Consider the following 55,296-nt stretch of genomic DNA (forward strand, 5'->3'; position numbering starts at 1 on the left):
CCTCGGCCGCCGGAGCCGCGCTGCTGCCCGCCTCCCGGGACCTCGCGACCCTGGTCGTCGCCCTGGAGGTGGCCTCACTGCCCGCCTTCGCGCTCGTCGGCCTCAAGCGCGGCGACCGCATGTCCGGCGAGGCCGCGCTCAAGTTCTTCCTGTCCTCCGTGACCGCGACCGCCGTCACCCTGCTCGGCGTCAGCTTCGTGTACGCGGCGACCGGCACCCTCCACCTCACGGAGCTCGCCCAGTCCCTCGACGAGGTCCCCGGCCAGCTCCAGACGCTCGCCGGGGCGGGGGTGGCCCTCACCCTCGTCGGCTTCGCGTTCAAGACGGCCGCCGTCCCCTTCCACTTCTGGGTGCCGGACACCTACGTCGGTGCCCCGCTGCCCGTCGCCGCCTATCTGTCGGTCGTCGGCAAGGCCGTCGGCTTCACCGGGCTCATCCTGGTGACGGTCGTCGCCTTCCCCTCGTACGCCGACGTGTGGGGCCCGGCGCTCGCCGCCCTCGCCGCGCTGACCATGACCGTCGGCAACGTCGCCGCCCTGCGGCAGCTGCCCACGCGCGCGTGGAGCGCGGTCCGGCTGCTCGCCTGGTCCTCGGTCGCCCAGGCCGGCTACCTGCTCGTGCCGATCGCGGCCGCCGCGTACTCCAGCGACGACCAGATCGGTGCCACCGTCGCGTACGCCCTGATGTACGCCGTGGTGAACCTCGGCGCGTTCGCGGTCGTCGCGCTCGTCGCCCGCCGACACCCGGAGAACCGGCTCGCGGACTACCGGGGCCTGTACGCGACGAGCCCCGCCGCCGCGCTGGCGCTCGCCTTCTTCCTCCTGAATCTGGCCGGTTTGCCCCCGGGTATCATCGGCCTCTTCGCCAAGGTGACCGTCTTCTCGGCGGCCGTCGACGCGGGCCTCGGCTGGCTGGCCGTGATCATGGGCGTGAACGTCGTGATCGGGCTGTACTACTACCTCCGCTGGACGGCGCTGCTGTTCCGCACGCCGGAAGGCGCGCAGGAGGAGGCGCCGGTGAAGGGCCGTGTCCCCCACGCGGTCCCCGCGCCGATCACCCTGGCGATCGTGCTGACCGCCGTCGCCGGAGTCGTCCTGTCGGGTTACCCGCAGTTCGCCCTGCGGTTCGCGGCGACCAGCCTGTTCTGATCCCCCCCACGAGCCGACACGAGCATCACCGAGGAGCATCACCCCGTGCTGAACGGATTCAAGGACTTCATACTTCGTGGAAACGTCATCTCGATGGCCATCGGTCTGGCTGTCGGAACGGCGTTCACGGCGGTCGTCACGGGGTTCAGCAAGGCGTTCATCACCCCGCTCATCGGCCTCGCCACCGGCTCCGTCGGCAACTTCAACGACGCGCAGTTCCACGTCGGCAAGACCGTCTTCCCCTACGGTCTGGCGATCTCCGCCGCCATAGCGTTCGTCATCACCGCCGCGGTCCTCTACTTCCTGATCGTCGCCCCGCTGGCGAAGGTCCAGGCGAAGTTCGCGAAGGAGGAGGCGGCCGACCCCAAGGCAGAGAAGCGCGACTGCCCCCGCTGCTTCACCGAGATCCCGGCCATCGCCTCCCGCTGCGCCCACTGCACCAGCGAGGTCGAGCCCGTGGCCGTCACCCTGGAGAAGTTCGGCGTCCCGACGCCCCGCTGATCACCCGAACGGCCCACACCCCGCCACCGGCGCCCCCGGAGCGGCCGGGGGAACCCGAACCTCCCGCCTGGCGTTGACCAGTACGGAAGGGTCCACTGGACCTGGAGGTCCCTCCCGGACGAAGACCGGGAGTGGACGACCAACGACGCAAAGGGTTCCCCTGCCGCACCACTTGGAGGGCGTACCGTGCACCGCCGGCACAACGGGCTGAGGACCGCCGTACTCCTCGGAGGGCTCTCCGCCCTCATCATCGTCATCGGCAGCTTCTTCGGCCGTACGGGGCTGATCGTCGCGCTGTTGGTGGCGCTCGGCACCAACGCGTACGCGTACTGGAACAGCGACAAGCTGGCACTGCGGGCCATGAGGGCCCGGCCGGTCAGCGAGTTCGAGGCCCCCGCCCTGTACCGGATGGTGCGGGAGCTCTCCACGCAGGCGCGCCAGCCCATGCCGCGGCTCTACATCTCGCCGACCCAGGCGCCCAACGCCTTCGCGACCGGCCGCAACCCGCGCAACGCCGCGGTGTGCTGCACCGAGGGCATCCTCGCGATCCTCGACGAGCGCGAGCTGCGCGGAGTCATCGGCCACGAGCTGAGCCATGTCTACAACCGGGACATCCTCATCTCCTCGGTCGCCGGAGCGCTCGCCTCCGTGATCATGTTCCTGGTCAACTTCGCCTGGCTGATCCCGGTCGGCCGGTCCAGCGACGACGACCGTCCCGGGCTGCTCGGGATGCTCCTCGTCATGATCCTGGGCCCGATCGCCGCCTCGGTCATCCAGCTGGCCATCTCCCGCTCCCGCGAGTACGAGGCCGACGCCTCCGGCGCGCAGCTCACCGGCGACCCGCTCGCCCTGGCCAGTGCCCTGCGGAAGCTGGACGCCGGCACCAGGCAGCTGCCGCTGCCCGCCGAGCCGCGGATCGAGACCGCGAGCCACATGATGATCGCGAACCCGTTCGGCCCCGGAAAGGGCATGTCCAAGATGTTCTCCACCCACCCGCCGATGGCCGAGCGGATCGCCCGGCTCGAACAGATGGCAGGTCGACGCCCGTGAAGACGATCCTCAACATCATCTGGCTGATCCTCTGCGGATTCTGGATGTTCCTGGGCTACATGCTCGCGGGCGTCCTGCTCTGCATCACGATCATCGGCATCCCCTTCGGGTTGGCCGCGTTCCGCATCGGGCTCTACGCGCTGTGGCCCTTCGGGCAGACCGTCGTGGACCGCCGCGACGCGGGAGCCCCCTCCTGCGTGGGCAACGTCCTGTGGCTGATCCTGGCCGGCTGGTGGCTCGCCCTCGGCCACATCACCACCGGCATCGCCCTCTGCATCACGATCATCGGCATCCCGCTCGGCATCGCGAACTTCAAGATGATCCCGGTGTCGCTCCTGCCGCTCGGCAAGGAGATCGTCCCCACGGACCAGGCCTACGGCTACACGAGCCGCTAGGTGCGGAGCCCCCGCCAGGCACTCGCCGCCCGTGCGCTGCGAACTCCGTGGCTGCGAGCCGCGCGGGGAACCGGCCCGGGCCGTCACCGAGGCGCTCGTGGAGGGCACCGCGCCGCTCGGCACGCTGGACGTGACCTTCCAGGAGCTGGCCGACACCCTCACGAAGGCGGGGGTACGGCTCGTCCTCGACTGATCGCCCACGCCACCACGCCCACGGCCACCACCCCGGACCCCGCGAGGACGGCGCCCAGCGGCAGCGCGAAGGCGAGCGCCGCGCACCCGGCGAGCCCGAGCGCGGCGAGCGGCCGGTGCGCGGGCCCCAGCGTCCAGGCGGAGGCGTTCGCGATGCCGTAGTAGACGAGCACCCCGAAGGACGAGAAGCCGATCGCGCCGCGCACGTCCGCCGTCGCCGCGACGACGGCCACCACCGCGCCGACCGCGAGCTCGGCCCGGTGCGGTACCTGGAAGCGGGGGTGGACGGCCGCGAGCGCGGTCGGCAGATAGGCGTCCCGGGCCATCGCCAGGGCCGTACGGGACACGCCGAGGATCAGGGAGAGCAGCGAGCCGAGGGCGGCGGCGGCCGCGCCGACCGTGACCACCGGCACCAGCCACGCGGCGCCCGCCGCCCGGGCGGTGTCGGTCAGCGGCGCGGGGGAGTCGGCGAGGGCCTGGGGGCCGAGGACGGTGAGCACGCCGATCGCGACGAGCGCGTAGACGGCGAGCGCGATGCCGAGTGCGAGGGGTACGGCGCGGGGGATGGTGCGGGCCGGATCGCGGACCTCCTCACCGAGCGTGGCGATGCGCGCGTACCCCGCGAATGCGAAGAAGAGCAAACCAGCGGCCTGCAGAACGCCGCCTGTGGTGAGTCCCGCGCCGGGGGAGGCGGGGCGCGTCCCGCCGGCCCCGAGGGCGACCACGACGACCGCGACGAGGACCGCGAGAACGAACCCGACGATCACCCGGGTGAGCAGCGCCGACTTCTGGACTCCGCCGTAGTTGACGGCGGTCAGGGCCACCACGGCGGCCACCGCCACCGCGTGCGAGTGCTCCGGCCACAGGTACGCGCCGACGGTCAGCGCCATCGCCGCGCAGGAGGCCGTCTTGCCCACCACGAACGCCCAGCCCGCGAGGTACCCCCAGAACGATCCGAGGCATTCGCGACCGTACACATAGGTGCCGCCCGAACGGGGGTACCGGGCCGCGAGCCGGGCCGAGGCCATGGCGTTGCAGTACGCGACGACGGCGGCGGTCCCAAGCGCGAGGAGCAAGCCGCTCCCGGACCCGGCGGCCCCCGCGGCCGGCCCGAGCGCGACGAAGATCCCGGCCCCGACCATGGCGCCGAGCCCGATCACGACCGCGTCGAAGACACCGAGGGACCGGCGCAGCTCAGCACTCATGCGCCGCAGCCTAGGGCCTGTCGTCACACTCCCGTCGTCGGAGGGGCAGACGGGAGTGTGACGACGGGCCCTGGGGGGTTTCCTGTCGATCAGGCCGGGCTCACGGCGTCAGGCCCTCCCCCGTCCACCCGCAGCCCCGTCTCCCGCAGGGTGATGTTGAGCCGCCCGGTGAGCCCGAGGGCGGGATCGGCCGTCCCCGGCCAGACCTTCGGCACCCCGTGATGGACCCACCGCGAGGCCCCGCCGAACACGAACAGGTCGCCGGAGGCCAGCTCGACGTCCTGGTAAGGGCGCCCCCGGCTCTCCTCGTTGCCGAAGCGGAACACGCACCGGTCCCCGAGACTCAGCGACACCACCGGCGCGCCCGAACGCTCCTCGCGGTCCTGGTGCATCCCCATCCGCGCCCCCGGCGCGTAGAAGTTCACCAGCGCGGTGTCGGGAGTGAACCCGCCGTCGTCCCCGTACGCCTCGGCGAGCGCCTCCCGGCCCAGGCGCACGAGCCACGCGGGCAACGGCGCCCCGACGGAGTCGAGATACCGGTACGGGACCCACTGCCGGCCCAGACACAGCGACCGCACCGACATGACCCCGCCACCGGGCAGCACGGTCTGCCGGTACGGCACCGGCCCGCGTCCCCACTCCCGGCAGACGTCCACCAGCTCCCGCTGCCGCGCGGGCGCGAGCCACGCGGGCACGTGCACCGCGCCGGGCGCGATCGTGGCCCGCTCGCGGGGGAACAGGCCCTCGGTCACACCGGGGCCCCCTCCAGGCCGAGGAGCCGCTCCTTGCGGTCGAGTCCCGCGGCATAGCCGCGCAGACCGCCGTCGGCCCCGATCACCCGGTGGCAGGGCCGCACCACGAGCAGCGGATTGCGCCCGATCGCGGTCCCCACGGCCCGAACACCGGCGCCCGGGGAGCCGACGCGCCGGGCGATCTCCCCGTACGAGACGGTCGTGCCGTACGGGATCTCCTCCAGGGCCCGCCAGACGCGACGCTGGAACTCGGTCCCGGCCCCGCCGTCGAGCGGCAGGTCGAACCGGTCGCGCCGCCCGGCGAAGTACTCGTCGAGCTGCCCGGCGACCTCGGCGAAGGCCTCGGGCGCGAGCGTCCACCCGTCCTCGACCTCGACGGCGCCCTTCTGCCCCGGCAGGGACAGCGAGCGCAGCACGGCACGGCCCCCTTCGGCGAGCTGCCCGACCAGCAGCATCTCGCCCAGGGGGCCGTCGACGTACGCGTACACGGTCATGGCTGGTTCCTCTCCCCGCACGGGTCTTCCACGTCCAGTGTGCGGGGACCGCCGTGCCTCGGGCTGGCGGTATTCGGACACGAGCCTCGACGGGTCAGCGGTAGTTCACGAACTGGATCGCGAAGTCGAAGTCCTTGCCCTTGAGCAGCGCCTGCACGGCCTGCAGGTCGTCCCGGCTCTTCGAGCTGACCCGCAGCTCGTCACCCTGGACCTGCGCCTTGACGCCCTTGGGGCCCTCGTCGCGGATGGCCTTCGCGACCTTCTTGGCGTTCTCCTGGGAGATGCCCTCGGTGACCGACGCGAAGAGCTTGTACTCCTTGCCGGACAGCTGCGGTTCACCCTCGACGTCCAGCGACTTCAGCGAGATGCCCCGCTTGATCAGCTTGGTCTGGAAGATGTCGAGGATCGCCATGACGCGCTCCTCGCCGTTGGCCTGCATGAGGATCTTCTCGCCCGACCACGAGATCGAGGCGTTGGTTCCCTTGAAGTCGTAGCGCTGCGAGATCTCCTTCACGGCCTGGTTGAGGGCGTTGTCGACCTCCTGCCGCTCGACCTTGGACACGATGTCGAAACTGGAGTCGGCCATGACTCGTGGCTCCTTGCTCGGATGCTGGGGGTACAGCCCAAAGCCTAGGGGGTGAGTCACGGCCCGAACCGCTGATCAATCCGGTGGCGGACCACCCCCGGGGATCAGGTATTGTTTACGTCGTTGCCACGGAACACCGCCGAAAAGCGGCTCCACGGCAGCGATCTCATGGCGATGTGCCCGAGTGGCCAATGGGAGCGGACTGTAAATCCGTCGGCTTAGCCTACCCAGGTTCGAATCCTGGCGTCGCCACGCGAAACGGAAGGTCCCCGGTGCTTGCACCGGGGGCCTTCCTTCGTTTCCGTGGCCGGGGCCCGACCCGTCAGTTTCCGGCCATGTCCTTCACCGCGACCGAGAGCGGCGTCGAGCCCGAGATGAGTTCCAGGGTCAGGCCGGACGTCGCCGGGGTGTCCAGGAGTTCGGCGATCGCCGCCGCCACGTCGTCGCGGGGGACCGGGCCGCGGCCCGTGCGGGCCTCCAGCCGGACCAGGCCCGTGCCCGCGTCGTCCGTGAGGCTGCCGGGGCGCAGGATCGTCCAGTCCAGGGCCGTGCGGGAGCGGACCTCGTCGTCGGCCGCGCCCTTGGCGCGCAGATAGGCGTCGAAGACCTCGTCCCCCGCGTGCGTGGCGTCCGCGCCCATCGACGAGACGACGATGTACCGGCGTACGCCCGCGCGTTCGGCCGCGTCGGCGAACAGGACCGCCGCCGCGCGGTCCACCGAGTCCTTGCGGTCCACGCCGCTGCCCGGGCCCGCGCCGGCCGCGAAGACGGCCGCGTCGGCGCCCTGGAGCACGGCGGCGACCATCTCGACCGACGCCGACTCCAGGTCCAGGACGACGGGCTCGGCCCCCGCGTCCCGCAGGTCCCCGGACTGTTCCGGTCTGCGGATGATGCCCGCGACCTCGTGCCCGTGCGCCGAGAGCAGCCTCTCCAGGCGCAGGGCGATCTGACCGTGTCCTCCAGCGATGACGATGCGCATACTCACGACCGTACGACGGGACCGGCCGGAGGGCTTCCCGGCTCGGGCGGCCGCTCCGGGCGCGCCTGACGGGGCAGGTCGAGCGCGGCCGCCGAGTCGCAGTACTCGCGCACCGCGCTCGTCCGGGCCACCACCCGCCCCCGGTGCACCACGATCCGGCTGTACGCGAGGGACAGCACGCCCGACAGGCGCTCGCCGCGCACCGCGAGCAGCTCCGCCGGGAAACCGGCCTCGACCCGCACCTCCGGCAGCCCCATCACGGCCCGCGCCTCGGCGCTCACCGCCGCGTAAGCCTCTTCCGGCGGCAGCCCGCCGAGCGAGGCCAGCAGGTACGCCGCCTCCAGCGGATCGCCGCGCCCCACCGGGTTGGCCACGTCCCGCATCGCCCCGCTGCCCGCGGCGAGCCGCACCCCGGCCGCCCGCAGCAGCCGGACCGGCGCCGCGCCGCGCAGCTCCGTACCCCCGCAGCCGCCCTGCGGCAGGCACACCACGGTCACCCCGGCCGCCGCGAGCCCGTCCGCCGCCCGCCGGGCCACGTCGGAGGGGAGCCGGCCGAGGCCCGCGCAGGGGCCGATCGTCACTCCGGGCCGCAGCCCGCCGGCCATCGCCGCGAGCCGGGCGAGCCGGGCCGGGTCGTCCCCGTCGGTGTGCAGGTCGACGGGGACGCCGTGCTCGGCCGCGACCTCCAGGACCGCCTCGACGTACCCCGCCGGGTCCGGGTCGAGGTCCGGGCAGCCGCCCACCACCCCGGCGCCCATCTTCACCGCGTCCCGCAGCAGCGCCAGTCCGTCCGCGCCGGCCACCCCGGTGAGCAGCCTCGGGACGGCGACGGCGGTGAGGTCCACGAGGCCGCGGAGCGAACGCCGGGCCTGGAGGACGGCCTCGAGCGGGCCGAGCCCGTGGACGTCGCCGATCCGCACGTGCGCGCGTTGCGCGGTCGCGCCGTGGCCGAGCTGGAGCAGCGCCGCCTCGGTGGCCCGGCGCTGCACCTCCTCGGGGGCGTACGAGACGGGTCCGGGGGAGTCGCCGGAGAGCGCGGTGTCGGCGTGGGCGTGGGGTTCGGCGGCGGCGGGCAGCAGCAGATAGCCGGCGAGGTCCACACGCGCGCCCGTGGCGGTGAGGCTGCCGGCCGTGCCGACCGCCTCGATCCGGCCGCCGACGAGCCGTACGTCCACGGTCCGCCCGTCGGTGAGCCGTGCGTGGGAGAGCAGGAGAGAGGTCGAGTCGGCCGTGGTGGCGGCCCCGTCCTCGGGCGGCTGGGGCTGCTTGCTGTCGGCTGACATCGGGGCTCCTCAAGGCTCCTCAAGATCAAGATCACGAAGCGTGGGGCAGAGCCTAGGGGCGCTCGGACCGAGCTTCGAGGAGGAGCGCAATAGTCGTACCGATGAGGCCACGAGTGGCGTACGGGACGCCTGGTGAGGGCCGTTGTGAGGGCACCGGGAAACGGATTTGGGTGATGGGCCGGAGACCGTGTAATGTCTTCCTCGCTCGCCCCAATAGCTCAGTCGGTAGAGCGTCTCCATGGTAAGGAGAAGGTCTACGGTTCGATTCCGTATTGGGGCTCTGGTGAGAAGGGCCCGCCCTCGGGCGGGATCCGGATCATCAAAGCGGTGTAGCTCAGTCGGTAGAGCAAGCGGCTCATAATCGCTGTGTCACCGGTTCAAGTCCGGTCACCGCTACACACGGTAGCCGATTGTGGGGTCGGTCCTTCGATCGGCTACTCTTTTATGCGTTCATCCGTCCCATCCGTCCAAGGAGCACTCACGTGGCTGCCACCGACGTCCGCCCGAAGATCACGCTGGCCTGCGTGGAGTGCAAGGAGCGGAACTACATCACCAAGAAGAACCGGCGTAACAACCCGGACCGTCTTGAGATGAAGAAGCACTGCCCCCGCTGCAACTCGCACACTGCACACCGCGAGACGCGCTAATCAGGCTCGCACACGAGGCCGTCCCCACTCGGGGGCGGCCTCGTGTCGTTTGTCGGCAACAGATCCAGGAGGTACCGAGCCCATGGCGCTCGACCAGTCCTTCGTGGGCCGGACCTATCCGCCCACCCCTGCCTACGAGGTCGGCCGGGAGAAGATCCGCGAGTTCGCCGAGGCGATCGGCGACGCGAATCCGGCCTACGTCGATCAGGAAGCGGCCAAGGAGCTCGGGCACCCCGATGTGATCGCTCCGCCGACCTTCGTGTTCGCCATCACGTTCAAGGCGGCGGGCGCGGTCATCGAGGACCCCCAGCTGGGTCTCGACTACAGCCGGGTCGTCCACGGCGACCAGAAGTTCGCCTACACCCGGCCCGTGCGCGCCGGTGACCGGCTCTCGGTGACCTCCACCATCGAGGCGATCAAGTCCATGGCGGGCAACGACATCCTGGACATCCGCGGCGAGGTCCACGACGAGTCCGGCGAGCATGTCGTGACCGCCTGGACGAAGCTCGTCTCCCGCGCACCCGAGGGGGTCTGACCATGACCGCGAAGATCGCCTACGACGAGGTCGAGGTCGGCACCGAGCTGCCCGCGCAGAGCTTCCCCGTGAGCCGCGCCACACTCGTCCGGTACGCCGGCGCCTCGGGGGACTTCAACCCCATCCACTGGAACGAGAAGTTCGCGGTGGAGGTCGGCCTCCCCGACGTCATCGCCCACGGCATGTTCACCATGGCCGAGGCGATCCGCGTCGTCACCGACTGGGCCGGCGACCCCGCCGCCGTCGTCGAGTACGGCGTCCGTTTCACCAAGCCCGTCGTCGTCCCCAACGACGAGGCCGGCGCGCTGATCGAGGTCAGCGCCAAGGTCGCCGCGAAGCTGGACGACCAGCAGGTGCGGGTCGACCTCACCGCGACGTGCGCGGGCCAGAAGGTCCTGGGCATGTCCCGGGCCGTGGTCCGGCTCGCGTAGTCGCACCGATCACTCGTCGATCGGAGAGGGGCGGCCGCGGAGAGCGGCCGCCCTTCTTTCCCCTTGCGTGGTTAGTGATTGAGCACTAACTTTGTTTGCATGGTCAGGATGAGTGCGGAGGAGCGGCGCGAGAGCGTCGTTCGCGCGGCGATGAGCGAGTTCAGCCGCGGCGGGTACCACGGCACGTCCACCGAGGCGATCGCCAAGCGCGTCGGCGTCTCGCAGCCGTATCTCTTCCGGCTCTTCCCTGGGAAGAAGGCCATCTTCCTGGCCGCCTCCGAGCGCTGCATCAGCGACACCATCCGGGTCTTCGAAGAGGCCTCGAAGGGGCTGACCGGCCAGGAGGCCCTGCATGCCATGGCCGCCGCGTACACCCGGATCATCACCGAGGACCCCGACCGGCTCCTCATGCAGATGCAGGTGTACGTGACCGTCGCCGCCGCCGAGGCGGCCGGTGACCACGAGTTCGGCGAGGCCGTGCGGGCCGGCTGGACGGCGCTCTGGGAGACCGTCCACCTCGCGCTCGGCGCGGACGCCGACGAGACCACGACCTTCCTGGCGTACGGGATGCTCATCAACACCCTCGTCGCCATGGGCTTTCCGCCGGAGCACCGGGTCTGGGAGGGGTTCTACCCCTCCGTCCGCCGCCCCGGCGGCCAGGAGGGGTAGCGCCGCCGCCCGGCCTCACGTGTCCCACCGGACGCGGCGGCTCTTTCATGGGCACGAAAGTTAGTCAGTAATAACTAACCTGAGATCTGAGGGGCAGTCATGAACCAGCCAGCAGCCCGCCGCGGTTCCGCCGCCTGGGCACTCGTCATCACCAGCGCCGCCGGCTTCATGGCGGCCCTCGACAACCTCGTCGTCACCACCGCCCTCCCCTCGATCCGCGAGGACCTCGGCGGAGCACTGCACGACCTCGAATGGACGGTGAGCGCCTACACCCTCACCTTCGCCGTCCTGCTCATGTTCGGCGCCGCCCTCGGCGACCGCTTCGGCCGCCGCCGCCTCTTCCTCGTCGGACTCACCGTCTTCACCGGCGCCTCCGCAGCGGCCGCCCTCGCCCCCGGCATCGACGCGCTGATCGCCGCCCGAGCCGTCCAGGGCGTCGGCGCCGCGATCATGATGCCGCTCACCCTCACCCTGCTCACCGCGGCCGTCCCGGCCGCCAAGCGCGGGACGGCCTTCGGCATCTGGGGCGCCGTCCAGGGACTCGCCGTCGCCTCGGGGCCCCTCATCGGCGGCGTCCTCACCGAACACCTCTCCTGGCAGTGGATCTTCTGGCTGAACGTCCCGCTCGGCCTCGCCCTGCTGCCGCTCGCCCGGCTGCGTCTCGCCGAGTCGCACGGCACCGGAGCCCGCCTCGACATCACCGGCACGCTCCTCGCCAGCGGCGGCCTCTTCGGCATCGTGTACGGGCTGATCCGCGGCCCGATCGACGGCTGGACCTCCCTCACCGTCCTCACCGGACTGGTCGCCGGCACCGCGCTCGTCGGCGCGTTCGTCCGCCACGGCATCCGCGCCGAGGCACCGATGCTGCCCATGCGGCTCTTCCGCAACCGCGCCTTCGCCGGGATCAACGCGGCCAGCCTGCTGATGTTCCTCGGCATGTTCGGCTCGATCTTCCTGCTCAGCCAGTTCATGCAGGGCGTCCTCGGCTACTCGCCCACCGAGGCCGGGCTGCGGATGCTGCCCTGGACCGGTATGCCGATGATCGTCGCGCCGCTCGCGGGTGCCCTCTCCGACCGGATCGGCGGCCGCCCCGTCGTCGCCGCGGGTCTCGCCCTCCAGGCGATCGGCCTCGCCTGGTTCGCGCTCGTCCTGACCCCCGACGCCTCGTACGCCGCCCAGCTCCCCGCCCTCGTCGTGAGCGGCATCGGGATGGCGCTGTACTTCGCACCGGCGGCCAACCTCGTGATGTCCAGCGTCCGCCCGTCCGAACAGGGCATCGCCTCCGGCGCCAACAACGCGCTGCGCGAGGTCGGCGGCGCGCTCGGCGTCGCCGTGATGGCCTCGATCTTCGCCGCCCAGGGCGGCTACGGGTCCGGCCAGAGCTTCGTCGACGGCCTGCTGCCCGCGCTGTGGGTCGGCGCGGGCGCGGTGGCCCTGGGAGCGGTGGCGGTCCTGTTCGCGCCGTCGCGGCGCCAGGAGGCCCGACGGAAGGCGGAGGGGGCGGCCGAGGAGGAGGCCGGCACGAAGGACCTCATCGCCGCGTGAGCGAGCCCGGGACAGCCCCGTACTCTTGAGCCCGTGCAGCCTCTTCTCGACGCCCCCCTCGCGCCCCTGACCACCTTCCGGCTCGGCGGTCCCGCGGCCCGGCTCGTCACCGCCACCACGGACGACGAGGTGGTCGCCGCCGTTCGCGAGGCCGACGCCACGGGGACGCCGCTGCTGATCATCGGCGGCGGATCCAACCTCGTCATCGGCGACAAGGGCTTCGACGGCACCGCCCTGCGGATCGCGACCCGGGGCTTCGCCCTCGACGGGACGCGGCTGGAGCTCGCCGCCGGCGAGGTCTGGACGGACGCCGTCGCCCGCACCGTCGAGGCCGGGCTCGCCGGGATCGAATGCCTGGCCGGCATCCCCGGCTCGGCCGGCGCGACCCCGATCCAGAACGTCGGCGCCTACGGGCAGGACGTCTCCGCCACCGTGACCGAGGTCGTCGCCTACGACCGGCGCGCCGACGAGACCGTCACCCTCACCAACGCCGAGTGCGCCTTCTCGTACCGCCACAGCCTCTTCAAGGAGCACCCCGAGCGGTACGTGGTGCTCCGGGTCCGCTTCGAGCTGGAGGACGCGGACGGACTGTCCGCGCCCGTCAAGTACGCCGAGACCGCCCGCGCCCTCGGCGTCGAGGCCGGCGACCGGGTGCCGCTCGCGCGGACCCGCGAGACCGTCCTGCGGCTGCGCGCCGGCAAGGGCATGGTCCTGGACCCGGCGGACCACGACACCTGGTCCGCGGGCTCCTTCTTCACCAACCCGATCCTCACGGCGGAGGAGTACGAGACCTTCCTCACCCGCGTGGCCGGGCGCCTCGGCGCGGACGTCACCCCGCCGGCCTTCCCCGCGGGCGAGGACGGCGCGGTGAAGACCTCCGCCGCCTGGCTGATCGACAGGGCCGGATTCACCAAGGGGTACGGCTCCGGGCCCGCGCGGATCTCCACCAAGCACACGCTCGCGCTGACCAACCGGGGCGAGGCCACCACCGAGGACCTGCTCGCGCTGGCCCGCGAGGTCGTCGCCGGGGTCCACGAGGCGTTCGGGATCACGCTGGTCAACGAGCCCGTGACGGTCGGCGTCAGTCTGTAGGGGCGGCTAGTACGCGACTCCCACGCCCTGCCGGACCGTGGCCGGGTCGTCGATCATCGCCAGCATCGCGTGCGCCACGTCCGCCCGGGCCAGTGAGCGGCCCCGCGGCGGGGTCCCGGCGACGACCCTGCGGTAGCGGCCGGTGACCTGCTTGTCCGTCAGCCTGGGCGGGCGTACGGAGGTCCAGTCGGCGCCGCTCGCGGCGAGGTCCGCCTCCATGACCCGCAGATCGGCGTAGACGTCCTTCAGGACGCTGTTGACGACCGCGAGGACGGCTCTGTCCAGGACACCCTGACCGTCCGGGACCGGGCCGAGCGGGGCCGCGCTCACCACCAGGAGACGGCGTACCTTCTCCGCCTCCATCGCCATGAGGACCGAACGGGTCAGCCGGGCGGCCACGCCCGCGTCCGCGCGGGACCGGGCCCCGAGGCCCGACAGCACCGCGTCCCGGCCCCGGAGGGCGCCGCGCAGGCTCTCCGGATCGGAGAGGTCGGAGCGACGCAGCACGGTGAGCCCCGTGCCGGAGGCCGTGAGCCGCCCCGGGTCCCGTACGACCGCCGTCACCTCGTGCCCGGAGGCCAGGGCCTGGGCCACGACCTCCCGGCCGATGCCGCCGGTCGCGCCGAAGACCGTGAGCCTCATGTCGCACCCTCCCCGCTCAGGCGGCCAGCCAGTCGTCGATCCCGGCCAGCAGCTTCCCCCTGATGTCCTCGGGCGCCGCCGAGCCCCGGACCGACTGCCGGGCCAGTTCCGCCAGTTCCGGGTCCGTGAAGTCGTGGTGCCTGCGGGCGATCTCGTACTGCGCCGCCAGGCGGGAGCCGAACAACAGGGGGTCGTCCGCGCCGAGGGCCATCGGCACCCCCGCGTCGAAGAGCGTCCGCAGCGGGACGTCCTCGTGCTTCTCGTACACCCCGAGGGCCACGTTGGACGACGGGCAGACCTCGCAGGTCACCCCCCGCTCCGCGAGCTTGCGCAGCAGCCGCGGGTCCTCCGCCGAGCGGACCCCGTGACCGACCCGGGAGGCCCGCAGATCGTCCAGGCAGTCCCGTACGGACGCCGGACCCGTCAGTTCGCCGCCGTGCGGGGCCGCGAGGAGGCCGCCGTCGCGCGCGATGGCGAAGGCCCGGTCGAAGTCCCGCGCCAGGCCGCGCCGCTCGTCGTTGGAGAGCCCGAAGCCGACCACGCCCCGGTCGGCGAACCGCACCGCGAGCCGGGCCAGCGTCCGCGCCTCCAGGGGGTGCTTCATCCGGTTGGCCGCGACCAGGACCCGCATCCCGAGCCCGGTCTCGCGCGAGGCCGCGTCGACCGCGTCGAGGATGATCTCCAGGGCGGGGATGAGCCCGCCGAGGTGCGGGGCGTACGAGGTGGGGTCGACCTGGATCTCCAGCCAGCCCGAGCCGTCCCGGACGTCCTCCTGGGCCGCCTCGCGGACGAGCCGCTGGATGTCCTCGGGGGCGCGCAGACAGGAGCGGGCGATGTCGTACAGCCGCTGGAAGCGGAACCAGCCGCGCTCGTCGGTCGCCCGCAGCTTCGGAGGGGTACCTCCGCTCAGCGCCTCGGGAAGGTGCACGCCGTACTTGTCGGCCAGCTCGATCAGGGTGGAGGGCCGCATCGAACCGGTGAAGTGCAGGTGCAGATGGGCCTTGGGCAGCTGGGTGAGATCGCGGTAAACGTGCTCCATCGGCTGATCCTGCCGCACCCGAATGGACGACGACACCCCGTTTCCCCGATCGGGACCTTGCTAGAACGCAAAAACGGGCCCCTGGTCCGAGAACCAGGGGCCCGCCGGGAGTGCGATCAGTCGGTCGCCTCGGCGAGGAGCTTCTGCAGGCGGGACACGCCCTCCACCAGGTCCTCGTCACCCAGCGCGTACGACAGGCGCAGGTAGCCCGGCGTGCCGAAGGCCTCGCCCGGGACGACCGCGACCTCGGCCTCGTCCAGGATCAGCGCGGCCAGCTCGACGGAGGTCTGCGGGCGCTTGCCGCGGATCTCCTTGCCGAGCAGCGCCTTCACCGACGGGTACGCGTAGAACGCGCCCTCCGGCGTCGGGCAGTAGACGCCCTCGATCTCGTTGAGCATCCGCACGATCGTCTGGCGACGGCGGTCGAAGGCGGTCCGCATCTCCGCGACGGCGTCCAGGTTCCCCGAGACGGCGGCGAGGGCGGCGATCTGCGCCACGTTGCTCACGTTGGACGTGGCGTGCGACTGCAGGTTCGTCGCGGCCTTCACGACGTCCTTCGGGCCCACGATCCACCCGACGCGCCAGCCCGTCATCGCGTACGTCTTCGCCACACCGTTGACCACGATGCACTTGTCGCGCAGCTCGGGGACGATCGTCGGCAGCGAGCTGAACTTCGCGTCGCCGTAGACGAGGTGCTCGTAGATCTCGTCGGTGAGGACCCACAGGCCGTGCTCGACGGCCCAGCGGCCGATCGCCTCGGCGTCGGCCTCGGAGTACACCGCACCGGTCGGGTTGGACGGCGAGACGAAGAGGACGACCTTGGTCTTCTCCGTACGGGCCGCCTCCAGCTGCTCCACCGAGACCCGGTAGCCGGTGGTCTCGTCGGCGACGACGTCCACCGGGACGCCGCCCGCGAGGCGGATCGACTCCGGGTACGTCGTCCAGTACGGCGCCGGGACGATGACCTCGTCGCCCGGGTCGAGGATCGCGGCGAACGCCTCGTAGATCGCCTGCTTGCCGCCGTTGGTCACCAGGACCTGGGAGGGGTCGACCTCGTAGCCGGAGTCGCGCAGCGTCTTGGCGGCGATGGCGGCCTTCAGCTCCGGCAGACCGCCGGCCGGCGTGTAGCGGTGGTACTTCGGGTTCTTGCAGGCCTCGACGGCCGCGTCGACGATGTAGTCCGGGGTCGGGAAGTCGGGCTCACCCGCGCCGAAACCGATCACCGGGCGCCCGGCGGCCTTGAGGGCCTTGGCCTTGGCGTCGACGGCGAGGGTGGCGGACTCGGAGATCGCACCGATGCGGGCGGAGACCCGACGCTCGGTGGGAGGGGTAGCAGCGCTCATACGGCCCATCGTCCCAGACCTCATCAAGGCCCGGCACACAGGTTTCACGGACCGGACAGGAACGGTCATTCCCGGTCGTACGCGCGTCCGACGGCAGGTCGGTCGTGGTTTCTGTTCGACGCGGGGGCCACTGACCACGTATGCTCACTCCTCGTTGGCCCGCACCGACCACATCTCACGATGCGGTACGTTGAGGGACACCAACAAAGGGTCGTAGCTCAATTGGTAGAGCACCGGTCTCCAAAACCGGCGGTTGGGGGTTCAAGTCCCTCCGGCCCTGCTACACACACCGCCAGGTGTTGTGCGCATGTACGTACTTCATTGCACCGCCGTGCGGCTCCACCCGGGCGCGGCACGGCCGACCCGGAATCAGGTGAGAGATCGTGACGGACGCCGTAGGCTCCATCGACATGCCTGATGCCGATGACGAGGCCTCCGAGTCGAAGAAGAAGTCCCGCAAGGGCGGCAAGCGCGGCAAGAAGGGCCCTCTGGGCCGTCTCGCGCTCTTCTACCGACAGATCGTCGCCGAGCTCCGCAAGGTCGTCTGGCCCACGCGCAGCCAGCTTTCGACGTACACCACCGTGGTGATTGTCTTCGTCGTCATCATGATCGGCCTTGTCACCGTGATTGACTATGGCTTCCAGGAAGCAGTCAAGTACGTCTTCGGCTGACTTTTTGTTCCACCCCATCTGTATCGCAGGAAGAAGCAGCCACCGTGTCTGACGCGAACCTGAACGACGCCTTCGAGTCCGAGTCCGTCGAGGACGAGCTGGACATCGTCGAGGCCGCCGACGAGGACCAGGCAGACGCTGCTGACGACGTTGCCGGCGAGGCCGCCGAGGAAGCCGCTCTCCAGGTCGAGGACGAGGACCAGGAAGAGGCGGAGTCCGACGAGGACGCCGACGCCGAGGACGATGAGGCCGTCGCCGACGAGGACGACGAGTCCGTCGCCGACGAGGTCGAGGACGCCGAGGAAGAGACCGACGAGGAGGCCGAGCCGGCCGCCCCGGTCGACCCGGTCGCCGCGCTCCGCGAGGAGCTGCGCACCCTGCCCGGCGAGTGGTACGTCATCCACACCTACGCGGGCTACGAGAAGCGCGTGAAGGCCAACCTCGAGCAGCGTGCCGTCTCGCTCAACGTCGAGGACTTCATCTACCAGGCCGAGGTCCCCGAGGAAGAGATCGTCCAGATCAAGGGCGGCGAGCGGAAGAACGTCAAGCAGAACAAGCTTCCCGGCTACGTTCTCGTCCGCATGGACCTGACGAACGAGTCCTGGGGCGTCGTCCGCAACACCCCCGGTGTCACCGGCTTCGTGGGCAACGCCTACGACCCGTACCCGCTGACCCTGGACGAGATCGTCAAGATGCTCGCCCCGGAGGCCGAGGAGAAGGCCGCCCGTGAGGCCGCCGAGGCCGAGGGCAAGCCGGCTCCGGCCCGCAAGCTCGAGGTCCAGGTGCTGGACTTCGAGGTCGGCGACTCGGTCACCGTCACCGACGGCCCCTTCGCCACCCTCCAGGCGACCATCAACGAGATCAACCCCGACTCGAAGAAGGTCAAGGGCCTCGTCGAGATCTTCGGTCGCGAGACCCCGGTCGAGCTCAGCTTCGACCAGATCCAGAAGAACTGATCTCACAAGTTTCCGACCAGGTCAGAGTGGCTCTCACAGCCGCTCTGACCTGCTCGGTTTTTGGCCGCGCGTCTATACCCGTTATCGTTGTGCGGTATGCCTCCATCCGGATGACCGGATGGCGGGCTGAACACTCTCACTAGGACCCGGAGAGAGCAATGCCTCCCAAGAAGAAGAAGGTCACGGGGCTTATCAAGCTCCAGATCAACGCTGGTGCGGCCAACCCGGCCCCGCCGGTCGGTCCCGCGCTGGGCCAGCACGGCGTCAACATCATGGAGTTCTGCAAGGCCTACAACGCCGCGACCGAGTCGCAGCGTGGCATGGTCGTGCCGGTGGAGATCACGGTCTACGAAGACCGTTCCTTCACCTTCATCACCAAGACTCCGCCGGCCGCCAAGCTGATCCTCAAGGCCGCTGGTGTGGACAAGGGCTCCGGCGAGCCGCACAAGACCAAGGTCGCCAAGCTCACGGCTGCCCAGGTCCGCGAGATCGCCACGGTCAAGCTCCCCGACCTGAACGCCAACGACCTGGACGCCGCGTCCAAGATCATCGCTGGCACCGCCCGTTCCATGGGCATCACGGTCGAGGGCTGATCAGCCCCCTCGTGACCTAGTGGTAGGGCCAGCGCCGGCCCGCACCACGACTCCACACCTGAACCAACAGGAGAAGCAGTGAAGCGCAGCAAGACCCTCCGCGCAGCGGACGCCAAGATCGACAGCGAGAAGCTCTACGCTCCTCTCGAGGCCGTCCGTCTCGCCAAGGACACCTCCAGCACGAAGTTCGACGGCACCGTCGAGGTCGCCTTCCGCCTGGGCGTCGACCCGCGCAAGGCCGACCAGATGGTCCGTGGCACCGTGAACCTTCCGCACGGCACCGGCAAGACCGCCCGGGTCCTGGTCTTCGCGACCGGTGACCGTGCCGAGGCCGCGATCGCCGCGGGCGCCGACATCGTCGGCTCCGACGAGCTCATCGACGAGATCTCGAAGGGCAACCGCCTGAACGAGTTCGACGCCGTTGTGGCCACCCCGGACCTCATGGGCAAGGTCGGCCGCCTCGGCCGCGTCCTCGGCCCGCGTGGTCTCATGCCGAACCCCAAGGTCGGCACCGTCACCCCCGATGTCGCCAAGGCTGTCAACGAGATCAAGGGCGGCAAGATCGAGTTCCGCGTCGACAAGCACTCGAACCTGCACTTCATCATCGGCAAGGTCTCCTTCGATGACACGAAGCTGGTCGAGAACTACGCCGCGGCCCTGGACGAGATCCTGCGTCTGAAGCCGTCCGCCGCGAAGGGTCGCTACATCAAGAAGGCGACCATCACGACGACGATGGGCCCCGGCATCCCGCTGGACTCGAACCGCACCCGCAACCTCCTCGTCGAGGAGGACCCGGCCGCGGTCTGAGCCCTCACGGCTCACTGAGTGGTCAGCCGGCCCCGCACCTCCTCGGAGGTGCGGGGCCGGCTTCTTGTTACGGTTCCAAGGACCGTACGAGACTTGCTCAAGGGGTGGGGGATCAGATGAACGTGCCCGTATGGAAGCGCGCGGGTGTGGCCGTGACGGCCGTGGCCGTCGTCACCGGAGTCGCGGGGTGTCAGGACGGGGACGGGAAGGCCGCCGGCGCCGACGGCGCGCAGACGCAGAGCCTCGGGGACATCACGAAGGTCATCAGGGCCGCGTACGAGAAGACCTCGGCCGCCAAGTCCGCGAAGATCCGGATGACGATGGCCCTGCCGGCCGGCCTCGAAGGCGGCGGCACCATGGAGATGACCGGTGTCCAGGGCTGGGACCCGGCCGTCATGGACATCACCGTCAAGGGCTCGATGCTGGGCGCGGCCGGCGGCGGTTCCGACACGATGCGCATGATCATGCTCGACAACGTCATGTACATGGACATGGGCGCCGAGCAGGCCGCCGAGATGGACGGCAAGCGCTGGCTGAAGCTCGACATGCGGGCGGCGGGGGAGGCCTCCGGCGACAAGTCCCTGTCGAAGTCGATGACCGGCGGCCTGGAGAACATGAACCAGGACCCGGCCAAGCAGCTCGCCCTGCTCCTGGACTCGCCCAACCTGAAGCACCTCGGGGCCGAGAAGGTCGACGGCGCCCAGGCCCAGCACTACAAGGGCACGCTGACCCTGGAGCAGATGGTCGCCGCCAACAAGTCCCTGGACGTGCTGTCCGAGAAGGAACGGGCGGACCTGGTGGAGAGCGCCAAGAAGTCCGGCATCACGGCGTACGACACCGAGGTCTGGGTCCGTGAGGACGGCTACCCGGCCCGGATGGACGTCGGAATGAAGTCCGCGCAGGGCACTGTGAAGATGGGGATGCACTTCTCCGACTACGGAGCCCAGGCCACCGTCCAGGCCCCGCCGGCCAAGGACACCGTGGACCTCTTCGAGAAGCTGAAGGGTCTCGGCGCGGGGGGCGGTCAGGCCTGATCCGCCTGGGGCGTCCGGGGGCGGTCAGGGCGGATTTGCCCCCGGGCGCATCGGTCACGTACTCTTCCGAGGAAGCCAAAGACCGCTGGTCGTCACTGTGCCGTCAAGGTGCGGTGGCCGAAGGATTCGCTGGTACGCGAACGACCCGCGCAGGTGATTGTGGATGAGTTCCCGGATCCTCGTGATGCGGTCGAGCTGAGCCCCGAGCGCCTGCGCCCGGGGCGTTTTTGTTGTGGCAGCCCCTTCTGAGCGGTCCTCATCACCCGGAAGGAGGCCGACGCTCTATGGCAAGGCCCGACAAGGCTGCCGCGGTAGCCGAGCTTGAGGACAAGTTCCGCAGCTCGAACGCCGTCGTGCTGACCTCGTACACGGGGCTCACCGTGGCGCAGCTGAAGACGCTGCGTCGTTCGCTCGGTGAGAACGCCCAGTACGCCGTGGTGAAGAACACGCTGACCAAGATTGCGGCCAACCAGGCCGGCATCTCCGCGCTGGACGACCAGCTTGCTGGTTCGACCGCGGCCGCCTTCGTCACCGGTGACCCGGTGGAGTCGGCGAAGGCTCTGCGTGACTTCGCCAAGGAGAACCCGAACCTCGTCATCAAGGGCGGTGTCCTTGATGGCAAGGCGCTGTCCGCCGACGAGTTCAAGAAGCTCGCGGACCTCGAGTCCCGCGAGGTTCTGCTCAGCAAGCTGGCCGGCGCGTTCAAGGGCAAGCAGTCCCAGACTGCCTCGCTCCTGCAGGCGCTGCCGTCGAAGTTCGTCCGCACCGCGGAGGCGCTTCGCGTCAAGCTCGCCGAGCAGGGCGGTGCCGAGTAATTCGGCTCGCGTCATGATCTGTGCCGCCTAGGCACAGGTCGTAGCGGGCCGTAACGCCCGCCTCTCTATACATCCGGCACCTGCCGAATTAGTGGAAGGATCGCCCATCATGGCGAAGCTCTCTCAGGACGACCTCCTCGCCCAGTTCGAGGAGATGACCCTCATCGAGCTCTCCGAGTTCGTGAAGGCCTTCGAGGAGAAGTTCGACGTCACCGCCGCCGCGGCCGTCGCCGTCGCCGGCCCGGCGCAGGGTGGCGCCGCCCCCGAGGCCGAGGCCGAGCAGGACGAGTTCGACGTCATCCTCGAGGGTGCCGGCGACAAGAAGATCCAGGTCATCAAGGTCGTGCGTGAGCTCACCTCCCTGGGCCTCAAGGAGGCCAAGGACCTCGTCGACGGCACCCCGAAGCCGGTCCTCGAGAAGGTCGCGAAGGAGGCCGCCGAGAAGGCTGCCGAGTCCCTCAAGGCCGCCGGCGCCTCCGTCACGGTCAAGTAAGACCGTTTCGAGTCGCTGAAGCTGACTCCTGCCCCCGTGTAACGCGGGGGCATCGAAAGGCGATCACCCTTCTGGGTGGTCGCCTTTCGGCGTTCCCCGGGAAGGGCGTGGCGGGGGCTCCGAGGGCCGCCGGGAGCGGAGTATGGTGATCTTCGCCGTGCGCCCCGCAGACCGGGGGGCCTTGACGAACCGCACGCAGCGCGCAATTCTCAGGACGCGTCGTCACAACGATCCGTTTCCGAGGCATGGATCGACGACTGAACGGGCAGTATCGAGGTGCGCCGCACGGCGCGAGGTACCGCGGAGTTGAGAGCAACGAGGGTCGCGAATTATTCGCCCTGGACATCAGTGAGCCAAGTGGCTACACTGACCCTTTGCGCTGCCTGTTAGCTGCCCCCTGCCCGTCACCAGGGGCATACCTTCGCATCCGCTTCGTGGACCGACCCTGTCTGAGCTGGCCTTTCGGTCGTATCAGGAAAAGTCTGCCGTGAAGCGATGCAGGGGACCGGTACGCGCGTAGTGAGTCCGAGCCCTCGGAAGGACCCCCTCTTGGCCGCCTCGCGCAACGCCTCGACCAATACGAACAACGGCGCAAGCACCGCCCCGCTGCGCATCTCTTTTGCAAAGATCAGGGAGCCCCTCGAGGTTCCGAACCTCCTCGCGCTGCAGACCGAGAGCTTTGACTGGCTGCTCGGCAACGCCGCCTGGAAGGCTCGCGTCGAGGCTGCCCTTGAGTCGGGACAGGACGTCCCCAGGAAGTCCGGTCTGGAGGAGATCTTCGAGGAGATCTCTCCGATCGAGGACTTCTCCGGGTCGATGTCGCTGACCTTCCGCGACCACCGCTTCGAGCCGCCGAAGAACTCGATCGACGAGTGCAAGGACCGTGACTTCACGTACGGCGCCCCGCTCTTCGTCACGGCCGAGTTCACCAACAACGAGACCGGCGAGATCAAGTCCCAGACGGTCTTCATGGGCGACTTCCCGCTCATGACGAACAAGGGCACCTTCGTCATCAACGGCACCGAGCGTGTCGTGGTGTCGCAGCTGGTCCGTTCGCCGGGTGTCTACTTCGACTCCTCCATCGACAAGACGTCCGACAAGGACATCTTCTCCGCCAAGATCATCCCGTCCCGGGGTGCCTGGCTGGAGATGGAGATCGACAAGCGCGACCTGGTCGGTGTCCGCATCGACCGCAAGCGCAAGCAGTCCGTCACCGTCCTCCTCAAGGCTCTCGGCTGGACCACCGAGCAGATCCTGCAGGAGTTCGGCGAGTACGAGTCCATGCGCGCCACCCTGGAGAAGGACCACACCCAGGGCCAGGACGACGCGCTGCTCGACATCTACCGCAAGCTGCGTCCGGGCGAGCCGCCGACCCGCGAGGCCGCTCAGACGCTGCTCGAGAACCTCTACTTCAACCCGAAGCGCTACGACCTCGCCAAGGTCGGCCGCTACAAGGTGAACAAGAAGCTCGGCGCCGACGAGCCGCTGGACGCCGGCGTGCTCACCACCGACGACGTCATCGCCACGATCAAGTACCTGGTCAAGCTCCACGCGGGCGAGACCGAGACGATCGGCGAGAACGGCAACGAGATCGTCGTCGAGACCGACGACATCGACCACTTCGGCAACCGTCGTCTGCGCAACGTCGGCGAGCTCATCCAGAACCAGGTCCGCACGGGTCTGGCTCGTATGGAGCGCGTCGTGCGTGAGCGCATGACCACCCAGGACGTCGAGGCGATCACGCCGCAGACCCTGATCAACATCCGGCCGGTCGTCGCCTCCATCAAGGAGTTCTTCGGCACCAGCCAGCTGTCGCAGTTCATGGACCAGAACAACCCGCTGTCGGGTCTGACGCACAAGCGTCGTCTCTCGGCGCTGGGCCCTGGTGGTCTGTCCCGTGAGCGGGCCGGCTTCGAGGTCCGAGACGTGCACCCGTCCCACTACGGACGCATGTGCCCGATCGAGACCCCCGAAGGCCCGAACATCGGTCTGATCGGTTCGCTCGCCTCGTACGGCCGCGTCAACGCGTTCGGCTTCATCGAGACGCCGTACCGCAAGGTCGTCGACGGCCAGGTCACCGACGAGGTCGACTACGTCACCGCCGACGAGGAGGACCGCTTCGTCATCGCGCAGGCCAACGCCGCGCTCAACGACGACATGCGGCTCACCGAGAACCGCGTCCTGGTGCGTAAGCGTGGCGGCGAGGTCGACTACGTCCTGCCGTCCGAGGTCGACTACATGGACGTCTCGCCGCGCCAGATGGTGTCGGTCGCGACCGCCATGATCCCGTTCCTCGAGCACGACGACGCCAACCGTGCCCTCATGGGCGCGAACATGATGCGTCAGGCGGTGCCGCTGATCAAGTCCGAGGCCCCGCTCGTCGGCACCGGCATGGAGTACCGCTGCGCCACCGACGCCGGCGACGTGCTCAAGGCCGAGAAGGACGGTGTCGTCCAGGAGCTGTCGGCCGACTACGTCACGGTCGCCAACGACGACGGCACGTACATCACGTACCGCCTGCACAAGTTCTCGCGCTCGAACCAGGGCACCTCGGTCAACCAGAAGGTCGTCGTCGACGAGGGCGACCGTGTGATCGAGGGCCAGGTCCTCGCCGACGGTCCCGCCACCGAAGACGGCGAGATGGCGCTCGGCAAGAACCTGCTCGTGGCGTTCATGCCGTGGGAGGGTCACAACTACGAGGACGCGATCATCCTGTCGCAGCGCCTCGTGCAGGACGACGTCCTCTCCTCGATCCACATCGAGGAGCACGAGGTCGACGCCCGTGACACCAAGCTCGGCCCGGAGGAGATCACCCGGGACATCCCGAACGTCTCCGAGGAGGTCCTCGCGGACCTCGACGAGCGCGGCATCATCCGTATCGGTGCCGAGGTCGTCGCCGGCGACATCCTCGTCGGCAAGGTCACGCCCAAGGGCGAGACGGAGCTGACGCCGGAGGAGCGCCTGCTCCGCGCGATCTTCGGTGAGAAGGCCCGTGAGGTCCGTGACACCTCGCTGAAGGTGCCCCACGGCGAGATCGGCAAGATCATCGGCGTGCGCGTCTTCGACCGCGAGGAGGGCGACGAGCTTCCCCCGGGCGTGAACCAGCTGGTCCGCGTCTACGTCGCCCAGAAGCGCAAGATCACCGATGGTGACAAGCTCGCCGGCCGTCACGGCAACAAGGGTGTCATCTCCAAGATCCTTCCGATCGAGGACATGCCCTTCCTCGAGGACGGCACCCCGGTCGACATCATCCTCAACCCGCTGGGTGTCCCGTCCCGAATGAACCCGGGACAGGTCCTGGAGATCCACCTCGGCTGGCTCGCCAGCCGCGGCTGGGACGTCTCCGGTCTCGCGGACGACTGGGCGCAGCGCCTCCAGGCGATCGGCGCCGACCAGGTCGCCCCGGGCACCAACGTCGCCACCCCGGTGTTCGACGGTGCGCGTGAGGACGAGCTCGCGGGCCTGCTGAACCACACCATCCCGAACCGCGACGGCGAGCGCATGGTGCAGCCGACCGGTAAGGCGAGGCTGTTCGACGGCCGCTCCGGCGAGCCGTTCCCGGACCCGATCTCCATCGGGTACATGTACATCCTCAAGCTCCACCACCTGGTCGACGACAAGCTCCACGCGCGTTCGACCGGCCCGTACTCGATGATCACCCAGCAGCCGCTGGGTGGTAAGGCCCAGTTCGGTGGCCAGCGCTTCGGTGAGATGGAGGTGTGGGCGCTTGAGGCTTATGGCGCCGCGTACGCCCTCCAGGAGCTGCTGACGATCAAGTCCGACGACGTGACCGGCCGCGTGAAGGTCTACGAGGCCATCGTCAAGGGCGAGAACATCCCTGAGCCCGGCATCCCCGAGTCCTTCAAGGTGCTCATCAAGGAGATGCAGTCCCTGTGCCTCAACGTGGAGGTGCTGTCCTCGGACGGCATGTCCATCGAGATGCGCGACACCGACGAGGACGTCTTCCGCGCAGCGGAGGAGCTCGGCATCGACCTGTCCCGGCGCGAGCCGAGCAGCGTCGAAGAGGTCTGACGGGAGTTCGGTCGGGGGCTCGGCGTTTCACCGCTGAGTCCCCGGCCGGCCCCAGGACCCCCGTATCAGACCCCAAGCCTTACAACCCTGAGAGGGATTGACGCATAGTGCTCGACGTCAACTTCTTCGACGAGCTCCGGATCGGTCTGGCCACCGCTGACGACATCCGTCAGTGGAGCCACGGCGAGGTCAAGAAGCCGGAGACCATCAACTACCGCACGCTCAAGCCCGAGAAGGACGGACTCTTCTGCGAGAAGATCTTCGGTCCGACCCGGGACTGGGAGTGCTACTGCGGCAAGTACAAGCGTGTCCGCTTCAAGGGCATCATCTGTGAGCGGTGTGGCGTCGAGGTCACCCGCGCGAAGGTGCGCCGTGAGCGGATGGGCCACATCGAGCTCGCCGCTCCCGTCACCCACATCTGGTACTTCAAGGGCGTCCCGTCGCGTCTTGGCTACCTGCTCGACCTCGCCCCGAAGGACCTCGAGAAGGTCATCTACTTCGCGGCGTACATGATCACGTTCGTCGACGACGAGCGTCGTACGCGTGACCTGCCCTCGCTGGAGGCGCACGTCTCCGTCGAGCGTCAGCAGATCGAGAACCGTCGCGACTCCGACCTGGAGGCCCGCGCCAAGAAGCTCGAGAACGACCTCGGCGAGCTCGAGGCCGAGGGCGCCAAGGCCGACGTGCGCCGCAAGGTGCGCGAGGGTGCCGAGCGCGAGATGAAGCAGCTGCGCGACCGTGCGCAGCGCGAGATCGACCGTCTGGACGAGGTCTGGTCGCGCTTCAAGAACCTCAAGGTCCAGGACCTGGAGGGCGACGAGCTCCTCTACCGCGAGCTGCGTGACCGCTTCGGCACGTACTTCGACGGTTCGATGGGTGCCGCGGCGCTGCAGAAGCGCCTCGAGTCCTTCGATCTGGAGGAGGAGGCCGAGCGCCTCCGCGAGATCATCCGCACCGGCAAGGGCCAGAAGAAGACCCGTGCGCTCAAGCGCCTCAAGGTCGTCTCCGCGTTCCTGCAGACCGCGAACAGCCCCAAGGGCATGGTTCTCGACTGCGTGCCGGTCATCCCGCCGGACCTGCGTCCGATGGTGCAGCTGGACGGTGGCCGCTTCGCGACCTCCGACCTGAACGACCTGTACCGCCGCGTGATCAACCGCAACAACCGTCTGAAGCGTCTGCTCGACCTCGGTGCCCCCGAGATCATCGTGAACAACGAGAAGCGGATGCTCCAGGAGGCGGTCGACGCCCTCTTCGACAACGGCCGTCGTGGTCGCCCGGTCACGGGCCCCGGCAACCGTCCGCTGAAGTCCCTCAGCGACATGCTGAAGGGCAAGCAGGGTCGTTTCCGTCAGAACCTGCTCGGCAAGCGTGTGGACTACTCCGCGCGTTCCGTCATCGTCGTCGGTCCGCAGCTGAAGCTGCACCAGTGCGGTCTGCCCAAGGCCATGGCGCTGGAGCTCTTCAAGCCGTTCGTGATGAAGCGCCTGGTCGACCTGAACCACGCGCAGAACATCAAGAGCGCCAAGCGGATGGTCGAGCGCGGCCGCACGGTCGTGTACGACGTCCTCGAAGAGGTCATCGCCGAGCACCCGGTTCTGCTGAACCGTGCGCCCACGCTGCACCGCCTCGGCATCCAGGCCTTCGAGCCCCAGCTGGTCGAGGGCAAGGCCATCCAGATCCACCCGCTCGTCTGCACCGCGTTCAACGCGGACTTCGACGGTGACCAGATGGCCGTGCACCTGCCGCTCTCCGCGGAGGCGCAGGCCGAGGCCCGCATCCTGATGCTGTCCTCGAACAACATCCTCAAGCCCGCCGACGGCCGTCCGGTCACGATGCCGACCCAGGACATGGTCCTCGGTCTGTTCTTCCTGACCACCGACGGTGAGCTCCGTGACACCAAGGGCGAGGGCCGCGCGTTCGGCTCCACGGCCGAGGCGATCATGGCGTTCGACGCCGGCGAGCTCGCGCTGCAGTCGCAGATCGACATCCGCTTCCCCGTCGGCACCGTCGCTCCACGTGGCTGGGTTCCCCCGGTCACCGAGGAGGGCGAGCCGGAGTGGCAGCAGGGTGACTCGTTCCGCCTGCGCACCTCGCTGGGCCGCGCGCTCTTCAACGAGCTGCTGCCCGAGGACTACCCGTTCGTCGACTACTCCGTCGGCAAGAAGCAGCTCTCCGAGATCGTCAACGACCTCGCCGAGCGGTACCCCAAGGTCATCGTGGCGGCGACGCTCGACAACCTGAAGGCGTCCGGCTTCTACTGGGCGACGCGCTCCGGCGTCACCGTGGCCATCTCCGACGTCGTCGTGCCCGAGGCCAAGAAGGCCATCGTCAAGGGCTACGAGGAGCAGGACGAGAAGGTCCAGAAGCAGTACGAGCGCGGTCTCATCACGAAGGAAGAGCGCACTCAGGAGCTCATCGCGATCTGGACCAAGGCGACCAACGAGGTTGCCGAGGCGATGAACGCGAACTTCCCGAAGACGAACCCCATCTTCATGATGGTCGACTCGGGTGCCCGAGGAAACATGATGCAGATGCGTCAGATCGCGGGTATGCGTGGTCTGGTGTCGAACGCCAAGAACGAGACGATCCCGCGTCCCATCAAGGCGTCCTTCCGTGAGGGCCTCACCGTTCTGGAGTACTTCATCTCCACGCACGGTGCCCGTAAGGGTCTGGCGGACACCGCCCTGCGTACCGCCGACTCGGGTTACCTGACCCGTCGTCTGGTGGACGTCTCGCAGGACGTGATCATCCGCGAGGAGGACTGTGGCACCGAGCGCGGTCTGAAGCTGCGGATCGCCGAGCGCGGCGCCGACAACGTGCTGCGCAAGACGGACGACGTCGAGACCTCCGTGTACGCGCGGATGCTCGCCGAGGACGTCGTCGTCGACGGCAAGGTCATCGCGCCGGCCAACGTCGACCTGGGTGACGTGCTCATCGACGCCCTCGTGGGCGCCGGTGTCGAGGAGGTCAAGACCCGCTCGGTCCTGACCTGTGAGTCCGCCGTCGGTACCTGTGCGTTCTGCTACGGCCGTTCGCTCGCCACCGGCAAGCTGGTCGACATCGGTGAGGCGGTCGGCATCATCGCCGCCCAGTCCATCGGTGAGCCCGGTACCCAGCTGACGATGCGTACCTTCCACACCGGTGGTGTGGCCGGTGACGACATCACCCAGGGTCTGCCCCGTGTCGTCGAGCTCTTCGAGGCTCGTCAGCCCAAGGGTGTCGCCCCGATCTCGGAGGCGGCCGGCCGCGTCCGTATCGAGGAGACCGAGAAGACCAAGAAGATCGTCGTCACCCCGGACGACGGCACCGACGAGACGGCGTTCCCGATCTCGAAGCGTGCCCGTCTGCTCGTGGGCGAGGGCGACCACGTCGAGGTGGGCCAGAAGCTCACCGTGGGTGCCACCAACCCGCACGACGTGCTGCGGATCCTCGGTCAGCGTGCGGTCCAGGTCCACCTGGTCGCCGAGGTCCAGAAGGTCTACAACTCGCAGGGCGTGTCGATCCACGACAAGCACATCGAGATCATCATCCGGCAGATGCTGCGCCGTGTGACGATCATCGAGTCCGGCGACGCGGAGCTGCTGCCGGGCGAGCTCGTCGAGCGCTCGAAGTTCGAGACCGAGAACCGTCGTGTGGTCACCGAGGGCGGTCACCCCGCCTCCGGCCGTCCGCAGCTGATGGGTATCACCAAGGCCTCGCTCGCCACCGAGTCGTGGCTGTCGGCGGCGTCCTTCCAGGAGACGACCCGAGTGCTGACGGATGCGGCGATCAACGCCAAGTCCGACAGCCTCATCGGCCTCAAGGAGAACGTCATCATCGGTAAGCTCATCCCGGCCGGTACGGGTCTGTCCCGCTACCGCAACATCCGGGTCGAGCCGACCGAAGAGGCCAAGGCCGCGATGTACTCGGCCGTCGGCTACGACGACATCGACTACTCGCCGTTCGGTTCGGGCTCCGGCCAGGCCGTTCCGCTGGAGGACTACGACTACGGTCCGTACAACCAGTAAGCGAGTCGCTTGACCGAAGGGCGGTCACCCCGATGGGGTGGCCGCCCTTCGGCGTACCCGGTCAGCGGGCGGCGAGTTCCCACACCGCGACGAGCGCACCGGCGCTCGCGGCCAGCGCGGCGATGCTGGTCAGGGGCCAGCGGGCGCGTTCCAGGTCGTCGAGGCGGGCCTCGTGGTCGGCGAGCTGCCGGTCGGTCTGGTCGCTGCGCTGCACGAGCAGCGCGAGCGAGCCGTCGACCCGGGCGAAGCCGGCCTCCAGGGTGCCGCGGAGCCGTTCCAGTTCGAGGGCGACGGCGACGGGGTCGTTCGGGTCAGGATCGGTCATCGGCACCTCCCTCGGACGGGAGGCCGGCCTGGCCTGCCGGCAGGCCGACCGGGCCGGGGGTACCGCTGTCGGTGCGGAGCCAGGACGGGAGCAGGTTCTGCACCAGGTCCAGGGCCATCACGCGGGCCAGTCCGCCGGCGACGGCCAGCGCCCCGGCGACCCAGGGGAGGGTCGCCGGGATGCCGGAGGCGTCGACGATCGCGGGGAGCACGACGGCGATGCCGACGGCGGTCTGGAGGACGGTACGGGCCGTGCGCTGGGCGGCATCGGACATCGGGGTCTCCTCTGGTGCGGGGGTTACTTCGTGTACGGGACCTTGAGCGCGCTCCAGGACGCGGCGCCGGGGATGCCGTCGGCGTCGGAGCCGCGGAAGCCGAGCTTGCGCTGCCACTTCGCGTAGCTGAGCCGGTCGGCCTCGCTCCAGCGGGGGCCGGGGCCGACGGTGTACGCGGCGCAGCCCTCGGCGACGAGTCGGCGGCCCATGGCCGTGATGACCGGGGAGCTCGTCTCCTTGCGGAAGAACGAGGTGCCGGGGAACGGCTGGAGGCGGGGGGCGGTGGGCTTGCCGCTGCCGGGGGCGGGCCGGGCCGGGGCCTTGGCGAGCCGGGTCTGGACGCGCCCGCGGAGGGTCGGCATGCCGAAGCCCTTGGGGTCGTTCTTCCAGTCGGACCATTCCAGGTGGCCGATGACGGACTTGGCGCCCCAGCCGTGGGCCCGGCAGAGGGCGGCGGAGACCCGTTCGATGGCGTCGAGCTGGGCGGCCGGCCAGGGGTCGGTGCCGTTGCCGAGGTTGACGCACTCGAAGCCGTAGAAGCGGGAGTTGCCGTCGACGGCGCCGCGGCTGCCCTGGTGTTCGCGGGGGGTGGGCGGCCGGTCCCCGTACGTCTCGGTGATCACGGCCTGGAGGACGGAGGGGTCGCCGCCGCCGGCGTGGTTGGCGCGTCCGTCGGCGACCAGATGGACGGTGCCGTCCTTGGTGATGACGCCGTGGCAGAGCGGTCCGGGCAGGCCCTCGTAGCCGTTGAAGCACATCTCGACGGAGGAGGCGGCGCCGGAGCTGACGGTGTGGTGGATCATCACGCCGGTGACCGGGCCCCAGGCGCCGGCGTGGTTGCGGTTGTGGGAGCGCCAGCCGGGGTGTTCGACGACGGTGACGCCTTCGGCGCGGAGTGCGGCGAGGAGCCGGTCCGCTGGGAGAGGAGTGGCCATCTGATGTCCTCCGGACATGAAAAAGGCCCGCGCGGAGGCCGGCGGGCGTACGGGTGGGTTGGGTGCTACGGCACGGGGGCGGGGTCCGGGGCGGGCTCGGGCGCGGGTTCCGGCGTGGGCTCGGGCTCGGGTTCCGGGGCCGGCGGCGCCCAGGCCGCGCACAGCGTGGCGCAGGCGGATCGTCGGGCTTCGAAGTCGGCGAGCGCGGCCGTCACGGCCCGCTGGGAGGCGGCCGGGTCGGGGACGACCGGGGCGCCGTTCAGCGCGTCCACGATGACCATGCCGGAGCCCCGCAGGACGGCGTCGCCCGTGCCCCTCTCGGTGACCTCGGCGGTGACGTACACCGACGGGTACTGCCCGGTGACCGGGTCGCGCTGGAGGGCGTGGCCCAGGCTGTTGTCGTAGACGCGTACGTCGACGGTGTGGCCGCCCTCGGTGACGGTGGCGCGGCCCGCGTAGTCGATGGCCACGCCCCAGGGCTCGGTGGGGTCGATGTTCACAGGGTGCTCCTTGTGCTCTTCGGCGGGCGGGGGATCAGGTCTGGGCGCCGTGGATGAGGACGGGCTGGGCGTAGACCGTGCCGCCGGTGGCCTGGGCCTGGATCTCGATGTTCATGGTCTGGCCGAACCGGGTCTTCATGTCGCCGGGCAGCAGGCCGATGTAGTCGTAGGTGGTGCCCGCGGTGACCGGGGGCCCGAACGGGACGCTGTCCACGAGGACCCGCACCTGGCCGGTGGCGCCGCTGGACGCCGCCGTGCTGATGGCGAGCCGCAGCTTCGGCTGCCAGATGGGGTTGGAGCAGCGGGCGATGGTCGTGAAGGCGCCGGCGGTGGTGGAGGGCCACTTGGCCGGGTCGCTGGCCAGTGGCGGCATCAGCTGCAGCCAGGGCCGGGCGAGACCGCCGGTCAGGATGTCGTCCGCGAAGATCTCGTGGTTGTAGCCGTCGAAGATCCGGAACAGCGGCCGGGTGATGGTGACGCTCTCGGACGGGGTGGGACGGAACTCGTTGACCGCGGGGCGGGTGTTCACCGCGGTCGACAGGGCCTTGAGGCGGCGTTCCATCTGGTTGAGCCGGTCGATGATGTCCTCGGGCAACTGGGGCATCAGGCCTCCTCGAGGTAGAGCTCGGCGGTGTCGGGCCGGCCGCGTTCCGGCGGGGTGATCTTGACGCCGACGATGCGGTAGCGGGCGTCGAGGCCCTGGGAGTACCACTCGTCGGTGATCCGGATGCGGGCGACGCGGCCGAGGAGCGCGGGCGGGACGATCCCGCCGAGGTGGATGCTGATCGAGGGGATCACCACGGCGCCGCGCGCCTGGTCGAGTTCGGTGGTGGCCACCGAGTCGAGCGCGAGCTGGTCGCTGATCTCGTTGTGGTCCGAGGACAGGTCGATCAGCGGCCAGCCGTCCACGAGCAGGTCGCTGGCGTACTGCGTGGCGGAGAAGATCGGCCGGGACTCGGCGGCGGCGTTGGCGTTGGTGGAGGCGCCGCGGGCCACGGCGGTGGTGCCGCCGCGAGTCGCGTCGTACGGGAAGGAGTACGACAGGATGACGCCGGGCCGGTCGAAGACCAGGTCGGTCGCGCCGGTGACGATCTTGGGTTCGCCGATCCGGAGCTGCCGGATCCGCTGCCCGGTGACCGGGTCGCGGTAGACCAGGATCTGGTGCTCGAAACCGTCCTCCGTCGCGGCGAGCTGGTCGAGCGCCTCCAGATAGACGGTCTCGTCGCCCTTGCGCCACGAGGCGGTCTTCCGGAACTTGGGGATCTCGTTCCCGAAGGTGATCCCGAGGCGGCGGGGTTCCTCGCCCGCCGGGGCGTCGGGGTAGGTCTGCACGTCGAGCTCGCGCCACAGCCGGCGGGCGATCTCCAGCTGGTCGGTCGGGGTGTCGTACGTGATGTCGGTACGGATGCGGCGGCGCCCGGCGTACGAGTCGAAGGTGGCGGCCTGGATGCCGAGGGTCAGCACCCCGCGGCCGCTGGACTGCAGGGTGCTGGTCCAGACGATGCCGCCCCACCACAGGTCGCCGCCGCGCTCCAGGTAGACCGCGGTGCGCCCCTGCCGGACCTTCTTGACCCGGTCGGCGATGGCCTTGTCGGGGATGGGGACGGTGCCGGAGAGCGAGCCCGCCTTGCCGATGTAGTCGTCGATCGAGACGTCCCGCAGGGGCAGGATGTCCAGTGTCTGGTCGGTGAGCAGGTCGCAGAAGATCGCCCGGTAGGGCGTTTCGATGGCCATCGGGGCCCCTCCTTACAGGACGTAGGTGGCGGAGACGCGGATGTTCCGGCCGGCGGCGAGGGCGCCGTTGGAGGACCAGGTCCGCAGGTTGACCTGGCCGTTGGCGTAGAGGTTGGCGCCGCCTTCGCCGTAGCCGTCGCAGGCCGAGGCCTCGAAGTCCATGGGCGGGCGCCAGCCGGCGGGGAGGGTGCAGAGCGGCTCGTCGGGCATGTTGCCGGCGCTGTCGACGTTCACCTGGGGGCCGCTGCGGGTGACGGTGACCGTGACGGAGCACAGACCGCTCCGGGTCCTGCGGCCCGAGAACGAGACCATCGACCAGTTGGGCAGGGCCGTGGCGCCGGCGTTGGTCGTCTCGACCTCGACCGGCGGCTGGTAGACCACCCAGGCGCTGCCGTTCCACCGCTGGAGCTGGCCGCCGTTGTAGTCGCGGTACTGGCCGTTGTAGCTGCCGGTGGTGACCGTTCCGCTGGGCGCGATGCCGCCGATCTCCTTGGGGTAGGCGACCCAGGCGGTGCCGTCCCAGCGCTGCAGGAAGTGGGCGTTGTCGTTGTCCTGGTACTGGCCCGGGTAGCCGCCGGGGACGCCCGCGTTGTTGTAGACGGGCAGGATGCCGCCGGACGAGACGGTCGTGGTGCGCAGGTCGGTGGAGGCGCCCCCCGCCCAGTCGATGCCGCCGGTGCCGGCGGAGGCGCCCTTCTTGACCTTCACCGTGAACAGGGTCAGGGAGCGGGCGGGGGCCGGCGGGGCGGCCGGGACCGCCGCCGGGGTGCCCTTCACGATCTCGACGGCGGCCTCGTACTTGCCGAGGGCGTCCACGTCGTTGTCGTAGACGCGGACCACGACGAGGTCGACCCGGTCGTTGAGCGGGTCGCCGTCGGCGAAGGTGAGGGTGATGTCCTCGTCGAGGGCGACCGGGTAGGCGCCGTCGGTGGTGCCGCCCTGGATGACGGCCTTGCCGTGGTAGACGGTGGCCGTCATCGGGCCGGAGGAACTCATCCACAGGCCGCCGACCCGGAACTTGCCGTCGTACGTGCCGGGCAGGATGCCGGACCGGACGCCGAGCGGGTTGACGGGGGTGGTGGCGCCGAGGTTGGTGACGCGGGTGTTCTGGCGGGTCTGCCCGGTGGGCATCAGCCATCCGGAGCGTACGGGCATGGGGGTCTCCTGTCGTGGGGCGGCGGGCGGGGGCGGCCGGTCAGTACTGCGGGTCTACGCGGATGAAGGCGTTGTCGTACCAGGCCTGGGCGCCCACGGTGTTGGCCACGAGCCGGTACTGGAGGGTGAAGGTGTAGGTGAGGCCCGGGGTGAGGCCGCTCAGGCGCCGGTTCATCGACATCGAGGCGAAGTTCTCGTTCGAGCCGATCACCGCGTACTCGTCGTCCGGCTCCTGGACGACGTTGGCGCCCTGCGTGAACCGGAGCGCGAGGTAGGCGTAGTAGTCCTTGTGGGAGCGCATCCGGGCGCCGAACTGGACGAGCACGGCCTTCGACGACGGGGCGACGAAGGACACCGAGATCGGGTTCTGGACCGTGTCGAGCAGAGTGCTCGTGTAGGTGTTCGACGTGGTGAAGCCCGCGTCGGTGAGGTCCTTGTAGTACGGCCCGGGGAACGCCGGCCGCCAGGCGGCGCCGTCGTACCGCTGGAGTTCGCCGTTCGCGCCGTCCCGGTACTGGCCGGTGTAGCTGGCCGTCAGCGTCGACGCGGAGGGCGGCACGATGCCGCCGATCGCCTCCGGGTAGGCGACCCACTGGCCGCCGTCCCAGCGCTGCAGCTGGTTGTTGGCGGTGTCCTGGTACTGGCCCGGGTGGGCGCCCGGCAGGACCGGGCCCTCGACCGGGAGGATGCCGCCGAGCGCGACGACCGGGGTGCGCAGGTCCTTCAGGGAGGTGTTCCACGGGATGCCGCCGTTGCCCGCGCTGGCCCCGGCCGGGACGGTCACCTCGTACAGAGGGAGGCTGCGCGGCGGGGTCACCGGCGCCTTGGGGGCCTGGCCCGGCACGCCCTGGATGATCTCGACCTTCGCCTCGTTGCGGGTGCTGCCGTCGTAGAGGTTGTCGTAGATCCTCAGGACGACCAGGTCGATCCGGCCGTACTGGGCGTCGCCCGCGGCGAAGGTGACCTGTTCGGAGGCGGGCAGGGCCACCGGGTAGACGCCCTGGGAGATGTCGCCCTGGATGACGGCCCGGCCCTCGGAGACGGTCGCCGTCATGGCGGAGGCCTTGTCCATCCAGAAGCCGGACAGCCGCCACTTGCCGTCGTAGGAGCCCGGCAGGACGCCGGAGCGGACCTGGACGGGGTTGATCATGGTGGTCGCGCCGACCTGGTTGAGGCGGGTGTCCTCGCGGGTCTGGCCGGTCTCGGCGACCCAGCTGCTGCGCAGGTTCACGGGGTTCTCCAATCGGGGAGGTGCGGGGTGCGGGGCGGTCAGGACCTGATCCACTGGGCGGACAGGTTGCTGTAGTAGCCCGAGCCGCCGAGGGTGCGGACGGCGGCCGTGTGGTTGTGGTAGCCGGCGAGCTGCAGGACGTTGCCCGCGGTGAGCTTGACCAGGCCCTGGCCGCCGACGGTGACGGCGCCGGTCGCCGCCGGGCCCAGCCAGGTCATCCGGGGCACGCCGACGCCGCCGAGGGTGACGCGGGCGCCGCGCACGCCGGTGGTCGAGTCGCCGTTCCAGGCGACGTGGCCGGAGACCCGCCACCAGCCGGTGCGCGGTACGACGAAGCTGTCGGAGCCGTTCCAGCCGGTGAAGTCGTCGATGTCGACGTTCTGGAGGGTGATCGGCGTCCAGGTACCGGCCGGCACGCTCTGCATCGACGTCTGCGAGACGCTGAACAGGACGGCGGCCTTGCCCTCCGCGTACTGCCAGGCGCCACCGTCCCAGCGCTGGAGGACGCCCGCGTTGTCGCGGTACTGGCCGGTGTATCCGCCGGTCGTCATGGTCCCGTGCGGGGCGATGCCGCCGATCGGCTTCGCGTACGAGATCCAGGCGGTGCCGTCCCAGCGCTGGAGGAGCCCGGCGACGTCGCGGTACTGGCCGACGTAGGCGCCCTTGAAGCCGCTGGTCGGGATGATGCCGCCGAGCGCGGTCATCGGGTAGTGCAGGGTCGTGACGACGCCCGCGGTGGTCCACGCGACACCGCCGGTGCCGGCCGAGGTGCCGGCCGGCACCGAGACGGTGTAGAGCGGGAAGGCGCTGCCGGGGCCCGAGGCGGGAACGGCGGGGGTGGCCGCGGGGGTGCCCTTGACCAGTCGGATCACGGCTCCGGTGGAGCCGCTCCGGTCGTACGCGTCGTCGAGGACGGCCAGCTCGATCAGGTCGATCCGGCCGTACTGCGGGTCGCCGTCGGGGATGGTCAGGGTCTCGGGGGAGGTCACCGCGATCATGTACGCGCCCTGGGCGGTGTCGCTGCCCTGGACCACGGCCCGGCCGGCGCCGACCGAGCACTGCATCGCCGACGTGCCGGTCAGCACCAGGCCGCCGGGCACGATGCCGGGGCGTGAGCGCAGCGGGGTCTCCGCGGCGCTCTGTCCGTTGGGTGTGAGGAGCGCGGACAGTGCGAGCCGGGTGTCCTCGCGGGTCTGGCCGGTGGACTGGAGCCAGGCGGCGCGTACGGTCATGGGTTCACCTCTTTCGGTACGGAGCGGTCTCTGGGGGAGGGGGAGGCGGCCGCGGTCACCATTCGGCGCTGCGCCAGCGGATCGTCATCAGGGCCTCGGGGGTCGACGCGTCGGGCCGGAACGACAGCTCCGTGCGGCCCGGTTCGAGGAGAAACAGCTCCTCCGGACTGGAGTCGGCCATCGCGGTGTGACGGCGGGAGGCGGTGTTGTTGAGCATCACCGTGCCGTTGACGGTGTCGACGACGAGCTCGTCACCGGCGGCCAGGTCGATGGCGTACCGCAGCCGGCGCTTGCTGACCCGCTCGGTGACGGTCGGCATGGAGCAGGGGCCGCGGAAGACGATCACCGGATGGGTGGCGGCGGAGCCGGTGTTCTCGGCGACCGCGTCACCGGTGGACTTGGCCTGGCCCCAGTCGAGCGGCCAGGTCAGCCCGTTCGGCAACCAGGTCAGGCCGGTCTCCGGCTGCGGCGGGGTGGTGGAGGAGGACTGCTCGTTGACGGCGTAGCGGCGCGGGTCGGAGGCCAGCCACTGGATCGACATCTTCGAGCTGCCCTGGGTGGCGAAGCCCTGGTCCGCGGGGACCACGCGCTGGGCGATCCGGGCGCGTACGGCGAGGAGTTCGCCGTGCAGGCGGACGGTGAGCCAGCGTTCCTCGTCGAGCAGGGCGAGCGCCTGGCGCAGCGCGCGGACGGCCTCGCCGGTCTGGCTCCACTCCGGCATCAGCACGATCGTGCCGCCGATCTTGCGCGGCTTGGCGTAGCGGGAGCCGGGCCAGGCGCCGTGCGAGGTGGGCCGGTCGGCGTCGGAGGAGTCGTACTCGGGCAGGTCCTCCCAGCCCTGGAGTCCGGACCGGTCGACGTTGAACGGTGTGCCGGGGCCGATGAGAAGCCCGGCCCACTGGATCTGCCCGTCCTGGGTGATCAGTGAGCCGGGCGCGTGGTCGGCGGTGAGATTGCTTCCGGCGTATGTGGTTGTGGTCTCGGCCATGGGGCCGTCACCTCACTTCTGAGGGGCTGTCGGGTGAGAGGGCTGAGCAGGGACGTCAGCTGTACGCGGCGACGAGGAAGAGCAGGTCCTCGGCGGTCGACCGCGGGCCGGCGCCCGGCTCCTCGTGGAACTCCGCGATGCGGTGGGGCTGCCGGGGAGTCTCGGTGAGGGCCGGGACGCGCCGGTGCTCGAGCACGGTGAGGGGGTCGATGCGCGGCGCGCTGTCGGCGCCGGGGAAGACGACACCGCCCTCGGCGAGCATCGGGATCTTGTCGATGTCGACGCCGAACTTCTTGCCGAGGATGTTCACGCTCAGCTTGTTGAGCCCGTCGATGATCCAGTTGGCGAAGGCGATGAGCCCGTTGATCGGGCCCTTGACGACGCCGAGCACGGCGCTCAGGGCGCCCTTGACCAGATCGCCCATGCCCCGCAGCGCCCGGGCGACGGCGTCCTTCGCGTGCCGGAAGAAGCCCGGGATCCTGTCGGTGATGAAGGACAGCACCGGTTTGACGGCGTTCTTGATCCCGCCGACGGTGCGCGAGGCGATGCCGCGCAGGGCGTTGGAGGCGGAGGTGACGGTGGTGCGGACCCTGGAGATGCCGCTGATGCCGGAGCCGACGATCTTCAGGGCGGTCGTGAACAGGGTCACGTACGCCTTGACGTAGGTGCCGACGGCCTGCCCGATGAGCTTCACGACCGGCTGAAGGAACGTCCAGACCGACTGGAAGCCCTTCAACGCGGCCTGGAACACCTGCCGCATGATCTTCTGGCCGGTCTCGGTCTGCATCGCGTACTCGATGAGCCAGGCGGCGACGGGTACGAGGATGCCGGCGAGGAAGCCGATCGGGTTGGCGCGCATGGCGAGGTTGACGCCGGTCATGGCGAGGGAGGCGACGGTCATGACGGTGCCGTAGGTGTCCATCAGCCTGGTGACCACGTCGGCGACGGGCAGCAGTGGGAGGAGGAGCCCGAGGACGCCGCCGACCGCGGGGCCGAGCCTCCCGGCGGCCGTTCTCGCCCTGCCCGCCGCGGTCCCGATCCTCCGCACGCCGGTGACGGCCCTGGACCGCTGGATGCGGCGGACGGAGTCCGCGGCGCCGGACGCACCGGTACCGAGGCCGCGTACGGAGGTGCCGGCGGTGCGCAGACCGGCCGCGAACCTGTCCATGCCGCCGGCCGCGCGCACGGCGTCCTCCCGGAGCCGCTTCAGTCCGTCGCCCGCCTGACCGAGACCGCGCTTGAGGGAGCTCATCACCGGCAGGGCGCCGGCGAACGGGTTCGGGAAGGCCGCGGCGGCACTCATCCGCGTGCCTTCGCCAGGTACATCAGCGCGTCCGCCGTGGACTGCGGATCACTGGTGCGGGCCGCGTGGTAGTGCTCGATGTGCAGTCCGGCACCCCCGCCGCCCGTGCCCGCCTGCAGCTGCGCGCTCATGCGGGCGCGCCGGGCGGTCAGGGCCAGCAGCCGGTCCAGCTTGGACAGCGGCAGGACCGCCTCGGCCTCGCCGGCCTCGGCGAGGATCGCCGGGACACCGCCGCTGCGGGGCATGACGACACCGCCGGTGGCGAGCATGGGGATGGTCGGGATGTTGACGCCGAAGGTCTTGCCGCCGACGACCGGCACCCAGCCGGGGACGCTGACCTTGACGCCGTTGACGGCTCTGATCATCCGGTTGATCAGGCCGATGACGGCGTTGATCGGGCCGGACACACCGCTCTTGATGCCCTCGAACGCCCGGGACGCGATGTCCTTGAGGCCGTTCCAGATGGAGGACATCTTGTCCTTGACGGCGCTGAAGGCGTTCGGGATGGCGCTCTTGATCCAGTTCACCACGGGGGTGATGACGGCCTTGATGCCGTTCCAGACGGTGCTGATGACCGTCTTGATCGCCTTCATGACCGTGGTGATGACCGTCTTCCAGATCGTCACGTAGGTCTTGATGACGGTGGCGACGGCCTTGACGACGGTGGAGATCGCCGTCTTGATGCCGTTCCAGACGGTCTTGATCAGCTGTCCGGCCTTCTTCATGATCGGGCCGATCGCCTTCATGACCGCGCTGATCACGGTCTTCACGGCGTCGAAGGCCTTCTTCAGGACCTTCTGCATCGTCTTCGACTGCATCGCCATCGCGACGATCTTCTCGATGAGCGGCATGAAGAGTTCGACCAGGCGGGCGAGGAGATTGCCCTTCATGGACTTGTTGAGCTTGTCCTGGCCCTTGGCGGCCTTGCCGGCGCCGGACTCGTACCTGCCCATCTTCGTGCCGGCCGACTCGGCTGTGCGGCCGGCCTTCGTCATCGACTTCTCGGCCTGGTCCGAGGCGGTCCTGAGGTTCTTGAGCTGGGTGCTGGAGCCCTGGGCGCCGGTCTTGAGGTTCTTGAGCTGACCGTTCGCCGAGTTGCCCGCGTCGCCGACCTTCTTGACCGAGGTCGCGGCGCCGGTGGCCTGCGTCTTGAGGTTCCGCAGGGAGTCGGACGCCTTCTTCATGGAACTGGTGAGAGCCATGGGTTACCTCCTTTCGGGGTGGGTGGGGCTCAGGCCTCCAGGGCCCGAGTGGTCTCCTGGGCCTTGATCCTGAGGGTGTTGAACGCGGAGGCCACCTCGCCGCCGGCGCGTGCGAGCCGTTCGGCGGCCCGGGCGGCCGACTCCAGGCCGCGGGCCTTCGGGAGCTTCTTCGGGTCGAAGTGCCGCTGCGCGCTCGCGAGCTTCCCGGTCGCCTTGGCCATCGCCTGGACCTGTGCGGGGTTGGCCTCGACCATGGCGGCGTTGAGCTTGTCGAGCTTCTTCGGGTCCGGGACCTTCTTGGGGTCGTAGTCCTTGACGGCCTTGACGAGAGCTTCGGCCGCCGTGGCGACCGTCCCGATCTTGGCCGGATCGGCTTCCTTGACGGCCGTGTTGATCCGTCCGACGGCGTCGGCGGCCTTGGCCATCGCGGAGGCCTTCGGCAGTTCGTTGAACTTCGTCCTGAAGGGACCTGCCAGGGTGTTGAACTCCCTCATGTGAGGGTTGATCGCCTCCAGCTGGGCGCGCAGGGCGTCGAAGTTCGCGTTCCGCGGGACCGAGGCCATTCCGCCGGCGGCGGCGTCCTCCCGGTTCTCGACATCGGTGCGGTTCTGGAGGCGGATGCCGCGGCCGGTGTCGGAGGTGGCCAGGACGCGGCCGTCGGCGTTGCCCATCAGCCGGGCCGGCAGCTGCTGGATGTCGCGCTGGATCTTGATGACCCAGGCGGTGAGGATGAGGCCCATCGCGGGGATCATGAGGCCCGCGACGGCGGAGGCGAGGTACCAGCCCCACTTGTTGTCCGGGTTCTCGCTGTTCTCGTAGAACTTCTCGAGGGCGGCGCCGAAGCCGTCGAGTCCCATGGCTTCGAGCAACTCGGACTTCTTCGCCTTGGTGAGCTCGTCGTACATCGACTTGAAGCGCTCGGTCCACTGCTCCGGCAGCTGCTTCTGGAGGTACTGCTCCGTGACCAGCGGGCTGCTGTCCGACTTCGTGAGGTAGGTCTTGAGGGCGGTGATCTCGGTGGAGAGATCGTCGGGTGTCTTCGTCATGTCTGCTCCGCTTCCGGCCGGTGAGGGCCAAGCGCCGAAAAGCCCCTGCCGGTAACGGCAGGGGCTCGTTCGTGCGGGGGCAGTCGGCGCGGCTAGGCGTCGTCGTCCCGGCGGGGGCCGCGTCGCACCGTCGCGAGGGCGTCGTTCCAGCCCGCGGCGTAGGCGAGGGTCTCGTAGCGGGAGACCTCGGCGTACAGCGTGCCGAGCAGGGCTCTCTTGTCGAGGGCGACGGGTCCGTCGAGGAGCTGGCGGAGGCGGTCCTGGAGAGGGATCCGCGGTTGCGATGCCTCGGCCTGCTGGGTCATGGACGCCTGCCTTCCGGTTGCTTGCCCGTGCGGTTGTGGCGGCGCCGCGGAGTGACGAGCGGGGGCACCACGTATTCGAACTTCTGTGCGAACAGAGTGTGGAACATCTGTTCGATGTTTGTCGAGCCAGAAACCCCTGACGGTGTGTCTTCCTGCGTGATTTCAAGACAGGTTGGCGTCTGAAACGGCCTTGTGTTCGACCAGGTAATCTGGAAGGTGCGTTCCCCGGACCCGACCACTTCGGGGGATGAGGGGCGCGAGGGGCGCGCGGGGGACCCCAGGGGGCTGGAAGGCAGTACTGACGCATGGATACGGAGCCGGGCGCTGGCCGCCGGGATCGGGTCGTCGACTGGCTCGCGGCCCACCCCGATCTGCCTCATCTCTTCGCGCACCTCTCGGAGCTCGTCCACGTCCACGGACACGCCCCAGGAGAGCTCGTCGTGCTCCCCCGGGCCGAGATCGACCGCCGGGAGACCGCCGCGTTCACCGCCGGCTGGGCCGAGGCCGTCTCGGACGAACTGCCCCGTATCCGCCAGGAGTACGAGAAGCGCGTCGCCGACGCCTACGCGCAGGGCCAGGGGGACGCGCGGGGAGTCCGCCGCCCCCAACGCCGCACGGACGCCGGCCCGGACGGCGGTGCCAGGGTCATCGCACTTCCCTTCGCCTGGCTCCTCGAACCGCCCGCGGCGGTGGTCGAGGCCGAGGAGCGCGTCCGCAGGGAGCGCGAGATGTTCGAACAGCGGGCCGACCCCGGGCACCGCGCCGACCCCGAGCCGCGCCCCGTACCCGGGCCGCGGTCCGAGCCGCGCCCGGCACCCGCGCGGCGGCCCGAGCCCGAGCCGGAGCCCGAGCACCGCAAGGAGTCCGAATCCGAGCCGGAGCCGGACCTCCTGGTGACCGCCCAGGAGAGCCGGGCCCGCCGCAACGCCCAGCCGGTACGGAAGGTCGTGCGCCGCAAGGGCGGCCGGCCGATCGTCCCGCCGCTGGCCGGGGTGCCGGCCCAGGTGGGACCGCCCGTCGACCGGCGCGACGCCGATCCCGCCGAACCGGAGTCGCGCGCGAGCAGGGGACAGCGGCTGTCCGACCGGGCCAGGGCCCTGGAGAAGGACATGACCGCCGAGCGGACACGGGAAGAAGCGCCCCCGGAGCCCCCTCCCTGACGGGGAAGGGGCTCCGGGGGCCGCGGGATCACCCGAAGAACCGGGCGAGGGCGTGGTGGGAGGGCCCTTCGTCCGCCGCGACGGACACGTCCCCGCGCCCGTCCGCCTCCTCGGCGCCGTCCTCGTCCGCGGACCCGCCCGGCCGCGGCACGGGAGCCGGAGCCTCCGGCGGGTCGTCGTCCTCACCGGTGTTGACGCAGGCGAACATCCAGTTCGCCACGGCCAGATGGTCCACCGTGGCCGCGAGCAGATGGTCGGTGACGGACCACTCCGCGGCCTCGCCGTGGAGCTCGCGCTGGACGGCGCCGTCCCGCGGCAGGTGCTTCACCATGACCATCAGCCGCCGGCTGGACAGTTCACCCCGGTGCCAGTCGAGGAGGTCGGCGGAGTAGTAGCGGAGCAGGTCCGCCTCAAGGGCCTCGGCGTGTTCTTCGACGAACTCGACGAGGCTCAGTCTTCCCCCAGGCCGAGCCCGGTCTCCTTGCCGTAGGCCTCGAGGATCGCGGCGATGTCCTGCATGGTGATGTCGTGCTGCTCGAAGCGCGCGAACTGCTCCTCACCCATCAGGAGCGCCAGCAGGCCGTCCACGTCGTTGTCGTCGAGCGTGCGCAGCGCCTTGGCCGTCGCACGGCTCAGTTCGGTCGGAAGGGTGTAGCTCTCGCCGTCCAGCTCGAAGGACCAGGCGCGGCCGTGGGCCTCCTGTCGCTGGGCGCGGGCGGCGTTGACGTCGAAGCGGGCCATGGTGATGCGTACTCCTTGTTCGGGTGAGTGAGGAGAGGGGGGCGGGACGGCGGGTGCGCCGTCCCGCCCGGGTGGGGAGGGGATCAGACCGCCGCGCCGTACTGGCCGTCCTTCATGAGGAAGGTCGCCAGCGGCTTGCCGTCGCCGTTCGACATGGCCGAGAAGGTGAGGCCCAGCGTGGACGCCGCCTTGCGGGCCAGCTTGATGTCGTCGGAGGCGGTGACCTGACCGCGCGGGATGATGAAGCGGTACGTGACGGCGGTCGTGCCACCGGCCTTGACGTCGGTGAACTCCAGGCCGAGGGCGCGGGCGTCGGCGTACGGACGCTCGGCGATCTCGTACTTGAAGGTCTCGGCCGACGCGGACGGCTCCGGCTCGACCTTCCCGCCGCCCATGAAGAACGGCAGCGTGTCCTCGTTGAACTGGAGCATCGAGAACTTCAGCGAGAGGTCACGGGCCGAGTAGATGTAGTGGATCGGGGAGACCGACTGCCACGAGTCGATGGCCTCCAGCTTGTCCTTCTTGGAGAAGGTCACGCCGTCGCCCGTGGTGAAGCCGAGGTCGGTCCAGCCGGTCCAGTCGGCGGAGGAGTCGCCCGCGCCGAAGGACGGCACGGCGGTGCCGACCTTGGCCACGTAGAGCTTGCCTACGCCGGCGACGCGGATCTCGGCCGAGTTGTTTCCTGCCATGGTGTGTTTCTCCTTGGTGAGAGGGCTGCCGTCCGGACGTCGTCCGGGTACGGCAAAGGCCCCGCCGGACGGCGGGGCCTGGTCTGTGGGGGCGTCGGGAGGACGCCGGGGGAGGCGAGCGTCTAGAAGACGTTCAGCGAGAGCCGGATCACGCAGAGGTAGCGGTTGGCGCCCCGGTAGAGGTAGTCGGGCATCCAGCGCGGCCCGTCCTGCTCCTCGGCGTCGCTGACGAAGTGGGCGCCGATCTGCTTGCCGAGGGTGGCGAGCAGGGCCCGGCGGGCGGCGTTGGCGAGGACGTGGGCCGCGCTCTTGGTCGGCGCGTACACCTCGAACTCGATCAGCGGCTTGTCGACGTGCAGGTCGCCGATCCAGGCGCCGCCGCGGCGGTTCACCAGGACGGCGTTCTGCGTGCCGTCGAAGCCGGCCGGCGCCTGTGCGGCGACCGTGACGCCGGCCAGCGCCGGGTCGGCCTTGAGGACGTCGACGACCAGCTTCTCGACGTCCGGGAACGCACTCGGGGGAGTGGTCATGACGGTTCTCCTCGAAGGGCTCGGAAGAGGGACGCGGTACGGGGCGCCGCCCGGGTCGCTCCGCGGGAGGGGGGGGCGCGGCAGCGTGCCCGGACGGCGAACGGCGAAGCCGCCGCCCGTCGTTCGGGCGCAGCTCCGCCGCTGCACCAACTGTGACAGAGAGCGTGCGCGCACGCAACTAGTTCGGTGCGTGCTTCCGTCCGACGCTCGGCACGCGGCCCTCCGCCCGGCCCCTCCGCCCTTCCGTACGGGCCCCGCGAGCCCCGCGCGGGCGCCCGATAGGTTGGCGGCCACCTACCGAGGAGCCGCCCCGTGCCCGCCGCCCGCCCCCGCCTTCTGTACGTCACCGACCTCGCCTACCCGGCCCGCGGACGGCGCTACTGCGACGAGGACATCCACCTCACCGCCCGGCTGCGCGAGAGCTTCGACCTGGCGCTCTGCCACCCGCTCGACGCCACCGCCCTCATGGACGCCTTCGACGCCGTCGTCGTGCGCAACAGCGGCCCCGTCATCGGCTACCAGAAGGAGTACGACGCCTTCCGCGAGCGCGCCCTGGCCGGAGGCACCCGCGTCTACAACCCGCTCCACGGCCGCGGCGACATGGCCGGAAAGCAGTACCTGCTCGACCTGACCGCCGCCGGGTACCCCGTCATCCCCACCGTCGACCGGCCCGAGGACCTCCATCTGCTGCCCGCCGCCGCCGAGTACGCGGTCAAGCCCAAGGCCGGCGCCGACTCCATAGGACTGCGCTTCCTCGCCCCCGGGGAACTCCCCGGCCTCGCCTACGACGGCCTCCTCGTCCAGCCGCGCGTCGACTTCCGGTACGAGGTCTCCTTCTACTTCGTCGACGACCGCTTCCAGTACGCCCTCCACGCCCCCGACCCCGCACGCCGCTGGGTCCTGGAGCCGTACGAGCCCACCGAGGAGGACCTCGCCTTCGCCCGCCGCTTCGTCGACTGGAACACCCTCGACCACGGCATCCAGCGCGTGGACGCCTGCCGCGCCCCCGGCGGCGAGCTGCTCCTCGTCGAACTGGAGGACCTCAACCCCTATCTCTCCCTGGACCGCGTCCCCGAGGAGACCCGCCAACGGTTCGTCGCCGCCTTCACGGCCTCGCTCCACCGCTTCCTGGCGGCCTGACGAGCGGCACGCGAAAGCGCCCCCCGTCCTTCACGGACGGGGGGCGCTGCTCGTACGAGGGGAGTTCAGGCGGTACGGGACCGGCGGCGGGCCACGCGCTCGGCGGCGAACACGTCCTCCAGGCGGAAGAGCTGTGCCCGGCCCGCCTTCCCGGCGGCCCGCAGATGACCGAGCTGGACCCACTTGCGGATGGTCGCGGGGGCGACGCCGGCCTCCTCGGCGGCGAGCGGCCCGGGGATCAGGGCCGGCAGGGCGGGCGAGCTCAGCATGAGGTCTCCTTCGGGTCGTCCATCGCCGCCTCGATCTCCTCGGCGCGGGAGCCGGCGGCGGCCGCGAGCTCCGCCCACTCCCGCTCCGGCCACAGGTGCCGGTAGGCGGGATCGTCCTGGCAGCCGCACGCCTCGTCCACGCACACGCAGGCCGGGTTCACACAGAGCACCGCGCGCCGGTCGGGGAAGGCCCGCAGCGACACCGAGTCGCACCAGGGGCAGCGGCCCGACACCCGTACGACCGTCTCCGAGTCGCCGAGCGTCCGGGCGCAGCGCCGGGCCATCCGGCGGATCTCGTCCCGTACGTGCCGGGCGAGGTCCGGGTCGGCGGCGATCGCGTCGAGGAGCCCCACGACCCGGCGGAGCCGGTCGATCACCCCGGCGCGGGGCGGCCGCGGCAGCGCGAGCCGGGCGCGGACGGCCTCCTCCAGCTCCACCACTCCGTCGGAGATGTCGCGGATCGCGTCGGAGACGTGCAGCCGGATCGGGGCGGCGCCGTGGCCGGGGACGGAGAGACCGTGCCGCTGCTGGAGGAGCAGCGCCTCGCGGCGTTCCTCGCGGATCTGCTCGTCCCGGCCGGCGGGGGAGGGGACCGGGGCACTCCCCGCGGGGCCGCGGCGGCCGGGCGCGAGCTCCTCGGCGAGCTCGGGGAACTGGCGCACGAGGGAGGCGGTCCAGAGCGCGATGTCGCGCAGCACGGGCTCGACGGACGCGGTGGGGGGCGTGCGGTCAGCCACGGCGGCCGGTCCGGGCGAGCGTCGGGGTGAGGGCGACGGCCTTCGCCACGCGGGCCGGGTCCGCCGGGCGCCCGTTGCGCCAGAGCCGGCCCGCGCAGACGCCGTCGAAGTAGCTCTCTGCGGGGGCCACCGCCGTCTCGCACTCGCGGCGGACGGGGCAGCCGGCGCAGGCGCGCAGCGCCGGGGCCGCCTCCTTGGCGCGGCGGGCGAAGACGACGGACGGGGAGAGACCGGCGCACGCGGCGTCGGCCTGCCAAGGGGTGGGGTCGAACAGGAACAAGAGGTTCTCCACGGTCCGGGGCTCCCCGAACTCCATGGGACCGATGGGGCCGTTGGGGCTCAGGGGGCCGACGAGTGCGGCGGCGAGCCAGAGTTACATGTTGCGTGCGGGCGCGCAACAAATTTGCGAGGCGCCCCCGGGGTGACCTTCATCGTTTCGACACGTTGCGTCCCCGAAACCTAGTAATTCTGTGCGCGCAAGCACGCTAGAGTTGGCCGCCTGGAGGAGTGGAGTGAGGAGCTGTACATGACCACTCGTGGGCTGGATGAGTTCGCAGGCTGGGTCGAAGGCCTGATGCGACAGCGCGGCTACGACATCGACAGCCCGCGCGGCGGCGGCAAGTCCCGGATCGCGGACGAGGCCGGGGTGCACCGGGCCGCCGTGACGCGGCTGCTGCAGCGGCAGAGCATGCCCGACCTGGAGACCATGCGCAGGATCGCCCCGCTGCTCGGGGTCTCGGTCCGCGACATGCTGATCCGGTCCGGCCGGGTGAGCCCGGAGGAGCTCCCGATGGCGGCGGACCTGCTGCCGCCGAGCGACTGGCAGCCGTCGATGGAGGACTTCGCGCGCTGGCTGGGGGTCCCCGACGACCGCATGGGCGTCTTCGTCAAGGTCGTGAACCAGTTCCTGGAGCCCGACACGGCGGCGGAGGGCGCCACCGAGGCCCCCGAACCCCGCCGCACGGCCCGGGACTGACCCCGGTCCCGCCCGGGAGGGCCCGGGTCCCGCCCCTGGGCGGCCCCGGCCCGACGCGATCTTGCCTGGTCCCGGCCTTCCCCGGCCGGGACCACGTGCGCGTGGGCATTTGTTTTGACCGGAGTCCATGCGATAGGTACGCTCAAGCCTTGTGCCTGGGGTGTGCCTGGGCTCGCGTGCGTGTCCTCAACCGCAAGGCGAGTCATATATCGGCCACCGTGATCCGAGCCTTCTCCGCCTGGCGGAGGGGTGCGCGAGATTCGACACACCCGACCGCGTGGGTCGGCGAATGTTTCAGGTTAGTTTCACCGACGGCACACAGAAACCGGAGAAGTAGTGCCTACGATCCAGCAGCTGGTCCGGAAGGGCCGGCAGGACAAGGTCGAGAAGAACAAGACGCCCGCACTCGAGGGTTCCCCTCAGCGTCGCGGCGTCTGCACGCGTGTGTTCACGACCACCCCGAAGAAGCCGAACTCGGCCCTCCGTAAGGTCGCGCGTGTGCGTCTGACCTCCGGCATCGAGGTCACGGCCTACATCCCGGGTGAGGGTCACAACCTGCAGGAGCACTCGATCGTGCTCGTGCGTGGTGGCCGTGTGAAGGACCTGCCGGGTGTTCGCTACAAGATCATCCGCGGTTCCCTCGACACGCAGGGCGTCAAGAACCGTAAGCAGGCTCGCAGCCGCTACGGCGCCAAGAAGGAGAAGTAAGAATGCCTCGTAAGGGCCCCGCCCCGAAGCGCCCGGTCATCATCGACCCGGTCTACAGCTCTCCTCTTGTCACCTCGCTGATCAACAAGATCCTGCTGGACGGCAAGCGTTCCACCGCCGAGCGCATCGTGTACGGCGCCATGGAGGGTCTTCGCGAGAAGACCGGCCAGGACCCGGTCATCACGCTGAAGCGCGCTCTCGAGAACGTCAAGCCGGCCCTCGAGGTCAAGTCCCGCCGTGTCGGTGGCGCCACCTACCAGGTGCCGATCGAGGTCAAGCCGGGCCGCGCGTCCACGCTGGCCCTCCGCTGGCTCGTCGGTTACTCCCGCGCCCGTCGCGAGAAGACCATGACCGAGCGCCTCATGAACGAGCTCCTCGACGCCTCGAACGGCCTCGGTGCGGCCGTCAAGAAGCGTGAGGACACGCACAAGATGGCCGAGTCCAACAAGGCCTTCGCGCACTACCGCTGGTAGTCGCAACCCACATCGAGACCGAGAGAAGACTGAGCCGATATGGCTACCACTTCGCTTGACCTTGCCAAGGTGCGCAACATCGGCATCATGGCTCACATCGACGCGGGCAAGACGACCACCACCGAGCGGATCCTGTTCTACACCGGCGTTTCGTACAAGATCGGTGAAGTCCACGACGGCGCTGCCACGATGGACTGGATGGAGCAGGAGCAGGAGCGCGGCATCACGATCACGTCTGCCGCGACGACCTGCCACTGGCCGCTCGAGAATGTCGATCACACGATCAACATCATCGACACGCCGGGTCACGTCGACTTCACCGTCGAGGTGGAGCGTTCGCTGCGCGTGCTCGACGGTGCTGTCACCGTGTTCGACGGTGTGGCCGGCGTCGAGCCCCAGTCCGAGACTGTCTGGCGACAGGCGGACCGCTACGGCGTGCCGCGTATCTGCTTCGTCAACAAGCTCGACCGTACGGGTGCCGAGTTCCTCCGCTGCGTCGACATGATCGTGGAGCGCCTCGGCGCCGTCCCGATCGTCATGCAGCTCCCCATCGGCTCCGAGATGGACTTCCAGGGCGTTGTCGACCTGGTCCGCATGAAGGCGCTTGTCTGGTCCGCCGAGGCCAGCAAGGGCGAGATGTACGACGTCGTCGACATCCCGGCCTCGCACACCGAGCTCGCCGACGAGTGGCGCGCGAAGCTGGTCGAGACCGTCGCGGAGAACGACGAGGAGCTCATGGAGCTCTTCCTCGAGGGCGTCGAGCCCACCGAGGAGCAGCTCTACGCGGCTGTCCGTCGTATCACCATCTCCTCCGGCAAGGGTGGCGGCGAGAAGACGATCACCCCCGTCTTCTGTGGCACCGCGTTCAAGAACAAGGGCGTTCAGCCCCTGCTCGACGCTGTCGTCCGCTACCTCCCGTCGCCCCTGGACGTCGAGGCCATCGAGGGCCACGACGTCAAGGACGCCGAGCTCGTCGTGAAGCGCAAGCCGTCCGACGACGAGCCGCTGTCGGCCCTCGCGTTCAAGATCGCGAGCGACCCGCACCTCGGCAAGCTCACCTTCGTCCGGATCTACTCCGGTCGCCTGGAGGCCGGCACCGCGGTGCTGAACTCCGTCAAGGGCAAGAAGGAGCGCATCGGCAAGATCTACCGCATGCACGCGAACAAGCGTGAGGAGATCGACTCGGTGGGCGCCGGCGACATCGTCGCCGTCATGGGCCTCAAGCAGACCACCACCGGTGAGACGCTGTGTGACGACAAGAACCCGGTCATCCTGGAGTCCATGGACTTCCCGGCGCCGGTCATTCAGGTCGCCATCGAGCCCAAGTCCAAGGGTGACCAGGAGAAGCTGGGTGTCGCCATCCAGCGTCTCGCGGAGGAGGACCCCTCCTTCCAGGTGCACTCGGACGAGGAGACCGGCCAGACCATCATCGGTGGTATGGGCGAGCTTCACCTCGACATCCTCGTCGACCGCATGCGTCGCGAGTTCAAGGTCGAGGCGAACGTCGGCAAGCCGCAGGTCGCGTACCGCGAGACGATCCGCAAGACCGTCGAGCGCGTGGACTACACCCACAAGAAGCAGACCGGTGGTACCGGTCAGTTCGCCAAGGTGCAGATCGCGATCGAGCCGATCACGGACGGCGACGCCTCGTACGAGTTCGTGAACAAGGTCACCGGTGGCCGCATCCCGAAGGAGTACATCCCTTCGGTCGACGCGGGTGCGCAGGAGGCCATGCAGTTCGGCATCCTGGCCGGCTACGAGATGACTGGCGTCCGCGTCATCCTTCTCGACGGTGGCTACCACGAGGTCGACTCCTCCGAGCTCGCGTTCAAGATCGCCGGTTCGCAGGCCTTCAAGGAGGCCGCGCGGAAGGCTTCGCCGGTCATCCTCGAGCCCATGATGTCCGTCGAGGTCACCACGCCCGAGGACTACATGGGCGAGGTCATCGGCGACATCAACTCCCGCCGTGGCCAGATCCAGGCCATGGAGGAGCGCAGCGGCGCTCGCGTCGTGAAGGGCCTCGTGCCCCTCTCGGAGATGTTCGGCTACGTCGGAGACCTCCGCAGCAAGACCTCGGGTCGCGCAAGCTACTCGATGCAGTTCGACTCCTACGCCGAGGTTCCGCGGAACGTCGCCGAGGAGATCATCGCGAAGGCCAAGGGCGAATAACTCTCCCGAGTTAACGCTTTAGGCTTGACACCAGTCGTCGGGGCTCGGCCCCCGGAACCCGAGGAACCGGGCCCCGACGGATGGCATCCCAGCAAAGATCACCTGGCGCCGATGAGCAAGGCGTACAGAACCACTCCGCAGGAGGATTCAGTGGCGAAGGCAAAGTTCGAGCGGACTAAGCCGCACGTCAACATCGGCACCATCGGTCACATTGACCACGGTAAGACGACCCTCACGGCCGCCATTACCAAGGTGCTGCACGACGCGTACCCGGACCTGAACGAGGCCTCGGCCTTCGACCAGATCGACAAGGCTCCCGAGGAGCGCCAGCGCGGTATCACGATCTCGATCGCGCACGTCGAGTACCAGACGGAGTCGCGTCACTACGCGCACGTCGACTGCCCGGGTCACGCTGACTACATCAAGAACATGATCACGGGTGCCGCGCAGATGGACGGCGCCATCCTCGTGGTCGCCGCCACCGACGGCCCGATGCCGCAGACCAAGGAGCACGTGCTCCTGGCCCGCCAGGTCGGCGTTCCGTACATCGTCGTCGCCCTGAACAAGGCCGACATGGTGGACGACGAGGAGATCCTGGAGCTCGTCGAGCTCGAGGTTCGTGAGCTCCTCTCCGAGTACGACTTCCCGGGCGACGACCTTCCGGTCGTCCGCGTCTCGGCGCTCAAGGCGCTCGAGGGTGACAAGGAGTGGGGCGAGAAGCTCCTCGGCCTCATGCACGCCGTGGACGAGTCCATCCCGCAGCCCGAGCGTGAGGTCGACAAGCCGTTCCTCATGCCGATCGAGGACGTCTTCACGATCACCGGTCGTGGCACGGTCGTCACCGGTCGTATCGAGCGCGGTGTCCTGAAGGTCAACGAGACCGTCGACATCATCGGTATCAAGACCGAGAAGACCACCACCACGGTCACCGGTATCGAGATGTTCCGCAAGCTGCTCGACGAGGGCCAGGCCGGTGAGAACGTCGGTCTGCTCCTCCGTGGCATCAAGCGCGAGGACGTCGAGCGCGGCCAGGTCATCATCAAGCCGGGTTCGGTCACGCCGCACACGAACTTCGAGGCCCAGGCCTACATCCTGTCGAAGGACGAGGGTGGCCGTCACACCCCGTTCTTCAACAACTACCGCCCGCAGTTCTACTTCCGTACCACGGACGTGACCGGCGTCGTGACCCTCCCCGAGGGCACCGAGATGGTCATGCCGGGCGACAACACCTCCATGAGCGTTGAGCTGATCCAGCCCATCGCCATGGAGGAGGGCCTCAAGTTCGCCATCCGTGAGGGTGGCCGGACCGTCGGCGCCGGCCAGGTCGTCAAGATCACTGCCTGATCTTGAAGTGACCCGGTAGCTCCACGAGCTGCAAGAGAAGGCCCCGCACCTTTCGGTGCGGGGCCTTCTCGCATGTCCGGAGGGGTTACGGCCGCCAGCTCCACGGGTGCCCGTCCGCGCCGAGGCCCACCACGGCCGCCCGGTCCGCGCGCAGGTGCAGCGCGGCGGACACCGCGGGCGTCCCCGTCGTGCGGGTCCGCACCCGGTCCCCGGTCCGCAGCCGCACCCGGCCGTCCGCGTCCGTGCCCAGGAGTACGGTCCCCAGCGTCGCGGAGCGCGCGGCGACCACACCTCCGTAGCCGTCCAGCCCGGCGTCGCCCCCGGGCCCGAGGAGTTCCCCGGTGGCCGGGCGCCGGTAGTAGAGGTCGCCGCCAGCCGAGGCCACCGTGGAGCCGGAGAGCGGCAGCGGCTCCGTCCGCTCGATCCCGTCCACCCAGTGCCGTACGGAGTCCCGGCCCGCCGCGTGCAGATGCACCCGGCCTGTCGAGTCGAGCGACACGGCGAGTCCGTCCTGGACCTCCGCGGCCCCGGGGAGCGTCCGCCAGGGGCCCCAGGAGCCGTCCGCGGCCCGCACCCGGGTCGACACGTTCCTGTCCGCGTTCCGTACGAAGAGATGGACCCGGCCGTCGGGCGCCGCGATCGCCACCGGCGCACCGACCCGGCGTCCCCGGTCGTCCGTGCGCTCGGGATTCCCCAGTCCGCTCCAGGCCAGGAACGGGCCGCCGGGGGAGCGCTGCTCCAGGAGCACCAGCTCACGCCGGTTCCGCCCGCCGTGTCCGTCGATCGCGGAGAACCGCACCCCGAAGAGCAGGACGCGGCCGTCGCGGAGGACCGCCGAGCCGAGGGCGGGGGCGAGCGGGCCGCCGCCGAGGTCCGTCGGCTCGCCCCAGACGCCGGACGCCGACTCCTCCCAGCGGACCGCACGCAGCCCGAGCACCCCGTACGCGGCGAGGCGGCCGTCCGGCCGCTCGGCGAGCGCCGGGCCCGCGGTGGGCCAGCGGTGGTGGGTGGAGCGGACCCAGCCCTTGCGGTTCGTGAGGGGCCGTTCGCCGCCGACGCCGTAGTCGCCGCAGCCCGAGGGGTTGCCGCACTCCCAGGCCGGGTCGCCGCCGTACGGGACGAGCCGGGCGGCTTTCGCCGCGAGCACCTGGGGCGGGAGGTTCTTCGGCCAGTGCCGGTTGTAGTAGCCGCGGAAGGACGTCGTCGTGAAGGCCGGTATCGGTTCGCCGTCCCGGACCGCGTCCGCGACCCAGCGGCTCAGCGCCGCCCAGGTGAAGGACGCGACGGCCGTGTGGTCGCCGTGGTCCGAGTAGCCGGGCTGTTCCGAGTCCCGGTCGCGGGTGGCCTCGTCGCTGAGCTGGATGTCCGGGTCGGGGTCCAGGGTGTGTACGACGGTGGGCCGGTAGCGGCCGAGCAGTCCGACGAGGACGCCGACGAGCTGGTCGTAGTCGTAGGTGTCCGAGCGGGTGACGGGGGAGCCGGCCGACAGATGGGTCCGCAGCTCCAGGGCGCGGTCGTGCCAGAGGGCCGGCAGGGCCATGTAGCGCCGCTTCGTGTGCATCGGCAGGTTGAGGAAGACCAGCTCGATCCGGCTCCGGCCGTGGACGAGGGTGTCGATCTCCGCGCGGCGGCCGCCGGGCAGGGGGAGCACCTCGCGCCGCCAGGGCGTGAACATCGGCAGTCCGAGCGCCGCCGCGTACGACTGCCGGAGTCCCTGGTGGCGTGCCGAGGAGTAGGCGGAACGGTCCGGGGGAGTGTCCGGCATCCCCTTGATCCGGTTCCGGCCGGTGTGCTCGCCGGCGGTCACGTACACGGAGACGAGCGGGATCCCGGCGTCGAGGAGGCGCTGGGTGTCGGGGTTCATGAAGTACAGGTCGTCGTCGGGGTGCGCGGCGACCTGCAGGAGCAGGGCCCGGCGGGTCCGCGCGGAGGCGATCGGCTTGCCGGGCGCGGGGTCGACGGTCGGCGCGGTCCTGCGCGGCTCCGGCACGGAACACCCGGCGACGGCCGAGGTGACGGCGAGGGCGGCGGCGAGAACCGCCCGTCGGCGGGGTGCTGTGGTCACGTACGCGGTCCGTCCCCTGGGCATTGCGGTCCTCAACAAGACGAATGTTCGATGCCCGGGGTTGCGTACGGACGAGCTGTCGAATGGCAGGATTCAGCCACCGGGAAAAGATCTTCGAAGGTTTCTGTC

The 55,296-nt window shown here is 70.0% G+C and carries 58 protein-coding genes and 4 tRNA genes (1 of these 62 only partly in view); 31 read left to right on the forward strand and 31 right to left on the reverse strand.

Going from position 1 to position 55,296, the window contains the following annotated elements; all coding sequences use genetic code 11:
- From OG392_RS21480 to OG392_RS21500, 5 genes are all read left to right on the forward strand, one after another.
- Positions 1 to 1,148, forward strand: the 3' portion of a protein-coding gene (locus OG392_RS21480; RefSeq protein ID WP_329281844.1) for an NADH-quinone oxidoreductase subunit N. 391 nt of this gene lie to the left of the window's left edge; 1,148 of the gene's 1,539 nt are visible here — the last part of the coding sequence; its start codon lies beyond the left edge, outside the window; its stop codon occupies positions 1,146 to 1,148.
- A 45-nt stretch (positions 1,149 to 1,193) separates the two neighbouring features.
- Positions 1,194 to 1,649, forward strand: coding sequence for a large conductance mechanosensitive channel protein MscL (gene mscL, locus OG392_RS21485; RefSeq protein ID WP_329281846.1), 456 nt, complete (start codon positions 1,194 to 1,196; stop codon positions 1,647 to 1,649).
- Between the two features lie 186 nt (positions 1,650 to 1,835).
- Positions 1,836 to 2,699, forward strand: coding sequence for a zinc metalloprotease HtpX (htpX, locus tag OG392_RS21490; protein WP_329281847.1), 864 nt, complete (start codon positions 1,836 to 1,838; stop codon positions 2,697 to 2,699).
- Positions 2,696 to 3,094: a YccF domain-containing protein gene (locus OG392_RS21495; RefSeq protein ID WP_329281849.1), complete on the forward strand. Its 399-nt coding sequence runs from the start codon at positions 2,696 to 2,698 to the stop codon at positions 3,092 to 3,094. Before htpX ends, OG392_RS21495 begins: the two co-directional genes overlap by 4 nt.
- 31 nt (positions 3,095 to 3,125) lie before the next feature.
- On the forward strand, positions 3,126 to 3,287 hold the full coding sequence (locus OG392_RS21500; protein WP_329281851.1) for a hypothetical protein: 162 nt from the start codon (positions 3,126 to 3,128) through the stop codon (positions 3,285 to 3,287).
- On the opposite strand, the gene OG392_RS21505 is transcribed toward OG392_RS21500, so the two are convergent.
- The 4 genes from OG392_RS21505 to OG392_RS21520 all read right to left on the reverse strand — a co-directional run bounded on the left by OG392_RS21505 (position 3,253) and on the right by OG392_RS21520 (position 6,323).
- Positions 3,253 to 4,491: an APC family permease gene (locus tag OG392_RS21505; RefSeq protein ID WP_329281853.1), complete on the reverse strand. Its 1,239-nt coding sequence runs from the start codon at positions 4,489 to 4,491 to the stop codon at positions 3,253 to 3,255. The genes OG392_RS21500 and OG392_RS21505 overlap by 35 nt on opposite strands.
- Positions 4,492 to 4,580: 89 nt before the next feature.
- On the reverse strand, positions 4,581 to 5,243 hold the full coding sequence (locus OG392_RS21510) for an alpha-ketoglutarate-dependent dioxygenase AlkB family protein (protein WP_329281855.1): 663 nt from the start codon (positions 5,241 to 5,243) through the stop codon (positions 4,581 to 4,583).
- Positions 5,240 to 5,737 (reverse strand): methylated-DNA--[protein]-cysteine S-methyltransferase, encoded by a 498-nt coding sequence (locus OG392_RS21515; RefSeq protein WP_329281857.1) that lies wholly within the window; start codon positions 5,735 to 5,737, stop codon positions 5,240 to 5,242. The genes OG392_RS21510 and OG392_RS21515 overlap by 4 nt, the downstream gene beginning before the upstream one ends.
- A gap of 94 nt (positions 5,738 to 5,831) precedes the next feature.
- A complete protein-coding gene (locus OG392_RS21520; protein ID WP_015035522.1) occupies positions 5,832 to 6,323 on the reverse strand; it encodes a YajQ family cyclic di-GMP-binding protein in 492 nt (163 codons plus the stop codon).
- A gap of 170 nt (positions 6,324 to 6,493) precedes the next feature.
- On the opposite strand from OG392_RS21520, the gene OG392_RS21525 reads away from it, so the two are divergent.
- Positions 6,494 to 6,575, forward strand: a tRNA-Tyr gene (locus tag OG392_RS21525).
- A gap of 70 nt (positions 6,576 to 6,645) precedes the next feature.
- Here OG392_RS21525 and OG392_RS21530 read toward each other — a convergent pair.
- On the reverse strand, positions 6,646 to 7,302 hold the full coding sequence (locus tag OG392_RS21530) for an SDR family oxidoreductase (RefSeq protein WP_329281861.1): 657 nt from the start codon (positions 7,300 to 7,302) through the stop codon (positions 6,646 to 6,648).
- A gap of 2 nt (positions 7,303 to 7,304) precedes the next feature.
- Entirely contained in the window at positions 7,305 to 8,585 is a 1,281-nt protein-coding gene (locus tag OG392_RS21535; RefSeq protein WP_329281863.1) for an amidohydrolase family protein, read from the reverse strand.
- Between the two features lie 207 nt (positions 8,586 to 8,792).
- Between OG392_RS21535 and OG392_RS21540 the strand changes: the two genes are divergently transcribed.
- From OG392_RS21540 to OG392_RS21575, 8 genes are all read left to right on the forward strand, one after another.
- A tRNA-Thr gene (locus tag OG392_RS21540) sits at positions 8,793 to 8,865 on the forward strand.
- Between the two features lie 43 nt (positions 8,866 to 8,908).
- Positions 8,909 to 8,981: transfer RNA gene (locus OG392_RS21545), tRNA-Met, on the forward strand.
- Between the two features lie 86 nt (positions 8,982 to 9,067).
- On the forward strand, positions 9,068 to 9,232 hold the full coding sequence (gene rpmG, locus OG392_RS21550; RefSeq protein ID WP_003956487.1) for a 50S ribosomal protein L33: 165 nt from the start codon (positions 9,068 to 9,070) through the stop codon (positions 9,230 to 9,232).
- An 82-nt stretch (positions 9,233 to 9,314) separates the two neighbouring features.
- Positions 9,315 to 9,767, forward strand: a complete 453-nt coding sequence (locus OG392_RS21555) for a MaoC family dehydratase N-terminal domain-containing protein (protein WP_329281865.1) — start codon at positions 9,315 to 9,317, stop codon at positions 9,765 to 9,767.
- A gap of 2 nt (positions 9,768 to 9,769) precedes the next feature.
- Positions 9,770 to 10,198 carry a MaoC family dehydratase gene (locus tag OG392_RS21560; protein ID WP_329281867.1) on the forward strand — a complete coding sequence of 143 codons (429 nt, stop codon included), beginning with the start codon at positions 9,770 to 9,772 and terminating at the stop codon, positions 10,196 to 10,198.
- A 99-nt stretch (positions 10,199 to 10,297) separates the two neighbouring features.
- A complete protein-coding gene (locus OG392_RS21565) occupies positions 10,298 to 10,867 on the forward strand; it encodes a TetR/AcrR family transcriptional regulator (protein WP_329281869.1) in 570 nt (189 codons plus the stop codon).
- A gap of 99 nt (positions 10,868 to 10,966) precedes the next feature.
- A complete protein-coding gene (locus tag OG392_RS21570) occupies positions 10,967 to 12,412 on the forward strand; it encodes an MFS transporter (RefSeq protein WP_329281871.1) in 1,446 nt (481 codons plus the stop codon).
- A 33-nt stretch (positions 12,413 to 12,445) separates the two neighbouring features.
- On the forward strand, positions 12,446 to 13,504 hold the full coding sequence (locus OG392_RS21575) for a UDP-N-acetylmuramate dehydrogenase (protein ID WP_329281874.1): 1,059 nt from the start codon (positions 12,446 to 12,448) through the stop codon (positions 13,502 to 13,504).
- A 6-nt stretch (positions 13,505 to 13,510) separates the two neighbouring features.
- Here OG392_RS21575 and OG392_RS21580 read toward each other — a convergent pair whose 3' ends face one another.
- From OG392_RS21580 to OG392_RS21590, 3 genes are all read right to left on the reverse strand, one after another.
- Positions 13,511 to 14,146, reverse strand: coding sequence for an NAD(P)-dependent oxidoreductase (locus OG392_RS21580; RefSeq protein ID WP_329281876.1), 636 nt, complete (start codon positions 14,144 to 14,146; stop codon positions 13,511 to 13,513).
- 16 nt (positions 14,147 to 14,162) lie between these two features.
- Positions 14,163 to 15,185, reverse strand: a complete 1,023-nt coding sequence (locus OG392_RS21585) for an adenosine deaminase (RefSeq protein WP_329281878.1) — start codon at positions 15,183 to 15,185, stop codon at positions 14,163 to 14,165.
- 116 nt (positions 15,186 to 15,301) lie between these two features.
- Positions 15,302 to 16,528 (reverse strand): pyridoxal phosphate-dependent aminotransferase, encoded by a 1,227-nt coding sequence (locus OG392_RS21590; protein ID WP_329281881.1) that lies wholly within the window; start codon positions 16,526 to 16,528, stop codon positions 15,302 to 15,304.
- A gap of 207 nt (positions 16,529 to 16,735) precedes the next feature.
- Between OG392_RS21590 and OG392_RS21595 the strand changes: the two genes are divergently transcribed.
- The 10 genes from OG392_RS21595 (at position 16,736) to OG392_RS21640 (ending at position 29,936) form a co-directional block, all read left to right on the forward strand.
- Positions 16,736 to 16,808, forward strand: a tRNA-Trp gene (locus OG392_RS21595).
- A gap of 103 nt (positions 16,809 to 16,911) precedes the next feature.
- Positions 16,912 to 17,199: a preprotein translocase subunit SecE gene (gene secE, locus OG392_RS21600; RefSeq protein ID WP_030318724.1), complete on the forward strand. Its 288-nt coding sequence runs from the start codon at positions 16,912 to 16,914 to the stop codon at positions 17,197 to 17,199.
- 44 nt (positions 17,200 to 17,243) lie between these two features.
- Positions 17,244 to 18,155 carry a transcription termination/antitermination protein NusG gene (gene nusG, locus OG392_RS21605; RefSeq protein WP_329281884.1) on the forward strand — a complete coding sequence of 304 codons (912 nt, stop codon included), beginning with the start codon at positions 17,244 to 17,246 and terminating at the stop codon, positions 18,153 to 18,155.
- A gap of 158 nt (positions 18,156 to 18,313) precedes the next feature.
- On the forward strand, positions 18,314 to 18,748 hold the full coding sequence (rplK, locus tag OG392_RS21610) for a 50S ribosomal protein L11 (RefSeq protein ID WP_030318720.1): 435 nt from the start codon (positions 18,314 to 18,316) through the stop codon (positions 18,746 to 18,748).
- A 78-nt stretch (positions 18,749 to 18,826) separates the two neighbouring features.
- On the forward strand, positions 18,827 to 19,555 hold the full coding sequence (gene rplA / locus OG392_RS21615; RefSeq protein ID WP_329281886.1) for a 50S ribosomal protein L1: 729 nt from the start codon (positions 18,827 to 18,829) through the stop codon (positions 19,553 to 19,555).
- 116 nt (positions 19,556 to 19,671) lie between these two features.
- Positions 19,672 to 20,589, forward strand: a complete 918-nt coding sequence (locus OG392_RS21620) for a hypothetical protein (protein ID WP_329281888.1) — start codon at positions 19,672 to 19,674, stop codon at positions 20,587 to 20,589.
- A gap of 284 nt (positions 20,590 to 20,873) precedes the next feature.
- Entirely contained in the window at positions 20,874 to 21,404 is a 531-nt protein-coding gene (gene rplJ, locus OG392_RS21625) for a 50S ribosomal protein L10 (RefSeq protein ID WP_030318714.1), read from the forward strand.
- Positions 21,405 to 21,513: 109 nt separating this feature from the next.
- Entirely contained in the window at positions 21,514 to 21,897 is a 384-nt protein-coding gene (gene rplL, locus OG392_RS21630; protein ID WP_329281892.1) for a 50S ribosomal protein L7/L12, read from the forward strand.
- 549 nt (positions 21,898 to 22,446) lie between these two features.
- On the forward strand, positions 22,447 to 25,929 hold the full coding sequence (gene rpoB / locus OG392_RS21635) for a DNA-directed RNA polymerase subunit beta (RefSeq protein WP_329281895.1): 3,483 nt from the start codon (positions 22,447 to 22,449) through the stop codon (positions 25,927 to 25,929).
- A gap of 107 nt (positions 25,930 to 26,036) precedes the next feature.
- Positions 26,037 to 29,936 (forward strand): DNA-directed RNA polymerase subunit beta', encoded by a 3,900-nt coding sequence (locus OG392_RS21640; RefSeq protein WP_329281897.1) that lies wholly within the window; start codon positions 26,037 to 26,039, stop codon positions 29,934 to 29,936.
- 61 nt (positions 29,937 to 29,997) lie between these two features.
- On the opposite strand, the gene OG392_RS21645 is transcribed toward OG392_RS21640, so the two are convergent.
- The 14 genes from OG392_RS21645 to OG392_RS21710 all read right to left on the reverse strand — a co-directional run bounded on the left by OG392_RS21645 (position 29,998) and on the right by OG392_RS21710 (position 42,166).
- Positions 29,998 to 30,261, reverse strand: coding sequence for a hypothetical protein (locus tag OG392_RS21645; RefSeq protein ID WP_329281899.1), 264 nt, complete (start codon positions 30,259 to 30,261; stop codon positions 29,998 to 30,000).
- On the reverse strand, positions 30,248 to 30,535 hold the full coding sequence (locus OG392_RS21650; protein WP_329281901.1) for a hypothetical protein: 288 nt from the start codon (positions 30,533 to 30,535) through the stop codon (positions 30,248 to 30,250). The genes OG392_RS21645 and OG392_RS21650 overlap by 14 nt, the downstream gene beginning before the upstream one ends.
- A 23-nt stretch (positions 30,536 to 30,558) precedes the next feature.
- Positions 30,559 to 31,470 (reverse strand): peptidoglycan-binding protein, encoded by a 912-nt coding sequence (locus OG392_RS21655; RefSeq protein WP_329281905.1) that lies wholly within the window; start codon positions 31,468 to 31,470, stop codon positions 30,559 to 30,561.
- A 65-nt stretch (positions 31,471 to 31,535) separates the two neighbouring features.
- Entirely contained in the window at positions 31,536 to 31,970 is a 435-nt protein-coding gene (locus tag OG392_RS21660) for an ATP-binding protein (RefSeq protein WP_329281907.1), read from the reverse strand.
- 34 nt (positions 31,971 to 32,004) lie between these two features.
- Positions 32,005 to 32,574: a hypothetical protein gene (locus OG392_RS21665; protein ID WP_329281910.1), complete on the reverse strand. Its 570-nt coding sequence runs from the start codon at positions 32,572 to 32,574 to the stop codon at positions 32,005 to 32,007.
- Positions 32,574 to 33,704 (reverse strand): hypothetical protein, encoded by a 1,131-nt coding sequence (locus tag OG392_RS21670; protein ID WP_329281912.1) that lies wholly within the window; start codon positions 33,702 to 33,704, stop codon positions 32,574 to 32,576. Before OG392_RS21670 ends, OG392_RS21665 begins: the two co-directional genes overlap by 1 nt.
- A 12-nt stretch (positions 33,705 to 33,716) precedes the next feature.
- Positions 33,717 to 34,859 carry a hypothetical protein gene (locus tag OG392_RS21675; protein WP_329281914.1) on the reverse strand — a complete coding sequence of 381 codons (1,143 nt, stop codon included), beginning with the start codon at positions 34,857 to 34,859 and terminating at the stop codon, positions 33,717 to 33,719.
- A 40-nt stretch (positions 34,860 to 34,899) separates the two neighbouring features.
- Positions 34,900 to 36,090, reverse strand: coding sequence for a hypothetical protein (locus OG392_RS21680; RefSeq protein ID WP_329281918.1), 1,191 nt, complete (start codon positions 36,088 to 36,090; stop codon positions 34,900 to 34,902).
- Positions 36,091 to 36,128: 38 nt separating this feature from the next.
- A complete protein-coding gene (locus tag OG392_RS21685) occupies positions 36,129 to 37,322 on the reverse strand; it encodes a hypothetical protein (protein WP_329281920.1) in 1,194 nt (397 codons plus the stop codon).
- Between the two features lie 55 nt (positions 37,323 to 37,377).
- The gene (locus tag OG392_RS21690; RefSeq protein ID WP_329281923.1) at positions 37,378 to 38,310 is read right to left on the reverse strand and encodes a phage distal tail protein; all 933 of its coding nucleotides are present in this window, start codon (positions 38,308 to 38,310) and stop codon (positions 37,378 to 37,380) included.
- A 55-nt stretch (positions 38,311 to 38,365) separates the two neighbouring features.
- Complete coding sequence (locus OG392_RS21695) at positions 38,366 to 39,613, reverse strand: tape-measure protein (protein ID WP_329281926.1); 1,248 nt, start codon at positions 39,611 to 39,613, stop codon at positions 38,366 to 38,368.
- Positions 39,610 to 40,815: a phage tail protein gene (locus OG392_RS21700; protein ID WP_329281928.1), complete on the reverse strand. Its 1,206-nt coding sequence runs from the start codon at positions 40,813 to 40,815 to the stop codon at positions 39,610 to 39,612. Before OG392_RS21700 ends, OG392_RS21695 begins: the two co-directional genes overlap by 4 nt.
- A gap of 29 nt (positions 40,816 to 40,844) precedes the next feature.
- Positions 40,845 to 41,861, reverse strand: coding sequence for a hypothetical protein (locus OG392_RS21705; protein WP_329281930.1), 1,017 nt, complete (start codon positions 41,859 to 41,861; stop codon positions 40,845 to 40,847).
- A gap of 92 nt (positions 41,862 to 41,953) precedes the next feature.
- Positions 41,954 to 42,166, reverse strand: a complete 213-nt coding sequence (locus tag OG392_RS21710) for a hypothetical protein (RefSeq protein WP_329281932.1) — start codon at positions 42,164 to 42,166, stop codon at positions 41,954 to 41,956.
- Positions 42,167 to 42,471: 305 nt separating this feature from the next.
- Between OG392_RS21710 and OG392_RS21715 the strand changes: the two genes are divergently transcribed.
- A complete protein-coding gene (locus OG392_RS21715) occupies positions 42,472 to 43,326 on the forward strand; it encodes a hypothetical protein (RefSeq protein ID WP_329281935.1) in 855 nt (284 codons plus the stop codon).
- 28 nt (positions 43,327 to 43,354) lie between these two features.
- On the opposite strand, the gene OG392_RS21720 is transcribed toward OG392_RS21715, so the two are convergent.
- The 4 genes from OG392_RS21720 to OG392_RS21735 all read right to left on the reverse strand — a co-directional run bounded on the left by OG392_RS21720 (position 43,355) and on the right by OG392_RS21735 (position 45,286).
- Positions 43,355 to 43,663 carry a hypothetical protein gene (locus tag OG392_RS21720; protein WP_329281938.1) on the reverse strand — a complete coding sequence of 103 codons (309 nt, stop codon included), beginning with the start codon at positions 43,661 to 43,663 and terminating at the stop codon, positions 43,355 to 43,357.
- Positions 43,664 to 43,776: 113 nt separating this feature from the next.
- Positions 43,777 to 44,067, reverse strand: coding sequence for a hypothetical protein (locus OG392_RS21725; RefSeq protein ID WP_329281940.1), 291 nt, complete (start codon positions 44,065 to 44,067; stop codon positions 43,777 to 43,779).
- Between the two features lie 83 nt (positions 44,068 to 44,150).
- Entirely contained in the window at positions 44,151 to 44,756 is a 606-nt protein-coding gene (locus OG392_RS21730; protein WP_329281942.1) for a phage tail tube protein, read from the reverse strand.
- Positions 44,757 to 44,878: 122 nt separating this feature from the next.
- The gene (locus tag OG392_RS21735) at positions 44,879 to 45,286 is read right to left on the reverse strand and encodes a hypothetical protein (RefSeq protein ID WP_329281943.1); all 408 of its coding nucleotides are present in this window, start codon (positions 45,284 to 45,286) and stop codon (positions 44,879 to 44,881) included.
- Positions 45,287 to 45,598: 312 nt separating this feature from the next.
- Between OG392_RS21735 and OG392_RS21740 the strand changes: the two genes are divergently transcribed.
- Positions 45,599 to 46,426, forward strand: coding sequence for a hypothetical protein (locus tag OG392_RS21740; protein WP_329281944.1), 828 nt, complete (start codon positions 45,599 to 45,601; stop codon positions 46,424 to 46,426).
- A gap of 65 nt (positions 46,427 to 46,491) precedes the next feature.
- Here OG392_RS21740 and OG392_RS21745 read toward each other — a convergent pair whose 3' ends face one another.
- From OG392_RS21745 to OG392_RS21755, 3 genes are read right to left on the reverse strand one after another with little or no spacing between them, the layout of a single operon-like run.
- A complete protein-coding gene (locus OG392_RS21745) occupies positions 46,492 to 46,695 on the reverse strand; it encodes a hypothetical protein (protein WP_015035563.1) in 204 nt (67 codons plus the stop codon).
- On the reverse strand, positions 46,689 to 47,432 hold the full coding sequence (locus OG392_RS21750; protein ID WP_329281949.1) for a hypothetical protein: 744 nt from the start codon (positions 47,430 to 47,432) through the stop codon (positions 46,689 to 46,691). The genes OG392_RS21745 and OG392_RS21750 overlap by 7 nt, the downstream gene beginning before the upstream one ends.
- Positions 47,425 to 47,724 carry a WhiB family transcriptional regulator gene (locus OG392_RS21755; protein ID WP_329281951.1) on the reverse strand — a complete coding sequence of 100 codons (300 nt, stop codon included), beginning with the start codon at positions 47,722 to 47,724 and terminating at the stop codon, positions 47,425 to 47,427. The genes OG392_RS21750 and OG392_RS21755 overlap by 8 nt, the downstream gene beginning before the upstream one ends.
- A 234-nt stretch (positions 47,725 to 47,958) precedes the next feature.
- Here OG392_RS21755 and OG392_RS21760 point away from each other — a divergent pair, with 234 nt between their 5' ends.
- The 5 genes from OG392_RS21760 to tuf all read left to right on the forward strand — a co-directional run bounded on the left by OG392_RS21760 (position 47,959) and on the right by tuf (position 53,102).
- Entirely contained in the window at positions 47,959 to 48,408 is a 450-nt protein-coding gene (locus tag OG392_RS21760; protein ID WP_329281952.1) for a helix-turn-helix transcriptional regulator, read from the forward strand.
- A 336-nt stretch (positions 48,409 to 48,744) separates the two neighbouring features.
- Positions 48,745 to 49,116, forward strand: a complete 372-nt coding sequence (rpsL, locus tag OG392_RS21765; RefSeq protein ID WP_003948652.1) for a 30S ribosomal protein S12 — start codon at positions 48,745 to 48,747, stop codon at positions 49,114 to 49,116.
- Positions 49,117 to 49,118: 2 nt separating this feature from the next.
- A complete protein-coding gene (gene rpsG, locus OG392_RS21770) occupies positions 49,119 to 49,589 on the forward strand; it encodes a 30S ribosomal protein S7 (RefSeq protein ID WP_015035567.1) in 471 nt (156 codons plus the stop codon).
- Between the two features lie 39 nt (positions 49,590 to 49,628).
- Entirely contained in the window at positions 49,629 to 51,758 is a 2,130-nt protein-coding gene (gene fusA / locus OG392_RS21775) for an elongation factor G (protein ID WP_329281955.1), read from the forward strand.
- A 150-nt stretch (positions 51,759 to 51,908) separates the two neighbouring features.
- On the forward strand, positions 51,909 to 53,102 hold the full coding sequence (gene tuf / locus OG392_RS21780) for an elongation factor Tu (RefSeq protein WP_329281957.1): 1,194 nt from the start codon (positions 51,909 to 51,911) through the stop codon (positions 53,100 to 53,102).
- A gap of 85 nt (positions 53,103 to 53,187) precedes the next feature.
- On the opposite strand, the gene OG392_RS21785 is transcribed toward tuf, so the two are convergent.
- Positions 53,188 to 55,191, reverse strand: a complete 2,004-nt coding sequence (locus OG392_RS21785; protein ID WP_443054834.1) for a PIG-L family deacetylase — start codon at positions 55,189 to 55,191, stop codon at positions 53,188 to 53,190.
- Between the last annotated feature and the right edge of the window lie 105 nt (positions 55,192 to 55,296).

The organism is Streptomyces sp. NBC_00691, assembly GCF_036226665.1.
GTDB lineage: Bacteria > Actinomycetota > Actinomycetes > Streptomycetales > Streptomycetaceae > Streptomyces.

Bases quoted from the DNA above. Each gene is read 5' to 3' on its own strand.
- OG392_RS21505 (WP_329281853.1), bottom strand. From the start codon at position 4,491: ATGAGTGCTGAGCTGCGCCGGTCCCTCGGTGTCTTCGACGCGGTCGTG.
- OG392_RS21515 (WP_329281857.1), bottom strand. From the start codon at position 5,737: ATGACCGTGTACGCGTACGTCGACGGCCCCCTGGGCGAGATGCTGCTG.
- OG392_RS21520 (WP_015035522.1), bottom strand. From the start codon at position 6,323: ATGGCCGACTCCAGTTTCGACATCGTGTCCAAGGTCGAGCGGCAGGAG.
- OG392_RS21530 (WP_329281861.1), bottom strand. From the start codon at position 7,302: ATGCGCATCGTCATCGCTGGAGGACACGGTCAGATCGCCCTGCGCCTG.
- OG392_RS21535 (WP_329281863.1), bottom strand. From the start codon at position 8,585: ATGTCAGCCGACAGCAAGCAGCCCCAGCCGCCCGAGGACGGGGCCGCC.
- OG392_RS21555 (WP_329281865.1), top strand. From the start codon at position 9,315: ATGGCGCTCGACCAGTCCTTCGTGGGCCGGACCTATCCGCCCACCCCT.
- OG392_RS21560 (WP_329281867.1), top strand. From the start codon at position 9,770: ATGACCGCGAAGATCGCCTACGACGAGGTCGAGGTCGGCACCGAGCTG.
- OG392_RS21565 (WP_329281869.1), top strand. From the start codon at position 10,298: ATGGTCAGGATGAGTGCGGAGGAGCGGCGCGAGAGCGTCGTTCGCGCG.
- OG392_RS21570 (WP_329281871.1), top strand. From the start codon at position 10,967: ATGAACCAGCCAGCAGCCCGCCGCGGTTCCGCCGCCTGGGCACTCGTC.
- OG392_RS21580 (WP_329281876.1), bottom strand. From the start codon at position 14,146: ATGAGGCTCACGGTCTTCGGCGCGACCGGCGGCATCGGCCGGGAGGTC.
- OG392_RS21585 (WP_329281878.1), bottom strand. From the start codon at position 15,185: ATGGAGCACGTTTACCGCGATCTCACCCAGCTGCCCAAGGCCCATCTG.
- OG392_RS21590 (WP_329281881.1), bottom strand. From the start codon at position 16,528: ATGAGCGCTGCTACCCCTCCCACCGAGCGTCGGGTCTCCGCCCGCATC.
- rplK (WP_030318720.1), top strand. From the start codon at position 18,314: ATGCCTCCCAAGAAGAAGAAGGTCACGGGGCTTATCAAGCTCCAGATC.
- OG392_RS21620 (WP_329281888.1), top strand. From the start codon at position 19,672: ATGAACGTGCCCGTATGGAAGCGCGCGGGTGTGGCCGTGACGGCCGTG.
- rplJ (WP_030318714.1), top strand. From the start codon at position 20,874: ATGGCAAGGCCCGACAAGGCTGCCGCGGTAGCCGAGCTTGAGGACAAG.
- rplL (WP_329281892.1), top strand. From the start codon at position 21,514: ATGGCGAAGCTCTCTCAGGACGACCTCCTCGCCCAGTTCGAGGAGATG.
- OG392_RS21645 (WP_329281899.1), bottom strand. From the start codon at position 30,261: ATGACCGATCCTGACCCGAACGACCCCGTCGCCGTCGCCCTCGAACTG.
- OG392_RS21650 (WP_329281901.1), bottom strand. From the start codon at position 30,535: ATGTCCGATGCCGCCCAGCGCACGGCCCGTACCGTCCTCCAGACCGCC.
- OG392_RS21655 (WP_329281905.1), bottom strand. From the start codon at position 31,470: ATGGCCACTCCTCTCCCAGCGGACCGGCTCCTCGCCGCACTCCGCGCC.
- OG392_RS21665 (WP_329281910.1), bottom strand. From the start codon at position 32,574: ATGCCCCAGTTGCCCGAGGACATCATCGACCGGCTCAACCAGATGGAA.
- OG392_RS21670 (WP_329281912.1), bottom strand. From the start codon at position 33,704: ATGGCCATCGAAACGCCCTACCGGGCGATCTTCTGCGACCTGCTCACC.
- OG392_RS21675 (WP_329281914.1), bottom strand. From the start codon at position 34,859: ATGCCCGTACGCTCCGGATGGCTGATGCCCACCGGGCAGACCCGCCAG.
- OG392_RS21685 (WP_329281920.1), bottom strand. From the start codon at position 37,322: ATGACCGTACGCGCCGCCTGGCTCCAGTCCACCGGCCAGACCCGCGAG.
- OG392_RS21690 (WP_329281923.1), bottom strand. From the start codon at position 38,310: ATGGCCGAGACCACAACCACATACGCCGGAAGCAATCTCACCGCCGAC.
- OG392_RS21695 (WP_329281926.1), bottom strand. From the start codon at position 39,613: ATGAGTGCCGCCGCGGCCTTCCCGAACCCGTTCGCCGGCGCCCTGCCG.
- OG392_RS21700 (WP_329281928.1), bottom strand. From the start codon at position 40,815: ATGGCTCTCACCAGTTCCATGAAGAAGGCGTCCGACTCCCTGCGGAAC.
- OG392_RS21705 (WP_329281930.1), bottom strand. From the start codon at position 41,861: ATGACGAAGACACCCGACGATCTCTCCACCGAGATCACCGCCCTCAAG.
- OG392_RS21710 (WP_329281932.1), bottom strand. From the start codon at position 42,166: ATGACCCAGCAGGCCGAGGCATCGCAACCGCGGATCCCTCTCCAGGAC.
- OG392_RS21715 (WP_329281935.1), top strand. From the start codon at position 42,472: ATGGATACGGAGCCGGGCGCTGGCCGCCGGGATCGGGTCGTCGACTGG.
- OG392_RS21720 (WP_329281938.1), bottom strand. From the start codon at position 43,663: ATGGTCATGGTGAAGCACCTGCCGCGGGACGGCGCCGTCCAGCGCGAG.
- OG392_RS21725 (WP_329281940.1), bottom strand. From the start codon at position 44,067: ATGGCCCGCTTCGACGTCAACGCCGCCCGCGCCCAGCGACAGGAGGCC.
- OG392_RS21730 (WP_329281942.1), bottom strand. From the start codon at position 44,756: ATGGCAGGAAACAACTCGGCCGAGATCCGCGTCGCCGGCGTAGGCAAG.
- OG392_RS21735 (WP_329281943.1), bottom strand. From the start codon at position 45,286: ATGACCACTCCCCCGAGTGCGTTCCCGGACGTCGAGAAGCTGGTCGTC.
- OG392_RS21745 (WP_015035563.1), bottom strand. From the start codon at position 46,695: ATGCTGAGCTCGCCCGCCCTGCCGGCCCTGATCCCCGGGCCGCTCGCC.
- OG392_RS21760 (WP_329281952.1), top strand. From the start codon at position 47,959: ATGACCACTCGTGGGCTGGATGAGTTCGCAGGCTGGGTCGAAGGCCTG.
- rpsG (WP_015035567.1), top strand. From the start codon at position 49,119: ATGCCTCGTAAGGGCCCCGCCCCGAAGCGCCCGGTCATCATCGACCCG.
- fusA (WP_329281955.1), top strand. From the start codon at position 49,629: ATGGCTACCACTTCGCTTGACCTTGCCAAGGTGCGCAACATCGGCATC.
- OG392_RS21785 (WP_443054834.1), bottom strand. From the start codon at position 55,191: ATGCCCAGGGGACGGACCGCGTACGTGACCACAGCACCCCGCCGACGG.